Genomic DNA, 57,671 nt, shown 5'->3' on the forward strand with positions numbered 1-57,671 from the left:
ACCCCACTCACAAGAGTCCGAGGCGCCTTCCTGCGGTGGAGCCCTGAGGCTCCACGGCGGTCGGCGACCCCGTGGTTCCGTAAATCTCTTACCGCTTCTTGCGATTCACTGCGTGGATCGCATGACCGTTCACCGCCAGGGCCGCTTCGTGCAGCGCCTCGGACAGCGTCGGGTGCGAGAACACCATCATGCCCAGGTCTTCGGCGCTGGTGCCGAATTCCATGGCGATGGCGCCTTGCTGTACCAACTCCGCCGCGCTCGGGCCGACCACATGAACGCCCAGGACGCGATCGGTCTTGGCATCGGCCACGACCTTGACGAAACCGGCGGTGTCATTGGCCGCCAGGGCACGACCGCTGACCGCGAAGGGGAAGGTGCCGACATTGACTTCGACGCCTTCGGCCTTCAGGGCCTGCTCGGTCTTGCCAACCCACGCGATTTCCGGGTGGGTGTAGATCACCGAGGGGACCAGATCATAGTTCATCTGGGCCTTGTGACCAGCGATGCGCTCGGCGACCATCACGCCCTCTTCCGAGGCCTTGTGGGCCAGCATCAGACCGCGCACGCAGTCGCCGATGGCGAACACGCCCGGCACGCTGGTGGCGCAGTGGTCGTCGACGTAGATGTAGCCACGCTCGTCGCTTTCCACGCCGCTGTCGGACGCCAGCAGGTCGGTGGTGACCGGACGACGGCCCACGGCGACGATCAGGCGATCGAAGGTGATCTGCTTTTCTTCACCGGCTTCGGTGTAGTTGACGGTGACTTCTTCGCCATTGACCTGCGAGCCGGTCACACGAGCACCCATGCGGATGTTCAGACCCTGCTTGGAGAGGATCTTGTAGGCTTCCTTGGACACCTGCTCATCGGCGGCGACCAGGAACTTGTCCAGGGCTTCCAGCACGGTGACTTCGGCACCCAGGCGGGCCCAGACCGAACCCAGCTCCAGGCCGATGACGCCGGCACCGATCACGCCCAGACGCTTGGGCACGCTCTGGAATTCCAGGGCGCCGGTGGAATCGACGATGACCTTCTGGTCCACCGGAGCCGGCGGGATGTCGATGGGACGCGAGCCGGACGCCAGGATGACGTTTTCGGCCTCGACGACCTGGACGTTGCCGTCCAGACCAGTGACTTCGACCTTCTTGCCCGACAGCAGCTTGCCGTTGCCTTCCAGCAGGGTCACGCCGTTGGCCTTGAACAGGGTGGCCACACCGCCGGTGAGGTTCTTCACGATCTGGTCCTTGCGGCCGATCATGGTGGGTACGTCGATGGTGACGTTCGGCGCGTCGATGCCGTGAACCTTAAAGCCCTCGTGGGCCTCGTGGTACTTGTAGGAGCTGTCCAGCAGCGCCTTGGAGGGAATGCAGCCCACGTTCAGGCAGGTGCCGCCCAGGGCGACCTTGCCTTCCTTGCCCTTGTAGCGCTCGACACAGGCCGTCTTCAGGCCAAGCTGCGCGGCGCGGATGGCGGCCACGTAGCCACCAGGGCCGGCGCCGATCACCACTACGTCGAATTTGTCGCTCATACACTAATCCCCTTGGAGCAGCTTCAGGCAGGAAAACTTGAAGCGGTGCGTGGCGCCTGCCCCGCACCGCGAGAGCCGGATCAGATGTCCAGCAGCAGACGAGCCGGGTCTTCCAGCAGGTCCTTCATGGTGACCAGGAAGGTCACGGCTTCCTTGCCATCGATCAGGCGATGGTCGTAGGACAGCGCAAGATACATCATCGGCAGGATCACCACCTGGCCGTTCACCGCCATCGGGCGTTCCTGGATCTTGTGCATGCCCAGGATCGCGGTCTGCGGCGGGTTGACGATGGGAGTGGACAGCAGCGAACCGAAGACACCACCGTTGGAGATGGTGAAGGTACCACCCTGCATGTCTTCCATGGTCAGCTTGCCGGCCTTGGCCTTCTTGCCGAAGTCGGCGATGGTGCCTTCCACTTCCGCCAGGCTCATGAACTCGGCGTTGCGCAGCACCGGCACCACCAGGCCACGGTCGCTGGACACGGCCACGCCGATGTCCTGGTAGCCGTGGTAGACGATGTCGTTGCCGTCGATGGAGGCATTGACGCCCGGCTGACGCTTGAGCGCCTCGGTGGCGGCCTTGACGAAGAAGGACATGAAGCCCAGGCGCACGCCGTTGTGCTTCTTCTCGAACATGTCTTTGTACTTGGAGCGCAGGTCCATGATCGGCTTCATGTTGACCTCGTTGAAGGTCGTCAGCATGGCCATGCTGGACTGGGCTTCAACCAGGCGCTCGGCGACCTTGGCGCGCAGGCGGGTCATGGGCACGCGCTTCTCGGTGCGGTCGCCAGCGGCGGTCACCACCGGAGCGGCGGCTGCAGCGGGCTTGGCAGCCGGAGCGGCAGCGCCGGACTTCTTGGCCTCGACGGCGGCGACGGCGTCTTCCTTGGTGATGCGACCACCCTTGCCGGTGCCGACCAGGGTAGCCGGGTCGATGCCGTTCTCTTCGGCGATCTTGCGCGCGGCGGGCGCCAGGATCGGATCCTCTTCACCACCGGCGGCCGGTGCGGCGGCCGGAGCGCTGGCGGCAGCCGGCTGGGCAGCCGGAGCGGCGGCGGCAGTGGCGCCCTCCTCCACGCGAGCGATGACTTCTTCGCTCAGCACGGTATCGCCTTCGTTCTTCAGGATTTCGGCCAGGACGCCATCGGCCGGTGCCACGACTTCCAGCACGACCTTGTCGGTTTCGATGTCGACCAGCAGTTCGTCACGCTTGACCGCTTCGCCGGGCTTCTTGTGCCAGGTGGCGACGGTGCCGTCAGCGACCGATTCCGGGAAGGTAGGGGCTTTGATCTCGATAGCCATTCTATGAATTTCCTTAGTGATCTCTAGTAGTCGCGTGGCGAATCAAACGGAGAAAGCATCGTGCAGCAGTTTTTCCTGCTGCTCGGCGTGCATGGAGGCATAGCCGCAGGCCGGCGCGGCGGACGCATCGCGACCGGCGTATTCCAGACCCAGGCCCTGCTTGTAACCGGACACGGCGCGGCGCATGTGATGCTGGCTGCAGTACCAGGCGCCCTGGTTCATCGGCTCTTCCTGGCACCAGACCACGCGCTCGAGGTTCGGATAGCCGGCCAGTACGTCGGCCAGATCGTCTTCCGGGAACGGGTAGAGCTGCTCCAGACGCACGATGGCGATGTCCTGGCGATTCTCGCTGCGGCGCTTTTCCAGCAGGTCGTAGTAGACCTTGCCGCTGCACAGCACTAGGCGCTTCACCTGCTGGGCATCGATCTGATCCAGTTCGTTGATCACGGTCTGGAAGGAGCCATGGGCCAGGTCTTCCAGGGTCGAGATGGCCAGCTTGTGGCGCAGCAGCGACTTGGGCGTAAGTACTACCAGCGGCTTGCGCAGCGGGCGGATCACCTGGCGACGCAGCAGATGGTAGATCTGCGCCGGCGTGGTGGGTACGCAGACCTGGATGTTCTGCTCGGCGCACAGTTGCAGATAACGCTCCAGGCGTGCCGAGGAGTGCTCCGGGCCCTGGCCTTCGTAGCCATGGGGCAGCAGCATGGTCAGGCCGCAGAGACGACCCCACTTGATCTCGCCGCTGGTGATGAACTGGTCGATGACGACCTGGGCACCGTTGGCGAAGTCACCGAACTGGGCTTCCCAGACCACCAGCGCATTGGGCGTGGTGGTGGCGTAGCCGTATTCGAAGCCCAGTACCGCTTCCTCGGACAGGAAGGAGTCGTAGATCTCGAACGACGGCTGATTCTCGGCCAGGTGCTGTAGGGGCACGTAGGGTACGGCGTCCTTCTGGTTGTGCAGCACCGCGTGACGGTGCGAGAAGGTGCCACGGCCGACATCCTGACCGGTGATGCGGATCGGATGGCCTTCGTGCAACAGGGTGGCGTAGGCCATGGTCTCGGCAAAGCCCCAGTTCAAAGGCAGACCGCCGGCGGTCATCTTCTGGCGATCCTCGATGATCTTGCCGACCTGACGCTGGACCACGACGCCTTCCGGAACCTGCAGCAGCTTGTTGGCCAGGTCCTGCAGGGTCTTGAGGTCGAAGCCGGTGTCGTGCCGGGCGGTCCAGGCATGGCCGAGGTAGGGTTTCCAGTCGACGAACAGGTCGCGATTGGGCTCCTTGACCAGGCTGGCCACGACGTGACGGCCCTCGTCGAGGGCACCGCGATAGGCTTCGAACTGTGCCTGGACCTGCTCGGCAGTGACGACGCCGGCCTGGGTCAGGGCATCCGCATAGAGATCGCGGGTGGTGCGCTGCTTGGCGATCTGCTGATACATCAACGGCTGGGTGCCGCTCGGCTCGTCGGCCTCGTTGTGGCCGCGACGGCGGTAGCACACCAGGTCGATGACGATGTCCCGCTTGAACTGCATGCGGTAGTCGACCGCCAGCTGGGTGACGAACAGCACCGCCTCGGGATCGTCGCCGTTCACATGGAAGATCGGCGCCTGGATCATCTTGGCGACGTCGGTGGCGTACTCGGTGGAGCGCGCGTCTTCCTGGCGGCTGGTGGTGAAGCCCACCTGGTTGTTGATCACCAGGTGCAGGGTGCCGCCGGTCTTGTAGGCCCGGGTCTGCGACATCTGGAAGGTTTCCATGACCACGCCCTGGCCGGCGAAGGCGGCGTCGCCGTGGATGGCCACGGGCACGACCTTGTCACCGGAGCGATCGCCGCGGCGATCCTGGCGCGCGCGTACCGAACCTTCCACCACCGGAGAGACGATCTCCAGGTGCGAGGGATTGAACGCCAGCGCCAGGTGGACTTCGCCGCCCTGGGTCATGACGTTGGAGGAGAAGCCCTGGTGATACTTGACGTCACCAGAGCCCAGCTCGACCAGCTTCTTGCCTTCGAACTCGTCGAACAGGTCGCGCGGGTTCTTGCCCAGGGTATTGACCAGCACGTTCAGGCGGCCACGGTGGGCCATGCCGATCACCAGTTCCTTGACGCCATAGGAGCCGGAACGCTGGATGATCTCGTCGATCAGCGGAATCAGGCTCTCGCCGCCTTCCAGGCCGAATCTCTTGGTGCCCGGGTATTTGGTGCCCAGGTACTTCTCCAGACCCTCGGCGGCGGTCAGGCGCTCCAGCAGATGGGTACGGACTTCCGGCGAATACTGCGGGCGGCCACGGACGCTTTCCAGGCGCTGCAGGAACCAGCGGCGCTCCTCGGAATCGACGATGTGCATGAACTCCGCACCGACCGTGCGGCAATATGTCTCTTGCAGCGCATCCCTGATTTCGCGGAGAGTTGCTTCCTCTTTGCCGATGAACAATTCACCGGTACGGAAGGTGGTATCCAGATCGGCGTCGGTCAACCCATAGTGGTTGAGCAGCAGATCGGCAGGCGGCTGACGCTGCCACAGACCCAAGGGGTCGAGTTGGGCAGCCTGATGACCCTGCAGACGGTACGCCTGGATCAGACGCAGGACTTCGACCTGCTTCTTCTCGTGTTCGGAACTGACGGTACCGGCCGAGACCGGCTGAGCTCGCCGCTGATTCTTGCCCAGCAGCACGAAATGGTCGCGGATCGCGGAATGCGCGACGTCCGGCGAATTGCCAGTGACCGCGGGAAGCTTCTGGAAGTAGGTGCGCCATTCTTCCGGCACAGCGTTGGCATCGTGCAGAAACAGCTCATAGAGCTCTTCCACATAGGCAGCATTACTGCCGGACAGGTGAGCGCTGTCCCACAGTTGCTGCATCTGACTTTCGTGCATCTAGTTCACCCCTTCGGCAGAGATAGCATCAGCCGATGACCAGCCTCGACGCGAGACCTGGCCTCACTACGACTGCGCCAATGCCCGGATGCGGTTCCGGGTATCCCTGAATGGACATTGGTTGAATCAAGCTATCAAGGTCGCTAACGAACCCGCCCGGCACAACTGGCCGGGCGGGACGTGGATCAGGTACCGCTCTGCAGCAGCATCGCCCGCACATGGCCAATGGCCTTGGTCGGGTTCAGCCCCTTGGGACAGACCGCCACGCAGTTCATGATCGAACGGCAGCGGAACACGCTGAACGGATCGTCCATGGCGGCCAGACGCTCCTGGGTCTTGGTGTCGCGACTGTCGGCCAGGAAACGATAGGCCTGCAGCAGCGCAGCGGGACCGAGGAACTTGTCGGGGTTCCACCAGAAGGACGGGCAGGACGTCGAGCAACAGGCGCACAGAATGCACTCGTACAGACCATCGATCTTCTCGCGGTCTTCCGGGCTCTGCAGGCGCTCGATGGCCGGTGCCGGGGTCTCGTTCTGCAGGAACGGCTTCACCTTCTCGTACTGCTTGTAGAAGATGCTCATGTCGACGACCAGGTCACGAATGACCGGCAGGCCAGGCAGCGGACGCACGACCAGCTTGCCGTTCTTGACCACCGCCGACAACGGCGTGATGCATGCCAGGCCGTTCTTGCCGTTGATGTTCATACCGTCGGAGCCGCACACGCCTTCGCGGCAGGAACGACGGTAGGAGAAGCCTTCATCCTGCTCTTTGATCAGAGCCAGGACGTCCAGCACCATGAGGTCCTTCCCACCGGTATCGACCTGGAACTCCTGCATGGACGGCAGGCCGTCCTGATCCGGGTTGTAACGATAAACGCTGACTTTCAACATGGTGGTCACCTTTAGTAAGTCCGAACCTTGGGTTCGAACATCGGTACGGTCTTGGGCGCGAAGTTGACGTCACGCTTACTGACCCGCTTTTCACCGGGGAAATAGAGGGTGTGGCACAGCCAGTTCTCGTCGTCGCGCTCTTCGAAGTCTTCACGGGCGTGAGCACCACGGGACTCCTTGCGGTTCTCGGCGGCGATGGCGGTCGCTTCGGCCACTTCGAGCAGGTTCTGCAACTCGAGCGCTTCGATACGGGCGGTGTTGAAGCCCTGACTCTTGTCGTTGATCTTGACCTTGGCGATGCGCTCGCGCAGGTCGGCCAGCTCGGCGATGCCCTTCTGCATGTACTCGCCGGTGCGGAACACCCCGAAGTAGTTCTGCATGCAGGTCTGCAGTTGCTTGCGCAGGGTGGCGACGTCGTCACCGGTGGTGCGCTCGTTGACGCCGGACAGGCGCTGCAGCGAGGCTTCCAGATCGCTTTCCGAGGCACCGCGGTGCTCGATACCTTCCTTGAGCGCCTTCTCCAGGTGCAGACCAGCAGCACGCCCGAAGACCACCAGGTCCAGCAGCGAGTTGCCACCCAGACGGTTGGCCCCGTGCACGGACACGCAGGCCACTTCGCCTACGGCGAACAGGCCTTCGATGATCTTGTCGTTGCCGTTGGCGTCCTGGGTGATGGCCTGGCCATGAATGTTGGTGGCGATGCCGCCCATCATATAGTGGCAGGTGGGGATCACGGGCACCGGTGCGACGACCGGATCGACATGGGCGAAGGTCTTGGACAGCTCGCAGATACCGGGCAGACGGCTGTGCAGCACGTCTTCACCCAGGTGATCCAGCTTCAGCAGCACATGATCGCCATCCGGACCGCAACCGTTGCCGGCCAGCACTTCCTTGACCATGGAACGGGCGACCACGTCGCGACCGGCCAGGTCCTTGGCGTTGGGCGCATAGCGCTCCATGAAGCGCTCGCCATGCTTGTTGATCAGGTAGCCACCCTCACCGCGGCAACCCTCGGTGACCAGTACCCCGGCGCCGGCGATGCCAGTGGGGTGGAACTGCCACATCTCGATGTCCTGCACCGGCACGCCGGCGCGCAGCGCCATGCCGACGCCGTCACCGGTGTTGATCAGGGCGTTGGTGGTGGAGGCATAGATACGACCCGCACCGCCGGTGGCCAGCACGGTGGCCTTGGCCTTGACGTAGACGGTCTCGCCGGTTTCGATGGCGATGGCGATGACGCCGACCACGACACCATCTTGGTTCTTGACCAGATCCACGGCGTACCACTCGTTGAGGAAGACCGTGTTGTTCTTCAGGTTGCCCTGATAGAGGGTGTGCAGCAGAGCGTGACCGGTACGGTCGGCTGCGGCGCAGGTACGTGCGGCCTGGCCACCCTTGCCGTAGTCCTTGGACTGACCGCCGAAGGGACGCTGATAGATGCGGCCCTGCTCGGTACGGGAAAACGGCAGACCCATGTGCTCGAGTTCGAAGACCGCTTCCGGGCCCACGGAACACATGTACTCGATGGCGTCCTGGTCACCGATGTAGTCCGACCCCTTGACGGTGTCGTACATGTGCCAGCGCCAGTCGTCGTTCGGGTCGGCCGAAGCGATGGCGCAGGTGATGCCGCCCTGAGCGGACACGGTATGGGAGCGGGTCGGGAAAACCTTGGTGATCACCGCGGTCTTGTGGCCGGACTGGGCCAGTTGCAGGGCGGCGCGCATACCGGCGCCGCCGCCACCTACGATGATGGCATCAAACGAAATATGACGAATTGTGGACATAGATCAAACACCCCAGAAGATCTGCACGCCCCAGACGAAGAACGCGAACATCGCGAACCCGCATACCGCCTGGAAGAGAAAACGCACGGCGGTAGCACCCTTGCCGATTGCCATGGTGGTCAGGTAGTCGGTGGAGATGGTCCACATACCAACCCAGGCATGAACGCAGATGGACACCAGCGCCAACAGGCTGAAGATGCGCATCAGGGTGTGGGAGAACAGGCCGTGCCATTGCTCGAAGGTGAGCCCTGGATGAAGGATCAGGAAGCCGATGAGAAAGAGGAAGTAGACCGCGAGGACGACTGCCGAGACCCGTTGAGCCATCCAGTCGTAGAGACCGGAACGCGAAAGATTGGTGACGTTGGTTACCATACCCAAACCCCTGCCAGAATGATCAGAACTGCGGAAATGACCAGCACGAGCTGCGCACCCAGCTTGCCGCCCTGCAGGGTTTCGCCGGCGCCACCATCCATGATCAGGTGCCGAATGCCGGCGACCAGGTGGTAGAGCAATGCGGACAGCAGACCCCAGATCACGAGCTTGACCAGCGGATAGGCCAGAAAAGCTTTCACTTGGCCGAAGCCTTCCGGGCTACCCAACGACAGATGCAGGCCATAGAGCATGACTGCGATGCCGAGGAAGAGGATGACGCCGGAGATACGGTGAAGAATCGAGGTATAAGCTGTGATAGGTAGTTTGATGGTCCTGAGATCTAGGTTTACAGGTCGTTTGCTATTCACGGCTTCTTTCACACTGAGGGCCCAATTACGGTCGGGCTAGTTATAGGAGATTCCACATCTGCTACACGCTTCCTGTTGAAAGCGTCTCGACCGCTCGGCATCAGCTCGCCGACCCGGCACGGTCGGGCGAGAATTATAGACAGTTAGCCTACTCATGACAAACGCGGATACCCGATCCCGACGTCGCCAGCTGATATTCAGAAGCCTGCGTGTTAATGTCTTTTCGCCGCACAATCTGCCCAGAAAGCGCCTCTAGGGTGATATTTTCGTAAATTGACTTTCAAATTTATCCCTCTATAGTGGGCGAGGCCCTGAGTGGAGGGTTTATTGATGATTTCAAAGCAAAATAAGGAGGCCTAATGGCTGACAAGAAAGCGCAGTTGATCATCTCGGGAGCGGATCCGGTTGACCTGCCCGTTATGTCCGGCACCCTCGGCCCGGACGTGATCGATGTTCGCAACCTCACCTCCACTGGTGTGTTCACCTTCGACCCGGGCTTCATGTCCACTGCCTCGTGTGAGTCCAAGATCACTTACATCGACGGTGACAAGGGCATCCTGCTGCATCGTGGCTACCCGATCGAGCAATTGGCGGAGAAATCCGACTACCTCGAGACCTGTTACCTGCTGCTCAAGGGTGAGTTGCCGAACACGCAAGAAAAAGCGCAGTTCGTTGACACCATCAAGAACCACACCATGGTTCACGAGCAACTGAAGAACTTCTTCAACGGCTTCCGTCGCGATGCGCATCCCATGGCCATCATGTGCGGCGTAGTCGGCGCCTTGTCGGCCTTCTATCACGACTCCCTGGACATCACCGATCCGCAGCACCGCGAGATTTCGGCGATGCGCCTGATCGCCAAGATGCCGACCCTGGCCGCCATGGTGCACAAGTACTCCATGGGTCAGCCGATGATGTATCCCCGCAACAACCTGGGCTATGCGGAAAACTTCCTGCACATGATGTTCAACACGCCGTGCGAGGAAAAACCCATCAGCCCAGTGCTGGCCCGTGCCATGGATCGCATCTTCATCCTGCATGCCGACCATGAGCAGAACGCCTCCACCTCCACCGTTCGCCTGGCCGGCTCTTCGGGCGCCAACCCCTTCGCCTGCATCGCTGCCGGCATTGCCGCCCTCTGGGGTCCGGCGCATGGTGGCGCCAACGAAGCCGTGCTGAAGATGCTGGACGAGATCGGCGATGTCGCCAACATCGACAAGTTCGTGGCCAAGGCCAAGGACAAGAACGATCCGTTCAAGCTGATGGGCTTCGGCCACCGGGTCTACAAGAACTTCGATCCCCGCGCCACGGTGATGAAGCAGACCTGCGACGAAGTCCTGGCCGAGCTCGGCATCAACGATCCGCAGCTGGAGCTGGCCATGCGCCTGGAAGAACTGGCCCGCAAGGACCCCTACTTCGTCGAGCGCAACCTCTATCCGAACGTGGACTTCTACTCTGGCATCATCCTCAAGGCGATCGGTATTCCGACCAGCATGTTCACCGTGATCTTCGCCATGGCGCGGACCGTTGGCTGGATCTCGCATTGGCAGGAAATGCTGTCCGGCCCCTACAAGATCGGCCGGCCGCGCCAGCTGTACACCGGCGTTGCCCAACGTGATATCTCGGACGATCGCGGCTGATCGATCCGTAAAGAAGAACCTCGCTTCGGCGGGGTTTTTTATGCCTGCAGTGCCTGGATCTACGTCTGACGCCAAGAACGTCAGACATGAAAAAGCCCGCACTAGGCGGGCTTTTTCATGTCTGGATCAGGCTGATTACTTGGCCTGAGCTTCGACTTCGGCTTCTACGCGACGGTTAACAGCGCGACCGGCTTCGGTAGCGTTGTCAGCAACCGGGCGGGACTCACCGTAACCAACAGCGTTCACACGGCCACCCTGCACGCCGTACTGGTTGACCAGCACGTTACGCACGGCGTTGGCACGACGCTCGGACAGCTTCTGGTTGTAGGCGTCGGTGCCGACGGAGTCGGTGTGGCCTTCAACGGTGGTCGAGGTCTGCGGGTACTGCTGCATGAAGTCAGCCAGGTTCTTGATGTCGGCGTAGCTGTTGGGCTTGACCACGGCCTTGTCGAAATCGAACTTCACGTCCAGCTCGACGCGAACGGTTTCAGCGGCAGCCGGGCAGCCGGTAGCGTCAACGGTGACGTTGGCCGGGGTGTTCGGGCACTTGTCGACGTTGTCGCAAACGCCATCGTTGTCGGAATCGGTGCAGACGTCAGCAACGGGGGCCGGAGCCGGAGCCGGAGCGACTTCTTTCTTGGTGGAGCCACCGAAGTTCAGACCAACACCAACAGCAGCGCTCCACTCGGTGTCGCCGTAGTCGATGTTGTAGTTGGCTTGCACGCCGGTACGGGCATACAGGTTCTCGGTGAAGTAGTACTTCAGGCCGGCACCCAGGTTGGCGTAGGTGGAGTGATCACGACCACCTTCGTTGATGTCGCGGTTGCTGATGGACTGGTGAGCGAAACCACCGGACACGTACGGACGCAGGCCGACGCCGGGCTGACCGAAGTGGTAGTAGGCATCCAGAGCGGCCAGGCTGCCCTTGATGTTCTTGTGGCCCAGGTCGCGGTCGCCACGAGCGTTGTGGTACTCACCGTAGGACAACGCCAGCTCAACGTCGTCGGTCAGGAAGTAGCCAACGGAACCGCCGTACAGGTCAGCGTTGGTCATGTTGCGCTGGCTGTCGGTGAACAGACGGCTGCCGAACAGCTCAGTCTCGACGGCGCCTTGACCTTGTGCCAGGGCGCTCAGCGAGGCGCTTGCCAGCAGGGAGCCGATCACGACGCCCAAGGTGCTCTTCAGTTTCATCCTTTGTATCCCCATTTTAGTGGTACTAATTCCGGCAATCTCCGGAGGCTTCGACAACAAGTTTTCGTGAAGTTCAAAAACTTACAGCTGACACATCCGGTCAGCCCTCAACTTCAGCTGCGAACTTGTCACGCAGTTTGTCGAGTGCCCGCTTGTATCGCATCTTGGTGGCGCTGAGCCCCATGTGCATGATGTCGGCGATCTCCTGGAACTCTAGCTCCGCGACGAAACGCAGCACTAGGATCTCCCGATCGACCTGCCCCACATGGACCAGCCAGCGATCCATCCCTCCCTTTTCTTCCAGCTTCGGCGCCCGTTCCTCGGAGGCTTCCTCCATCGGATCCAGACTTAATGCCTCCACCAGCCGCCGCTTGCGGCGTTCCCTGCGGTACTGAGTAATGCACTCGTTGTAGGTGATGCTGTACAGCCAGGTCTTGAATTTCGATTTCCCCTCGAAATTCTTCAAACCGTAAAGCACCTTCAGCATGATCTCCTGGCAGACATCGTCGGCATCCCGGTCGTTCCCCAGGTAACGGGCGCAGACGTTGAACAGGGTGCGCTGATAGCGGCGCATCAGTTCTTCGTAGGCTCGCGTCACGTGGAAGAGTTCACCATGCGCGCGCTGGACCAGCTCTTCATCGCTGAGCGTGGTCGGATCGTAGGCATGAGGGGCAGGCTTGTTCAAGACGGAATTGGCTACCAAAAAGTGGCGGGCATGATAGCCATCTCCGCGGCGCCTGTCAGCGGCTGCGGACCTGAGCCTCCAGCAATAGACGGTTCGGAACCGAAACGATATCGCCCTCCTCGGTCATGATGAGGGTCTTGGCAGTACCGATCTCCTCGATCTCGCCTTCGACGTCCGCCAAGGTCACCCACTGGCCGACTTCGTAGAGTTCGCGCACGTAGATACCGGCCAGAATCTGCGACACCAGTCCCCGGCTACCCAGCCCCAGGGCCAGAGCTGCAGCCAGGGCGAAGGCGGTGAGCACGATGGCGATGACCAGGTTCAGCAGTTCGGTCTTGATCTCCAGCTGACCGACCGCGACCGAGATCGCAATGATGATGACCAGGCCCTGGGCCAGACGCCCCAGCCCCGCGGCGTAATCCAGGCCGACGCCCTCGGCGGCGCCATGGACCAGGCCGCTGACCAGTTGCGCCAGCAGCACCCCGACGATGAGCACCAGGGCGGCGCCAAAGATCTTGGGCACATAGAGCGCCATGACGTCCAGGGTGGAGGAAACGCGCTGCAAACCCAGGGACTCGGCCGCCGACACCAGGAACACCAGCAGGACGAACCAGTAGACGATCCGGCCGATCAAAGTGGTGACCGGCATGCGCATGCCGATCTTGGCCAGTTGCTTGGTCACGCCGGCACCGGCGAGCACACGGTCCAGGCCGAGCTTGGCGAGCACCTTCGACAGCACGGCGTCGAGAATCTTGGCGACCGCGAAGCCCGCCAGGATCACCACCAGGGCGCCGAAGGCGTTGGGAATGAAGCCGGCCACCTTGCTCCACAGGGTGGTCATGGCGGACAGCAGACTTTGGGTCCAGATATCGAATTCCATCTACTTCAGGATCTCCGGGGAAGATTCGCTACGCGTGCTACGGCGCGAGCGCGGCTTCAGGTGAGGGGCGCCGTTGCCCAGTGCCAGCAGCAGCGCCGATGCCCAGTGCCGCCCGATCAGATCAAACAGCGCACCCGCGCCCACCTGACGATTGGCGGTCTTGAGCACACGATGCAATCGTGCCTGATCATCGCCCTCCTCGTCCTGAGCATTGGCCGGGGTATTGAGGAGCGCCTTGAGGGACGCTTCGAAGGGATCGTGCATAGGCACCTCGCTGGTCGTTTCCTCTTGACGCAGCGAGGTGGAGACGGGTCACAGCCAGCGCAGTCGGCGAAACAGCCAGACCTGGAAGACCGCCACCGCGCCGATCAGTAGGCAGGCGGCCACGAAGCCGAAGGCGGATGACGAACCCGGCATGCCCCCCATGTTCATCCCAAGCAGACCGGTGATGAAGCTGATGGGCAGAAAGAAGCCGGTGATGATGGCCAGCAGATAGAGGGTGCGGTTGGTCTTTTCCGTGGTCGCCCGTTGCTCAGCGTCCTGCAGCAACGCGACCCGCTCGCGCATGACCTCGAGCTCTTCCAGGTTGCGCACCAGACTGTTGTGCAATTCGCTCCAGTAACCCTGACTGGCCGCCTCGACGAACCAGGCCGGCTTGCCACGAGCCAGATCGCCATAGATGTCGCGCTGCGGGGCCAGATAACGGCGCAGCCCGGTGGCGCGGCGCCTGAGGGTCAGCACCTGGGCATGGTCGGGCAGGCTGCCCTCGTCCTGGTCGACCTGCTCTTCGAGACCATCGAGCTGATCGGACAGGCCACGCACCAGGTCATCGACCCGACTGGTCATGTAGCTGGCGAGGTAGAGCACCAGCTCCTCGGCATTCTGGGCGCCGATGCCCGCCTCTAGGTCCTCCTGGACCTCGGCGGCGGCCTTCATGGGCCTCATGCGCAGGGAGATCACCCGGCGTTTGTCGACGAATACCCGCAGCGAGACCATGTCTTCGGGCACGGCGCCGGGATTGAGGTTCACCCCGCGCAGGAACAGCAGGAGGCTGTCGTCGGGCTGATTGACCAGGCGTGGGCGGGTCGCCTCTTCCAGCAGCAGATCGCAGGCGAATTCGCTCAGACCACTGGATTGCCGGAGCCAGGCCTGGGCCTCGGGCACACTGCGATCCCAGTGCAGCCACAGCACCTCGCCGGGACCTGGCTCGACCTCGGCCAGTTCACGGCGACTCAGGCGCCGTCCACCGCCGCGGCCATCGAGGAGGTAGCCATAGACGAGGCCCTGTTCCACATCGCTGTCGTACTGCTGCATCTGGTGTCTCGTGCAAGGATCCTGCCCCCGTGTGGTGAGGCGATCCGGCGAACGTGACTCCAGCTGGGCGCAGGGCCACGCTCGTGGGGAATGGGGGATTAATCCCGGAAAGAGTCACCCCGCCTCAGGCAGGCAGGGTGACCCCTGGGATCAGGCGTTGCCTTCAGCCAGGAAGAACCAGGTGTCGAGCACGGAATCGGGGTTGAGCGAGACGCTCTCGATGCCCTGCTCCATCAGCCACTTGGCCAGGTCCGGGTGGTCCGAGGGACCCTGACCGCAGATGCCGATGTACTTGCCGGCCCGGTTACAGGCCGCGATGGCATTGGCCAGCAGCTTCTTGACCGCCGGATTACGCTCGTCGAACAGGTGAGCGATGATGCCGGAGTCCCGATCTAGGCCCAGGGTGAGCTGGGTCAGATCGTTGGAGCCGATGGAGAAGCCGTCAAAGTGCTCGAGGAACTCGTCCGCCAACAGGGCGTTGGAGGGCAGCTCGCACATCATGATGACGCGCAGGTCGTTCTCGCCGCGCTTGAGGCCGTTCTCGCCGAGCAGCTCGACCACCCGCGCCGCCTCGTCCAGGGTGCGCACGAAGGGCACCATGAGCTCGACGTTGGTCAGGCCCATCTCTTCGCGCACCTTCTTCATGGCGCGACATTCCAGCTCGAAGCAGTCGCGGAAGTTCTCGCTGATGTAGCGAGAGGCACCGCGGAAGCCCAGCATGGGGTTCTCTTCCTCGGGTTCGTAGAGTTTGCCGCCGATCAGATTGGCGTACTCGTTGGACTTGAAGTCCGACAGGCGCACGATGACCTTTTTCGGCCAGAAGGCGGCGGCCAGGGTGGACACCCCTTCCACCAGCTTCTCGACATAGAAGCCGACCGGATCCGAGTAGCCGGCGATGCGCTTGTCGACGCTTTCCTTCACCTCGAAGGGCAGGCTGTCGTAGTTGAGCAGCGCCTTGGGGTGCACGCCGATCATGCGGTTGATGATGAATTCCAGGCGGGCCAAGCCCACTCCGGCATTGGGCAGCTGGGCGAAGTCGAAGGCGCGGTCGGGGTTGCCGACGTTCATCATGATCTTGAACGGCAGCTCGGGCATGGCATCCACCGAACTCTGGCGGATGTCGAAGTCCAGTTCGCCTTCATAGATCAGGCCGGTGTCACCTTCGGCACAGGAGACGGTGACGGTCTGGCCGTCCTTGAGCAGGCTGGTGGCGTTGCCGCAACCGACCACGGCCGGGATCCCCAGCTCGCGGGCGATGATGGCGGCGTGGCAGGTACGGCCGCCGCGGTTGGTGACGATGGCGCTGGCGCGCTTCATCACCGGCTCCCAGTCGGGATCGGTCATGTCGGAGACCAGGACATCGCCGGGCTGGACGCGGTCCATCTCGCTGACGTCACGGATGATCTTGACCTTGCCGGCACCGATGCGCTGGCCGATGGCGCGGCCTTCCACCAGCACCTGGCCCTTGTCCTTGAGCAGGTAGCGCTCCATGACGGTGGCGCTGGCCCGGCTCTTCACCGTTTCCGGGCGCGCCTGGACGATGTAGAGCTTGCCGTCGTCGCCGTCCTTGGCCCATTCGATGTCCATCGGCCGACCATAGTGACGCTCGATGATCAGCGCCTGCTTGGACAGTTCGGTGACCTCGGCATCGGTGATGGAGAAACGCGCGCGATCCGCGGGCTCGACGTCGACGGTGCGCACGGAGCGACCGGCCTTGGCTTCTTCGCCATAGACCATCTTGATCGCCTTGCTGCCCAGGTTACGTCTGAGGATGGCCGGGCGACCGGCTTCCAGGGTGGGCTTGTGGACATAGAATTCGTCCGGGTTCACCGCGCCCTGCACGACGGTCTCGCCCAGGCCATAGGCGGCGGTGACGAAGACCGCATCGCGGAAACCGGATTCGGTATCCAGGGTGAAGAGCACGCCGGCGGCGCCGGTTTCCGAACGCACCATGCGCTGCACGCCGGCGGACAGGGCGACCAGTTTGTGATCGAAGCCCTGGTGCACGCGGTAGGCGATGGCGCGGTCATTGAAGAGGGAGGCGAAGACTTCCTTGGCCGCGCGGATGACGTTGTCGACGCCGCGGATATTGAGGAAGGTTTCCTGCTGACCGGCAAAGGAGGCATCCGGCAGGTCTTCGGCGGTCGCCGAGGAGCGTACGGCGACAGCGAGATTGGGGTTGCCTGCCGAGATCTCGGCGAAGGCCCGGCGGATTTCGGCGTCCAGGCGCTCGGGGAAAGGCGCGTCCATTACCCACTGGCGGATCTGGGCGCCGGTCTTGGCCAGGGCGACGACGTCATCGACATCCAGGGCATCGAGGGCGGCGTGGATACGCTCGTTCAGCCCACTCTGCTCAAGGAAATCGCGATAGGCCTGGGCCGTGGTGGCGAACCCGCCCGGCACGGAGACGCCCGCGTTGGCCAGGTTGGCGATCATCTCGCCGAGGGATGCGTTCTTGCCGCCCACGCGCTCGACGTCGTGCACGCCAAGCTGCTCCAGTGAAATTACATACTCGTCCAAGGTCTTCTCTCCATCTTGTGTCTTTGTGGGAAAGCAGTACGCCTCGGCGCTCGCCCCATGGACAGTGGACGGCGGTAGGTTACAGTGCAGCGATCCCTGCCCCGTACGCCACCAGGACGTCCCTCCATGCAACGAACCGCCTTTTTCATTTCCGACGGTACCGGCATCACGGCCGAAACCCTCGGTCAGAGCCTCCTGGCCCAGTTCGGGGACATCACCTTCAGGAAGGTCACCCGCCCCTACGTGGATACGCTGGACAAGGCCAGGGCGATGGTACAGCAGATCAATGCCGCCGCCGTCCAGGACGGTGCGCGACCCATCATCTTCGATACCATCGTCAACCGCGACATCCGGGCCATTCTGGACCAGTCGAACGGGTTCATGATCGACATCTTCTCCACGTTTTTATCCCCGCTCGAGCGGGAACTTTCCGCCGAATCTTCGTATTCGGTAGGGAAGTCACATTCGATCATGCACAATAGTCACTACATGGAGCGGATCGAGGCCGTCAATTTCGCACTCGAAAACGACGACGGCGCCCGCACGACCCACTATGCCCAGGCCGATCTGATCCTGGTGGGGGTCTCGCGCTGCGGCAAGACGCCGACCTGCCTCTACATGGCACTGCAATACGGCATCCGCGCGGCGAACTATCCGTTGACCGAGGAGGACATGGAGCGCCTGCAACTCCCCGCCTCGCTCAAGACCTATCGCGACAAGCTGTTCGGGCTGACCATCGACGCCGAGCGGCTGGCGGCGATTCGCCACGAGCGCCGGCCGAACAGCCGCTATGCGAGCTTCGCCCAGTGCGAATTCGAACTGCGCGAGGTGGAGAGTCTGTTCCGCCGCGAGAACATCTCCTTCATCAACACCACGCATTTTTCCGTAGAGGAGATCTCGGCGAAGATTCTGGTGGAGAAAGGCGTGGAAAGACGGTTTAAATAGCCGACCCCCCCTCTTCGGCGCCCTCGCGGCGCACCAGGCGACCGCCATGAATCTCGTCGATGCCCTGCTGTTCTTTCCGGTCGCCCTGCTCATCGCCCTGACACCCGGCCCCAACAACTTCTGCTCGCTCGGCAATGGCATCCGTCACGGCGCGGTGACAGCGGGACTGGCGGCCCTGGGTCGCAATGTGGCCTTCGTGATCTTCCTGGCGATTTCGGCGGTGGGCCTGGGCGCCATGCTGCTGGCCTCGGAAACGGCCTTTACCGTCATCAAGTGGATCGGTGCGTTCTATCTGCTCTACCTGGGCGTGAAGAGCTGGCGCAGCCGGGCCTTCGACGGCCTGGACCTGAGCGAGAACGGCGCGGCGCAACCACGCGCGCTGCATCGGTTGATGCTGCAGGAATTTCTCATCGGCATCAGCAACCCCAAGGCGATCCTGATGTTCGCCGCGGTCTTTCCGCAATTCATCGACCCCACCCAGCCGACCACCCAACAATTCGTCTACCTGGGTGGTACCCACTTGTTCGCGGAAATGGTCGCGGCCTTCATCTATGGCCTGTTCGGCCGGCAGATCCGCCGCTTCATCCGCGGGCCCCGCGGAGTGCGCCGCCTCAACCAGGCCACCGGCGCCTTCTTTGCCGGCGCAGGCGGCCTGCTGCTGACCGCTCACCGCTAGCTCAGGACGTTACCAGGTGGGACTGGGCAGCGCCCAGCTTCGCCAGGGCCGCCTCTATCGCCGACCAAGGCCTTTCCGGGCGCACTGCTGGCCTGCCTATGGCGGCCTGGCGAGCGGCCCGCACCAGGCAGGCGAATTCGGCCGCCAGCGCAGCGGCCTGCGTCGCGTCGGCGTCCCTGGAAAGGACCGCGGGTGACAGCCAGAGGCGCTCCTGCAGGCGTTCGCCGGCCTGGCGAACGAAGTGCAGCCGCCGTTGCTGGCCTCCGGGTCCGGCTTCAGTCTCTTCGACCAAGCCCAGCGACAGCGTCTTGTAGGCCGGCAGCCGATCGAGCAGCCCCTGCTGGGCCTGGACCGACCGTGGCCAATCGACATGCAGCCCCTCCAGCGGCAGACCGGCAGCCAACCCCAGGTTCTCGATCAACTCACCATGACGCACACCCAGCAGCTTCTTCAGCGGCTCGCGCTGCAGCAGGTTGTAGGCTCTTTCGAAGGCGGTACGCCAGGCCAGCGGCAGTTCCAGCGTCAGCAGCGGCTCGTCGAGCTGGATCCATTCCACGCCCTGGGCGGCCAACCGCGCGAAGATTTCGCCATAGACCGGCAGCAGAGCTTCCAGCAGCTCGAGGCGGTCGAAGGCGGGATCGAGCGAGCGACCGAGCCACAGATAGCTCAGCGGCCCGAGGATTACCGGCTTGACCACCAGACCGAGCGCCTGGGCCTCGGCGACCTCGTCGAACAGCTGCTCCCAGCCGATGGCAAAGGACTGGTCCGAGGTAAATACGGGAACCTGACCGGTGCCGGCGAACACGTAATCGTCCGCCGGCTCGACATGGGCGGCAGCGCCTACCAGATGGGAGTGAGCCAGCACCCGATCGCCCCAGCCAAAGTCGCCTACCGTGAGCCACTCACAACCCGCAGCCTGCTGGGCACGCCACGCCTGCCGACGCTGCTCACGTCCCTGGGCGATCAGGGCGGCACGGTCGCAATTGCCGAGAGACGCCAGGGACGCGTCACCCTGTTGCTCGCTGCGCGCGGAACCCTGGGAATGAATCTTGACCATTGCACACCTCCACCTGACAGGCTGGAGATTGTCTTCTCGCGCGACGCATGAAACAAACTCAGGTTTCTTGTGATGAACTCAAGTTTCTTTCATACACCCGATCAGGGCTTGAAGCGCGCCATGCTGTAGACGTCGGTGAACACCCCATCGCGCAGGGCATAGCGACGTAGCAGACCTTCTTCTTCGAAACCGAGCTTGCGATAGAGCGCCAGGGCTGGCTCGTTGTCGCTGAAAACCGTCAGCTCGACCCGCTGCAGATTCATCCAGTTGTCGGCGAGGTCGAGCAGCGCCGTCAGCAGTTGGGTGCCTATGCCCTGCCCCTGGCAATCCCGGGCCACGCCCATGCCGAGGGCCCCACAGTGCTGGCGGCGAATGCGCTGCTGCTGTTCTAGACTGGCACTGCCCACCACCCGCCCCTGTTGCAGGGCGACCAGTCCTATCCGCCCTTCGCGCTCGCCGCTCAGACGCTGCCGCCATTGTTCGGCGCTCTGATAGGGTAGCTGCAGCACCTGCCGCGCCACGGCCGGGTCGCCATAGAGGGCAGCCAGGCCCTCGGCATGGCGATCAGCATAGCGTTCCAGATGGACGATCGAGCTGGACATGGGCGGCACTCCTTCGCAGAAGTCCGCAGCTTCGCCCAAGTCCGGGGGATCGGACAAGGGCGAAGCGTAAGCCCGCTAACGAAGTCGTGGTATCAGAGGGTCCACTTCAGGCTGAGCATGACGTTGCGGGGATCGCCGTAGACGCCGGTACCGGTGCCGCTGGGGATGCCCTGCCAGTACTTTTCGTCGAAGACGTTGTTGAGGTTGACGCGACCATCCCAGTGCTCGTTGAAGCGGTAACCCGCCATCAGGCCCACGAGTGCGTAGCTATCCTGCTTGGCTTCGCCGTTGCCGACCCGCTTGAAGGTTTCGCTCTGGGCCAGCACATCGGCACCGATACGCCAGTTGCTCAGATTGCCGGTCAGTTGATAGCTGGTGGCAGCCTTGAACAGGTGTTTGGGCTGCTCAGGCGCGAAGCGGCGGTCCTCGTAGGTCACGTCCTTGGTGTATTCGCTCAGCACCAGGGTGTAGGCCGCCGAGGCTTGCCAGTTCGGCGCTAGTTGACCGGAGATCTCCGCATCGATACCGCGGCTGCGGACCTCGCCAGCGGTGTCATAGCAGGTACGGCTCTGTTGAGCACACTCGATCGGCTGAGGAGAAAGCTCATAGGCACGACCCTCCTGAATGGTTTCGAACAGCGCCACGGAGGCGTTCAGCGCTCCGTCGAAATAGGCGCCCTTCAAGCCGATCTCGTAGCTCTTGCCCGTCATGGGCGCGAGGACCGAGTTTCCCGTGCTCTGCTGACTCTGCGGCTTGAAGATATCGGTGTAGCTGGCGTAGACCGAATAGGTGTCGTTCAGGTCGTAGATGATGCCGGCATAGGGCGTGAATTCACGCGTGGCCTTGTAGTCGTCGTCGCTGTACAGGTTGTCGAAGTCATACCAGCTGACCCGACCGCCAACGATCACGTGCAACGGATCGATGGGGTTGAAGCGCGCTGCCGCGTAAATGGCCTCTTCGGTGGTGGTGTTCTTGCTGGCGTAAGGCGAAAGACTGTCCTTGGCCGGCTTGGGAATGCTGCTGGGACGGAAGTTATAGATGTCGACTGGAATCGGATCTGAGTAGCCACCGCGCTGATAGAACTTTTCTTGACGGCGGCTTATGCCTGCGACCAGTTCGTGCTCGCGACCCAACAACTGGAAGGGACCGCTGACCGACGCATCGATATTGAGCTGATCGGAGTCAGTACGGTAAGCGCCGGAGGCAGTACCGAGGTCGGACAGGGAACTGTAGGTATAACCGCTGCTTGCAAGGGCACCGATGTAGTTGGAATAGGTATCCGAATTCGCCCAGATCTGCTGCGCCGCCAGCTTGGCCTTCCAGCCATTGTCGAAGGTATGGGTGATGTCCGAGAACAGGGTATGGGTGTCCTGATCCCAGTAGGCCCAGTCGCCGCTCAGGAAGGTGGAGCGTGACAGGTGCAGGTCTTCGCCATTGGGACCGCTGGGCAGGCTGCCCCAGTCGGAGGTCTTGTCCTCGCGCTGCTTGGAGGCGCCGATGGTCCAGGTGGTGGCGTCGCTGAGATCCGCTTCGAGCACGCCATAGAAGGTCTGGCGCTTGCGCTCGCGGACGTCCTGGAAGCTGTTGCTGTCCTCGTAGGCAGCCACGGCGCGACCGCGCAAGGTACCGGCTTCGTTGAGCTTGTTGGAGGCGTCGACCTCGGTACGGTAGCGATCCCAGCTGCCGGCGCTGGTGGTGACGCTGACCTGGGGGAAGGCGGTCGGGCGCTTGCGCACCAGATTCAGGGTGGCCGACGGATCACCAGCGCCGGTCATCAGGCCGGTGGCGCCGCGTACCACTTCGACGCGGTCGTAGATGGACAGGTCCGCCGAGGACAGGGTGTCGAGGGTAAAGGTCCCCGCCGTGGTGGGCAGACCGTCGTACATGATGTTGTCGATACGGAAGCCGCGGGAGAGGAATTCCTGGCGGTCGCCGCCGAACTTGTTCAGCGTCACCCCCGGCGCGTAGCGGACCACATCGTTGAGATCGGTCATACCCTGGTCTTCCATGCGCTGCCGGGTGATGACACTGACCGACTGGGGCGTCTCGCGGATCGACAGGGGCAGCCCGGTGGAGGTGCTCATGGCGCCGGTGGTATAGGAGCGGGTCCCTTCGGTGGTCGCTCGACCAGTAAGGGAGCCGTCGTCCGCACTGATAGTGGTGGCATCCAGGGTCACGCTGCCGGTCTCCGCCTGGGTGGCCACCGGCGCGACGGTGGCGACCGAACCGCTGACCGAGGCCGCCAGGCCACTGCCCGCCAGCAGACGCTGCAAGGCGACATCCGGCTCCATCCGCCCCGACAGCGCTGGCGCACCTTTACCGGCCAAGGCCGCGGGATCGTAGTTCACCTTCAAGCCGCTGACGCGCGCGAAGCTCTGCAGGGCATCGGCCAGCGGCTGCGCCGGTTGCGACAGGGCTAGGGGTGCGGCCTGGGCCAAGGCTGTCACGCCCAGGGACACGGAAAGCGCGATAAGGCGGAGGGAGAAGAGTTGCATGTCGTTGGTCGTCCTCTAGGGAAACACCGACCCGTCCGTACCCCACGTAAGGACTCGCTGGAAGCTTTCCAGGGACCGGTATCCGATGCCGTCTTGCGCGGCGGAACGCAGGCTATGCAAGCTGGATGCTTCTGTAAATGCAAATTAATATCATAAGCGACCGCAAATCAACAGCCGTCTTACTTGAGGCTGTCAAGAACGTGCCTTTCCTGCTGCCAACCTTCCATCGCCCTGCTCCGCCTATTTTCGATGAAATGTTTCAAAGGCGGTGGTCGGTCCACTGAGCGCAACAGTGGAGAAGAGGTTTGGGTAAGAAGCTGCCAATCGAAGATTGAGCGGAAATGGCGATCAAGGAGAGGTGCGACAGGAGGCCGAGCCGGTTCAGAGCAGGCGCCGACTTCCCCCCGCCCCTTCGTCGCGAAAATGCTGGGCGATGGTCAGGATCTGCGGCTCGATGGCCAGGAAGGCATCGAGCACCTGGGGATCGAAGGTGCTGCCACGCATCTCGCGCATCATCTGCAGCGAGTCTTCGTGGCTGAAAGGCTCCTTGTAGCAGCGACGACTAATCAGCGCATCGTAGATGTCGGCCACCGCCATGATTCGCCCGGCCAAGGGGATGTCTGTACCAGACAGCCTGTTGGGATAGCCGCTGCCGTCCCATTTCTCGTGGTGGGTACTGGCGATCTCGGCGGCCAGGGCGAGGAAGTTGTCATCCTCCAGATGGCTGGCGGTGCTGAGGATGATCTGGCGACCGAATTCGGCGTGCCGTTGCATCACCTGCATTTCCTCGGGCGTCAGCCGCCCGGGCTTGAGCAGGATGGCATCCGGCACCCCGACCTTGCCGATGTCATGCAGCGGCGCGGACAGGAACAGCAGCTGGATATAGTCCGGCGTCAGCAGGTCCGCCGCCTGACCGGTGCGTCTCATCTGCTCGGCGATGGCACGGACATAGTGTTGGGTGCGCTTGATATGGGCACCGGTCTCGGGATCCCGGGTCTCGGCCACCGCGGCCATCGACTCGATGGTGACCTGGCGTGACCGTTCCAGTTGCCGGCGCCAACGCTCTTCGTACTGGCGCGCCAGGATGATCCGGGTGACCAACGCCAGGCCCGACAGCATCGCCACCAGCAGCAGGGGTGCGGCCAGGGGCAGGAAGACGTCGTAGCGCACGAACAGCCAGATGCCCAGCAGCTGTGGCAGGACGATCAACGCGGTCGCCAACAGGGCGAAGCGGCGCTGATTGCGGTTGTAGAAAAACCCGGCGGACAACAATAGGCCGCCGATCAGGCACAACGCCAGTTGCAGTACTCCAGCGAACTGGGGGACCCGCACTAAGGCGTCGTCCAGCAGGTCCTGGGTCAGGGCGGCCTGCAGCCTGACGCCGGAAAAGGTCTGGCCCAGGGCCGTCGTGTGCAGATCATTGAAGCCCGCGGCAGATACGCCGACGAAGACTACCTTGCCCTTGAGTCTGGCGGGCGCCACCGCGCCGCTGAGCACCGCCAGCGCCGAGACCTCTGGATAATGCTCGGCAGTGCTGTGCAGGTGCAGCAGCGCCTGGCCTCGACTGTCGAGCGGCAGACGGTGATCGCCAAGCCGCAGCACCGGTCCGGTGACGCTGGTCTCCACTACGCCCTCGGCCAGCCCCAGGGCGCGCATGGTGGCGGCCAGGGCCAGACTGGGATGGATGATGCCCTGGTGACTGAGCAGCAGGGGGGTGCGCCTGAGGATGCCATCGCTGTCACGCTGGCTGTTGATGAAGCCGCTGAAGCGCGTCTGGCTGGCGATGGGGGCTACGTTGTCCAGCGCGCCAGCGGCCTCGGGCAGCGCCAGGGCGTCGAGGGCACCGCTGAAGCCAATCCCGGGCCGTAGGCCGCTGGAAGCGGGCTGGTGCAGATCGAGGAAGAAGAAGCGGGCGGCGATGGCCCCCGTCTGTCCCATGACGTAGCCAAGATAGCCGTCGTTGTCCTGCAACTCCGCAGGCACGCCGGAAAAGCTCAGGTCGATGCCGAAGTCGTCTTTGAAGCTCTGCTGCAACGCCTTGAGCGAGGTGCGGTCCGGCTCGCTGAACAAGACGTCGACGGCGATCGCGGCGGGCTCGGCTTCGGCGATACGAGAGAGCAGCTCGGCTACCCGATAGCGGGGCCAGGGCCACTGGCCCAGTGCCGCCAGGCTGGCTTCGTCGATGCTGACCACCTGTACCCCGGTCGCCTCATCGTCGCTGGCCGAAAAGCGGCTCAGCTGATCGTAGGCGAGGCGGTCGAGATATTGCAGGGGCGTCCATTGCAGCAAGGCGGCGAAGCCAAAGGCCAGCGACAGCCCCAGACTGACCAGGAACATCCAGGGCGCGCGACGACGCAGCGGGTGGGTGACGGATTTCATGCACCAGACCCTAGAGAATCAGGACTTCGGCGCGGCGATTGCGCGGCTCCGATTTTCCCGGACGAGACGGCACCAGTGGCACCGTGTCGCCGAAGAACTCGACGTTGATACGCAGCTTGGGATCGAGCCGCTGCAGAAGACCGGCCACCTTGCGGGCGCGCTGCCCCGAGAGGTCGAGATTGTAGGAAGGCGTACCCGACGCATCCGCGTGGCCGAATACCGAAATCTCGGTAGGCATGCGCTGGCGCGCAGCGTCCAGCACCTCTGGTAGCAGCGCTTTGGATTGAGGTGTCAGCTCCATGCTGTCGGACCGGAAGTTGAGCACGAAGGTCTTTGGCGGCGAGGGCTGGGCCGCCAGCACCTGGCGATGCTGCTGCTCGAAGAGCGGCTGGGCCACTGACTGCGCGGCGGTCGGCGCCTGATTCGGTCCGGCTACCGTAACCTCGGCAAAGCCCTGGTCGATTGCCTGGCGCCCGGCAGAACTGGTGACGGAGACGGCACCGACGTGCCCATCCTCGTCGGGCATCAGAGTGACCCTGGTCTGGGGCAGCGGAGGGCTGGCACAGCCGCCCAGCACCAGCGCGGACAGCAGGACACCTAGCAGCAGGCGACCCTGGGATGAGGCAGCGATCACGGCGCTCATTGGGCCTGGACCAGGAAGCGGGTGCCACGCACGCCGATGGTGGCGAAAGGCGTCTCGATCTTCACCGAGTCGGGCGAGACCTTGCCGATCTTGCCGGACGAGTAGATGGCCGCGCCTTTGGTGAGGTAGACCGAGAAGCCATACCGGCTGCTCTTGGGTTCAAACAAGTAATCGCGCAGCTGCACATCGGCGTCGTTGCCCAGGGTGAGCAGGGTACCGTCGAGAAAGACGATGGCCGCGGTGGATTCCGGGCCCGCCTGCAAGCGATCGGCCACCTGCAGGGTGGTGCCGGCCTGGGCCTGGAAAGTCGTCGTCTGACGCAGCACCTTGACGCTGCCCGACACGCTCTTGATCAGCGCCACATGGGACTCTTCCGCGGCAGTCACCAGTGGTGATCCCAGCACCTGCACACCGAGCAGCGCCAACGCGCACAGTATTCTTTTCATGCTTTCCTGTCCTTGGATGGACGACGTGCTTGGACGGTCTCTGACTAGGCAACGCGGGTTGCAGCAGGCGCCCAGGCAACTTCCCGAAGCAGCCTGCTACCCTGCGAGCCAGGCACTAGGCTCGTGAACCCAATCACCTTCTACCAGATAAACAAGCCAGGCGGCATAGCCAGCAGCGCAAGTGGCAATTTGATATCACCGTTACGGGGCGGGACAGTGCGAGACGAACGCTGATAACTGCGGTCTAGTGACCATCTTTCCCAGGTCGCCTTTCATGCACATCATTCTGGTCCGTCACGGCAAACCCGATCTTTCCAGCAAGGCTCGCTGCACCCCGCGAGAGATGAAGGACTGGGTCGCACGCTATCAGAAGGCGCCGGTGCCGGCAGGCCAGGAACCTGCGGAAACACGGCGGCTGGCGCAGGAGGCGGGCTATGTGGTGAGCAGCCCCCTGGGACGTTGCGTACGCTCGCTGGAATACCTGATGGGGCGCACGGACAGCCCGGTCGATGAGGTCTATGCCGAAGCGCACCTGCCTTATCTGGAACTCGATGCGCCGCGGCTGCCGGTCAAGGCCTGGCGCCTGCTGTTCAGATCCGCCTGGTTCCTGGGCTTCGCCGCCCATACCGAATCCATCGGCAGCTCTTCGGTGCGCGCTGGCCAGGCGGCCGATCGACTCATCGAACTGGCCGAACGCCACGGCTCGGTGCTGTTGCTAGGACACGGCATCATGAACGTCCTGATCGCCTGGCAACTGCGCAAGCGCGGCTGGCGCGGTCCGCTGCATCTGCTGCTGAAGGACTACTGGAAGCCGAGCCTCTATCGCAAAAAGCAGCGCTAGGACGCGGCGCCTGGCTTCGGTCACACCGGCCACGTCCGACGGCGGCAAGGTGACCGGTAATAGCCAGGCAACCTGCCCTCTTGCCTCTTCGTTCCGCCGGAACTGCCCGCTCACTTATCCAGCGAAGGCCCTACCAGCGCGGCGAGCTGGTCGTAGACCCCTGGCGCTGCCACCAGCAGGGGATTGCCATTGATCAGGCCCTCGTTACGCAGGAAGGCGTTGTGGCGGCCGCCCGCCTCCTGGATCAGGACCAGGCCCGCCAGGCAGTCCCAGCCATGGATCAGGGTCTCGTAATAGCCGATCAGCCGGCCGGCGGCGACGTAGGCGGTCATCAGGGCGCCCGAGCCATTGCGAAAGAACTGCCCGCCTTCGGCCAGCAGACCGGTCACGAAGGGCAGGAAGTTTTCCTTGCCACGTCTGTGGGTGGTACCCAGGCCGGTCAAGCCCTGGCGGATCTCGGTAGCGGGATGGACACGCAGTGGCTGATCGTTGACGAAGGCACCATGCCCCCGCAGGCCATGGAAGAGTTCATCGTGATTCGGATCCATGATCGCGCCGAGCAAGGGCTCCCCCTCGTGCATCAGGCCGATGGACACGCACCAATTGTGCAGTCCGTTGAGAAAGGGCGCGGTGCCGTCGATGGGATCTATGACCCAGAGATAGGGGGCAGCCAGATCGGTTGCACCGCCCTCCTCGCCCAGCAGGCCATCCTCTGGAAAGCGTTCGCTCAGGCGTTGGCGGATGAGCTCCTCCAGCGTCTTGTCGGCGATGCTCACCACGTCCTGCAGGTCGCTGCCCTTGTGGTCCACCTGCAGCGCGCCGCGCCGGTGATAGAAGTCGAGGCCGAGTTGCGCCGCTTCCCGGGCGATCTCCTGGACGGCGCGGTAGCGTTCGGCGATGGCGGGGGCGATAGTGGTCATGGACGCTCCTGAAACCGGGAAAAGGCGCCAGGGTGCCAGTTCCACCTTGGGAAAAGAATAGCCGCGATCCCCCCTTCACCGTCTTGGCCAGTGCTCACGGTCAGGTTGCAGGCACGCGGTCGCCAGATTTGGCCTACTGCGGCAAAGGTCCGACTGAAGCGCCTGGTAACGGCCATGTCATCTCAAGGGCGCAGGCTGTCGGGTATTGGCAGTCGATACGGCGAAATGTGGAAGCGGATCGCACCAAATCCGCCAGCAGCCGGTCAGAACATTCAAGCGCTCGATGTACCGGGAGGACGCCATGACCGCACAAACTTCGCTATTCCACGGCAATGGTCAGTTGCAGCAGTTGCGCCGACTGATTCCCAGAAAGCACTTCGAGTGTCTGGAGCGCCATCTGGAGCTGTTGTCGATCGAATTCCCACTCTTCGATCATCCGCCACTGATGATCGACTGTCCCATCGCCGAAACCCTGGAAAACCTCGGCATCCGTGCCTTCCAGTGGCAAGGCAGCTGCGACCTGCCGCAGCGGATGGCCCTGGGTAGCGCGCTCATGGGTGAGGGGTTCATGGCCCAGTCCAGTACGCCCGAATACACCCTCTACCTCAATGCGCGTGGTGAAAAAGTCCTGTTGCGACAAGAGCCCGCTGCCAGCCAGACCTTGGTCAGCCTGGTCTCGGATTGCCCGCCGCTCTTCGCCTATCTGGCAGCCAAGCACCGCGAGCTGCTATCGGTTGACTGAACGGTTCGGCATCCGGTTGTCGGTGGTGTGACCGACCGGTACTCAGGATGACGAACGGGATCACAGTTACGCAGTAACGTCAGACTAAGAAGGAACCAAATAGGCAGGGTAATGGTAGATTCGCGCTTCGGATCTACCAGGAGACCCAAGGAATGGGAATTCGTATTCTGGCCAGTGTCATTGCGACCTTTGCAGCCCTTCACGCCCAGGCTGCCACCCTTCCCGCCGTACCGCCGCTCAAGCTGGCAGATCTTACGCTCAAGGCTCCCGCCGCAAGTACCGAGGTTCTCCCTAGCAGAGCCGACGCCCAGCCCCGTGACACTCGACAGCCAATCAATAGCGCCCGCTGGCTGAACGACCGTCAGACCTTTGTTCAAGAACAGCGCTGGGTATTCTAGTCCGTTCGATTGATGTCGACGGATGGCTTCCAATTCGTATGCTTTTTAATCCCGCCCAGGGAATGAATCGCCGTTTTCCAGGTCCGTCTGGTTCTATGGGCAGCTCACCCCGTCTGCCCTTTCGACCTGCATGCGGAGCCGTCATGAAACGCCTGTCCCTTCTCCTGTTCGCCGCGCTGTCGGCATGCAGTTCGGCGCCTACCTCTCCTCCGGCCGACCCCTCGCAATTCGGCGGCCGTACCCAGGATCAACTCAGGCAGAGTTTCGGCTCGCCGCAACGAGTGGCCAAACTGGATCGCCTGATGGTCTACGAATACCGCAACCTGCGCGCACCGGGCAGTGCGACACCGGTCTATTCCTTCCTCATCGAAAACGAACGGGTGATCGAATCCACCCCCGGAACCTTGCAGCTTTATCGCGAGGACGGCATCACCAAGGTCAAGGCGGAAAGCCTCTAGGCAGAGCGGACGCCCTTGCCGGAGGTTGACGCACGGCCTGGAAGGGATGTGCAAAAAAATACCGATTTTGGTGTCTTCCAGCATTTGTTTCCCAGGCGGCTACGGGCTGTAATCAGTCCGAGGCTTCCGCTGCCAAGGCCGCAATAGCCGGTCGCGTAGTGGGTTACAACAACAAGAAAAGCGTCTGCTGCATTGGCACGGGACGCGGAGTGCAAGATGAAAACCACACCAAAAGCGCTTTTATTGTCCGCTGTCACCCTCTCTGCAGGCCTGACCTTTTCACTGGCCCTTCAGGCCGCCGAAACGGTCACCATCGCTACCGTCAACAACAGTGACATGATCCGCATGCAGCGGCTGTCCAAGACCTTCGAAGAACAGCATCCCGACATCAAGCTCAACTGGGTGGTGCTCGAAGAAAACGTGCTGCGGCAGCGGCTGACCACCGACATCGCCACCCAGGGCGGTCAGTTCGACGTCCTCACCATCGGCATGTACGAGACCGGCCTCTGGGGCGCCCAGAACTGGCTGGAGCCCATGAAGGACCTGCCCGCCAACTATGACCTGGACGACCTCTTCCCGTCGGTTCGCGAAGGCCTGTCGGTCAAGGGCACCCTCTATGCGCTGCCCTTCTATGCCGAAAGCTCCATCACCTATTACCGCAAGGACCTGTTCCAGCAGGCCGGCCTGACCATGCCCGCCCAGCCCACCTGGACCCAGATCGCCGAGTTCGCCGGCAAGCTGCACCAGCCGGACAAGGACCAGTACGGTCTCTGCCTGAGAGGCAAGGCCGGCTGGGGCGAGAACATGGCCCTGGTCACCACCATGGCCAACGCCTTCGGCGCGCGCTGGTTCGATGAAAAGTGGCAACCGGAATTCACCGGTCCGGAATGGACCGCGGCGGCCAACTACTACGTCACCAACATGAAGAAGTACGGTCCGCCCGGCGCCTCCAGCAATGGCTTCAACGAAAACCTGGCGCTGTTCAACAGCGGCAAGTGCGCCATCTGGGTCGATGCCAGCGTCGCCGGCTCCTTCACCATGGACAAGAGCCAGAGCAAGGTCGCCGACAGCGTCGGCTTCGCCGGCTCGCCGCGCGAGGTCACCGACAAGGGCTCCTCCTGGCTGTACGCCTGGTCCCTCGGTATCCCAACCTCCTCCAAGCACAAGGATGCCGCCAAGACCTTCGTGACCTGGGCCACCTCCAAGGACTACGCCAAGCTGGTCGCGGACAAGGACGGCATCGCCAACGTGCCGCCGGGTACCCGCAAGTCCACCTACAGCCAGGCCTACATGGACGCTGCGCCCTTCGCCAAGGTCTCCCTGGACATGCTGCAGCACGCTGACCCGGCCCACCCTTCGGCCAAGCCGGTGCCCTATGTGGGCATCCAGTACGTGACCATTCCCGAGTTCCAGGCCATCGGCACCTCGGTGGGCAAGCTGTTCGCCGCGGCCCTTACCGGGCAGATGTCGGTCGAGCAGGCCCTGCAGGCGGCCCAGCAGTCCACCGCCCGGGAAATGAAGCGCGCCGGCTATCCCAAGTAGCGCTGGATACCGGGATCCGCCGCGCGCGGGTCCCGGCCTAGCGGCTTTCCCTGCCTGATCCGCCACTGGCCTCGCGAGACGCCAGTGCCTCGTCACGGCCTACTGCCTTGCGGAGCATCGCCATGCAGACCTCCACCCTCAAGACGCCTGCCGTCGAAACTCCTGCCGCACCCGCCCGGCGTCAACGCCGTCGTGCTAGTCCCGGCTGGTTCCTAATCAGTCCTTCGGTGGCCTTGCTGCTGGTGTGGATGCTGGTGCCGCTGGGCATGACCATCTGGTTTTCGCTGATCCGCTACAACCTGCTGTATCCCGGCGAGCATGGCTTCGTCGGCCTGGAGAATTTCGAATACTTCGTCACCGATGCCGGCTTCTGGCCCGGCATGAGCAACACCTTGCTGCTGGTGGGCAGCGTGTTGCTGATCAGCGTGGTCTTCGGCGTGCTGATTTCGGCGCTGCTGGAGGCCAGCGAGTTCCTTGGTCGCGGTATCGTCCGCGTCCTGCTGATCTCGCCCTTCTTCATCATGCCCACAGTCAGCGCCCTGATCTGGAAGAACCTGATCTTCCATCCGGTCTCCGGCATTCTCGCCGCGGTCTGGAAGCTGTTCGGCGCCACCCCGGTGGACTGGCTGGCCACCCATCCGCTGCTGTCGATCATCCTGATCGTCTCCTGGCAGTGGCTGCCCTTCGCCATTCTCATCCTGATGACCGCCATGCAGTCGCTGGACCAGGAGCAGAAGGAAGCGGCTCGCCTGGACGGCGCCGGTCCGCTCGCCATCTTCTGGCACCTGACCCTGCCGCACCTGGCGCGGCCCATCGCCGTGGTGGTGATGATCGAGACGATCTTCCTGCTGTCGGTGTTCGCCGAGATCTACACCACCACCAGTGGCGGTCCGGGCTTCGCCTCCACCAACCTCGCCTACCTGATCTACAACCAGGCCCTGCTGCAGTTCGACGTTGGCCTGGCCTCAGCCGGCGGCCTGATCGCCGTGCTCATCGCCAACATCGCCGCCATCATCCTGGTGCGGATGCTCGGCAAGAACCTGACCCAACAGTGAGGACCCTGACATGCTGACGCTCAAGCAATCCCGGCGCCTGCAGAGCCTGCTGCTGGGCCTGCTCGCCTGGCTGGTGGCCCTGGTGCTGTTCTTCCCGATCTTCTGGATGGTGCTGACCAGCTTCAAGACCGAGATCGACGCCTTCGCCACGCCGCCGCAGTTCTTCTTCATCCCCACCCTGGAGAACTACCTGACCATCCAGGCGCGTAGCGACTACTTCCACTTCGCGCTGAACTCGGTGGTGATCTCCTTTGGTGCCACCCTGCTCAGCCTGCTGTTGGCGCTACCGGCGGCCTACTCGATGGCCTTCCACGAGACCAAGCACACCCAGCGCCTGCTCTTGTGGATGCTCTCCACCAAGATGCTGCCGGCGGTCGGAGTGCTGGTACCCATCTACCTGCTGGCCAAGCAATTCGAACTGCTCGACAGCCGGCTGCTGCTGATCGCCGTCTACACCCTGATCAACCTGCCGATCGTGGTCTGGATGGTCTACACCTACTTCAAGGACATTCCCAAGGACATCCTCGAGGCCGCGCGCCTGGATGGCGCCACCACCTACCAGGAAATCGTCCGGGTGCTGCTGCCGATCGCCAAGGGCGGCATCGCCTCGACCATGCTGCTGTCGCTGATCCTGTGCTGGAACGAGGCCTTCTGGTCGCTCAACCTGACGTCGTCCAATGCCGCCCCCCTGACCGCGCTGATCGCCTCCTACTCCAGTCCCCAGGGACTGTTCTGGGCCAAGCTGTCGGCCGTCTCGACGCTGGCCTGTGCCCCCATCCTGATCTTTGGCTGGATCAGCCAGAAACAACTGGTGCGCGGCCTGTCCTTCGGCGCCGTGAAATGAGCCGTCGCTGCGCTACTGCGCTTGCCGATCCGGCGTCGGAAGCTCGCTCGAAATGCTCATTTACCCGCGTAAACTGCGCTTTCTCGCGACCTTCCTCCTTGTCTCGCCTTCGCTCGCGACGCGCAGCGACGGCTCAAATAACAAGAGGATTCCTGTCATGGCCAATCTGAAAATCCGCAGCCTGCGCAAGGGCTTCGACTCGCTGGAAATCATCAAGGGCGTCGACCTCGACATCAACGACCGTGAGTTCGTGGTCTTCGTCGGTCCCTCGGGTTGCGGCAAGTCCACCCTGCTGCGCCTCATCGCCGGTCTGGAAGAGGTCTCCAGCGGCACCCTGGAACTGGACGGGCGCGACATCACCGAGGTCTCGCCAGCCAAACGTGACCTGGCCATGGTGTTCCAGACCTACGCCCTCTATCCGCACATGAGCGTGCGCAAGAATCTGTCCTTCGCCCTGGACCTGGCCAAGATCGACAAGCAGGAAGTGGAGCGCAAGGTCACCGATGCCGCCCGCATCCTCGAACTGACACCCCTGCTGGAGCGCAAGCCGCGTCAGCTCTCCGGTGGCCAGCGCCAGCGGGTGGCCATCGGCCGCGCCATCGTCCGCCAGCCGAAGATCTTTCTGTTCGACGAACCCCTCTCCAACCTGGACGCCGCCCTGCGCGTGCAGATGCGCCTGGAACTGGCGCGCCTGCACCAGGAATTGCAGGCCACCATGATCTACGTGACCCACGACCAGGTGGAAGCCATGACCCTCGCGACCAAGGTGGTGGTGCTCAATGGCGGCCGCGTCGAACAGGTCGGTTCGCCCCTGGAGCTCTATCACCATCCGGCCAACCTCTTCGTCGCCGGCTTCCTGGGTACGCCGAAGATGGCGTTCTTCAAGGGCAAGGTGGTGGCCACCGACGCCCAGGGCGTGGAGGTGGAGCTGGCAGCCGGTCCGCGCCTGCACCTGCCACGCCGTGGTGACGACCTCGCGATCGGCAGCCCGGTGACCCTGGGCATTCGCCCGGAACACCTGCGCCTGGCCGCCGACGGCCAGCTGCCGGTGATCAGCGACGTGGCCGAACGCCTCGGCAGCGACACCTATTGCCACATGGTCACCGAGGCCGAGGAGCCGCTGACCGTGCGCGTGCCGGGTGACTGCGCCGTCGCCTACGGCGAACGCCAGCGCCTGGCCCTGGACGTGGACTTCTGTCACCTGTTCGACGAACAGGGCCGCGCCGTGGCGCCGCTGCTGCGCCAGGCCGCCTGATCTCCCCTTCTCTCCTGGTCATGGCCGACCATGACCAGGAGCGCCTTCTGCCAGGATCCCTCTCATGAAACTCAATCGCCAGAATCTCGACCAGCTTCCCGCATACATCGCCAAGCCCTCCTACGCCGCCTGCCAGCTGCGTCAGGGTATCGTCCACATCGGCGTCGGTGGCTTCCACCGCGCCCACCAGGCCATCTATACCGAAGCCCTGCTCAACCAGGGCCGCGACCTGGACTGGAGCATCTGCGGCGTCGGCCTGCGCGCCGAGGACCGCGCCATGCGTGACGCCCTGGCCGGACAGGACTACCTCTATACCCAGGTGGTGCTGGCCGACGAGCCGGACACCGAGGTCCGCGTCGTCGGCGCCATCAGCGGCATGCTGCTGGCCGAGGACGGCACCCAGACGCTGATCGACAAGCTGGCCCATCCCAGCACCCGTATCGTCTCCCTCACCATCACCGAGGGCGGCTACTGCATGGATGACAGCACTGGCGAATTCAACTTCAAACTGCCGTTGATCCAGCACGACCTGCAGCATCCCGGCGATCCGCGCAGCGTCTTCGGCTTCCTGCTGGCGGCCCTGGCCAAGCGCCGTGCCGAGGGCACCGGCCCCTTCACCGTGATGTCCTGCGACAACCTTCCGCACAATGGCCAGGTGACTCGCAAGGCCCTGCTGGCCTATGCCGGCCTGGTGGACGAAGAGCTGCACGGCTGGATCGCCGAGCACGTCAGCTTCCCCAACGCCATGGTCGATCGCATCACCCCCATGACCAGCACCGCCCATCGCGAGGCGCTGCTGGCCGAACACGGCGTCGAGGACGCCTGGCCGGTGGTCTGCGAGCCCTTCCTGCAGTGGGTGCTGGAAGACAATTTCGTCGCCGGTCGCCCGGCCTGGGAAGACGTCGGCGTCCAGTTCACCGACGACGTCACCCCCTACGAGGAGATGAAGATCAAGCTGCTCAACGGCAGCCACCTGGCGCTGACCTACCTGGGCTTCCTCAAGGGCTACCGCTTCGTCCACGAGACCATGGCCGACCCGCTGTTCGTGCGCTACATCCGCACCTACATGGACGAGGACGTGACCCCGCAGCTGGCCCCGGTACCCGGCATCGATCTCGACCAGTACAAGGACACCCTGATCGAGCGCTTCTCCAATCGTGCCATCGCCGACCAGCTGGAGCGCGTCTGCTCCGACGGCTCCTCGAAGTTTCCCAAGTTCACCGTACCGACCATCAACCGCCTGATCGAAGACGACCAGGCCATGGATCGCGCCGCGCTGGTGGTGGCCGCCTGGGCGGTCTATCTGCGTGGCGTGGACGAGACCGGGGCGACCTATCGCATCCCCGATCCGCGGGCCAACTACTGCGAGGAGCTGGTGCAGGATCAGAAGAACCTCACCGAGCGCCTGCTGGGCGCCGAGGAGATCTTCGGCAAGCACATCCCGAAATCCGCGGCCTTCGTTGCCGCCTTCGAGCGGCAGCTGTACAACTTGCGGACCCATGGGGTCAGCGCTACCTTGCAGACCCTGCTCGGCGACTAGCCTTGGCAAAACGCTGCCTAGGTAGCGTCGATGGTTCATACAAGCCCTAACAACAACAAGGAGCGGCCAGGCATGAAGTTTCTCGGGATCGACTGCGGCACCCAGGGCACCAAGGCGGTGATCCTGGATGTCGAGCGCGGCGTGGTACTGGGTGAAGGCAATGCGCCTCACCCCCTGACCGAGGGTGCCAATGGCCGCCGCGAGCAGAATCCGGCGGACTGGATCAGGGCGCTGGTAGCGGCCACCCGCGCCGCGCTGGCTCAGGCCGGCAGCGATGGCCAGGACATCCTCGGTGTCGGCGTCTCGGGCCAGCAGCACGGCCTGGTGCTGCTCGACGACAGCGGCAAGGTGCTGCGGCCGGCCAAGCTCTGGTGCGACACCGAATCCACCCCGGAAAACCAGCGTCTGCTGGAGCATCTCGGTGGCGCGGCAGGCTCCATCGAGCGCCTGGGCCTGGCCATCGCGCCGGGTTATACCGTCTCCAAGCTGCTCTGGACCAAGGAGCAGCATCCTGAGGTGTTCGACCAGATCGCCCAGGTACTGCTGCCCCACGACTACCTGAACTTCTGGCTGACCGGTAGCGCCGTGGCGGAATACGGCGATGCCTCGGGCACCGGCTATTTCAATGTGCGCACGCGCCAGTACGACCTGGAACTGCTGCGCCATATCGACCCCAGCGGTCGCCTGGAACGCGCCCTGCCGGAGCTGATCGAAGCCGACCAGCCGGTCGGGCGGCTGCGGCCGGAGGTCGCCAGCCAACTGGGCATCAATCCCCAGGCGCTGGTCTCCAGCGGCGGCGGCGACAACATGATGGGCGCCCTGGGCACCGGCAACAGCCGCGCCGGCCAGATCACCCTGAGCCTGGGTACCTCGGGCACCCTCTATGGCTATTCCGACGAACCCCGCATCAGCGAGCATCCCGCCGTGGCGGGTTTCTGCTCGTCCAACGGCGGTTGGCTGCCGCTGATCTGCACCATGAACCTGACCAATGCCAGTGGCCAGATCCGCGAGCTGCTCGGTCTGGATCTCGCCGACTTCACCCGGCTGGTGGCCGAATCACCCATCGGCGCCGAAGGGGTGCTGATGCTGCCCTTCCTCAATGGCGAACGGGTACCGGCACTGCCGACGGCGACCGCCAGCCTGCACGGCCTGACCGCCACCAACCTGACCCGCGCCAACCTGTGCCGGGCGGTGGTCGAAGGGGTCAGCTTCGCCCTGAGATACGGCTTCGACCTGCTGCGCGACCTGGGCATGCCCGGCGACACCCTGAGACTCATCGGCGGCGGCGCCAGGAGCCCGGTGTGGCGCCAACTGATCGCCGATCTGATGAACACCCCGGTGGTCTGCCCGGTCCACGGCGAAGCCGCAGCCCTGGGCGGCGCCCTGCAGGCGGCCTGGTGCTGGAGTCGCGAACAGGGCCGCGCGGAGTCGCTGGACAGCCTCACCGAACGCTGCGTGCACCTGGACCCGGCCAGCCGCGCCGAACCGGATCCCGCGCGGGTCGCCGAATACGAGGCGGCCTACCAGCGCTATCGGCAACAGCTGCGTGAGAGCTACGGAATAGCCTAGCGAGCGGAGGGGTGAAAAACGCTAGGCGGTTTTCACCCCATGGAGACTCAGCCGTAGGTTGGGCTGAGCACCGCGAAGCCCAATAAAACACAGCCGTACCTTTACATCGTTGGGCTTCGCTGCGCTCAGCACCAACCTACGTCTCAGGCCTTGCCGATCGGCACGAAGGGCGCATCCAGCAGCCGGGCGAGGTCCGTCGGTGCCAGGGCCACTTCCAGTCCGCGGCGCCCCGCACTGACATGGATGCTCGGCAGCTCCGCCGCGGACTCGTCGATGAAGGTGCGCAGCCGCTTCTTCTGCCCCAGCGGACTGATGCCACCCACCAGGTAACCAGTGCTGCGCTGGGCCTGGTCGGGCTTGGCCATCTCCAGCTTCTTCACCCCGGCCGCCTGGGCCAAGGCCTTGAGATCCAGGGTGCCGGCGACCGGCACGATGGCCACCAGCAATTCCTGTTTCTCGCTCGCCGCCAGCAGGGTCTTGAATACCGTTTCCGGCGCCAATCCGAGCTTTTCCGCGGCCTCCAGGCCGTAGGAGGCCGCCTTGGGGTCATGGTGGTAGCTCAGCACCTCGTGGGGCACCTGGCTCTTCTTGAGCAACGCTATCGCCGGGGTCATGCCAGCACTCCTTGGGGATCGGCCACCTCCGCCCGTCCGCGCCCCTGGGCCTTGGCCCGGTAGAGCGCGAAGTCGGCCGCCTGCAGCCAGTGGGCGACGTCATCGTAGGCCCGGTCGAAACCAGCGACGCCGCAGCTCATGCCGACCCGCACGTTCTGGCGCTCGCCGGGGCTGCCCGCCTGCATCTCGTGGAGGCGCTCCTGCAGGCGGCGAATCAGATCCAGGGCTCGCTCGGGCGAGGTGTCGGGCAAGAGGATACCGAATTCATCGCCGCCAAAACGACCGGCGAGGTCACTGGTGCGGATGGTCCGGGCCAGCAGACCGGAAAACTGGCGCAGCATCTCGTCACCGGCCTGGTGGCCGAAGCGATCGTTGACCAGCTTGAAGTTGTCCAGGTCGATCATCACCAGGCTGGCCTCGGCGCCACTGCGCTTGCAGCGGGCGAACTCACGCTGCAGCAGCTGATCCCAGTGCGTTCTGTTGTGCAGACCGGTCATGCCGTCCTGCTTGCTGATCAGCTCCAGCTCCTGCTTGCGCCGTGACAGCTGCCGCGCCAGGCGAAAGCTCACCAGACCCAGGGCCCAGGGATAGGCGATGATCATCGGCAGGCAGGCATAGATCTGCGCGGTGGAGGTTTCGACGGCGACCGGATGGCGCAGCGCCACGAGGCCGACCAGGATGCCCAGCAGCTGTGCGAGCAGCCCTCGGCGCCAGAACCCCAGGCCGCCGGCGCCGAGCATGTTCATACCGGTCATGGCGAGCAAGGTTACGCTGGGCAGGAGATTGAAGCCCATGCTCGCTGTCCAGAAGCCGGCCGAGCCGCAGTCCAGCAGCAGATTGCCCAGCTCGACGCGGTAGGGATCGCGAGCGCGGACGGCGCGCCAATAGGCCAGCGGCGACCAGAGCAGCGCATTGGCCAGCAGCAGGATCCACAGCCCCAGGGACACCGGCTGGGTGATCTGCACCGAGACGATGCAACTCAGGCTGAGCAGCAGACCGACCGCGCGGGGCAACCAGAGCCGCCGGGCGAAACCGCGGCCACGCGTGAGCACATCTGGCATTGACGATCCCCACTGCGACGGACGATGAAAGGTCGCGCATTATCAGTGGATAAGGGCAAAACGCCAGCGACCCGCGACCTCAGCGTCGCTTTCCAAACGTTGCGACAAGCCTCAACACTGCCAGAAGGAAACATCGGGTGACACGCGCTCCGGACGAACAGCCTTGAACCTCGGCCTGACCGGCCTCATCCAATGGTCAGGCCCGTCAAAAAGAGGAAGCCGCATGCAAGTCCAAGTGAACAGTGACCACAACATCGAAGGCAGTGCCGGTTTGCAGAATTGGGTGGCGTCCGTGGTGGAAGACCGCCTGGATCGCTTCGACGAACTCCTGACCCGCGTCGAGGTGCATCTCAACGACGAAAACGCTGGCAAGTCTGGCGCCCAGGACAAGCGCTGCCAGATGGAAGCGCGCATCAAGGGCCATCAACCCCTTTCGGTCACCCACAAGGCCGAATCCCTCGACCTGGCAGTAGATGGCGCGGCGGACAAGCTGCTGCGAGCCATTACCCATCTGTCCGGCAAACTGGAAAAGAAGCGCCTCTCCAGTGGCGAACTCAATGACCCCCTTGCCCTGGAGGACTCCGAGGAGTTCAAGGATTCCTTGCGGCAGGATGAATTCCTTGAACGGGAGCAACTAGCTCACGATCACGAGTTGAAGTAAGGCAACCTCGCGCTTCAGCCTACAACCGGGGCCGCTCATCGAGCGGCCCCGGTCTTTTCCACCCCGGTAAAAAGGATGCTCCATGCCCTCCCCCTTTCGCGTCGCCCTGATCGGCTACGGCTTCGTCGGTCAGACCTTCCACGGCCCGCTGCTGCGTTCCATCCCCGGCCTCACCCTGGAACTGGTGGCCTCGCGGGACGCTGAGCGGGTGCACGCCGATCTGCCCGAGGTACGGGTGACTGCGGATTACCTGGCGGCCGTGCAGGATCCGGCCATCGACCTGGTGGTGATCGCCTCGCCCAACCAGACCCATGCGCCCCTCGCCAGCGCCGCCCTGGCCGCCGGCAAGCACGTGGTGGTCGATAAACCCTTTACCGTCACCCTCGCCGAAGCCCGACAACTGGCCGCCGAAGCCGAACAGGCCGGGCGGTTGCTGTCGGTGTTCCAGAATCGCCGTTGGGACAGTGATTTTCTCGGACTGCAGGAGGTGCTGGCCAGCGGCGCCCTGGGCGAACTGACCAGCCTGGAATCGCGCATCGAACGCTTTCGCCCCGAGGTGCGCACGCGTTGGCGCGAAGCGGCGCTGCCCGGCAGCGGTCTCTGGTTCGATCTTGGCCCCCATCTGCTGGATCAGGCGCTCTGTCTGTTCGGTCTGCCCGAGCGCCTGCAGGCGCAGCTGGTGCGGCAGCGCGCCGGCGCCCTCACCGATGACTGGTTCCAGGTGCAACTGGACTACGGCGCCCGCCAGGTGACCCTGAGAGCCGGGATGCTGGCTGCTGGCGGTGTGCCGCGCTTTCTCGCCCAGGGTACCGCGGGCAGCTGGATCAAGCAGGGAGCGGATCGCCAGGAAGACGCGCTCAAGGCCGGCGTGCGCCCCGGTGGTCCGGACTGGGGCCAGGATCCTGATTCTGGCTGGCTCATCACGGGCGATGGCGAACGCCAGGCGTTGCCGACGCCAGCGGGAGATCACCGCCGCTACTACCTTGCCCTGGTCGAGGCTCTTGCCGGGCGCGCCGCCAATCCCGTCCCTCCCGCCCAGGCCTGCGCCCTCATGGCCCTGCTGGAAGCAGCGCAGCGTTCCTCGGCGGAAGGTCGGGCGCTAGTGCCCGAGCTCACGGCTGCCGAACGCGTTTCCTACTGACCCGCCACCCACTGCGGACGCCGTCCCGCCAGGCGTTCGCCCAACTGGCGCAGGGTGCGCGAGAGACGACGCTCGATCCACTCGTAGCTGCCCCAGGCTAGCAGCAGGATCACCGGCAGGCAGACCGCCAGGGTCTGGTAGGGGCTCAGCCCCCACTGCTGGTGCAGCCAGTAGTCGCCCAACCAGAGCACGATGACGTGCACCAGGTAGACCGAATAGGACCAGTCCCCCAGTGCCTTGCACAGGCGTGAGCCGGCGAACCAGGGTTCGAGGATCACGCAGGCGCCCACCAGGACCGCGCTGGGCACGCCCCAAGTCAGCAGCCGCCAGGGATGGTCCGCCGGAAAGGCCACCAGACAGACCAGTGCCGCCAGAGCAGCCGTCAGGGCCAGCGGCTTGGAGCCGCGCAGGGCGCCACGCCGATAGAGCGCCGCCAGGCTCACGCCCAGCAGGAACTCGAAGATGATCGGATTGCGATAGAAACTGCTGACGAAGGACTCGCGGGCCAGCACCAGGCTGACCAGGATCACCAGCAGACTGACCACGCCGATGCGCCAGCGCTCGGCCACGCCAAAGGACAGGGCGAACAGCAGGTAGAACAGCATCTCGAAGTTGAGCGTCCAGCCCACCGGCAGGATCGGGTAGTGGCCGAAGCCCGCCGGATTCTCGCTGGGAATGAAGAACAGCGAGAGCAGCAGTTCCCGTGCAGCGATCCCGTAGACCGGCATCACGTCGCTGGCCAGATAGAGGATCAGCGCCGTCACCGCGGTGTACAGCCAATAGGCCGGGACGATACGGGCGATGCGGTGCCAGAGGAAGGTGCTGCGCCTGAGCGATCGGCCGGCGGTGGACAGGTAGATCACGAAGCCGCTGAGCACGAAGAAGATATCGACCCCGACCTGTCCCCGGGTGGAGAGCAGATGGCCGCCGAGGCTGTCGGCGTGGAAGTCGAAGAACACCTGCATGAAGTGATGAAAGACCACCAGCCAGGCGGCCAGGGCCCTGAGAGCCTGCAGTGAAACCAGCATTGTAGAACCTTTCCCTCCTCGTCCCGCCAGGCACGACCCAGCGCCGCGCCGTCATTGTGGACGGCATGGGCAGGTCGGGTGTTCCCGGGAAAAGGCGGGATTGCGCCGGATCACAGGCTGAACGGATCGATGCTCGAACCGTTCAGCGGCAGTTCAGGCGGCTGGTCTCATTGCAGGCTGAGACGCCAGGCGCGGTGGATCTTGGGATTGCGCGCGAAATCCGGATCCAGGGTGCTGGCGCTGATCTCCTCAACGCGATAACGCTCGGCGAGGCCTGCGTCCAACTCGAACTTGCGGAAGTTGTTGGAGAAGTACAGCACGCCATTGCGACTCAGGTGGGCCATGGCCGAATCGATCAGGGCGACGTGATCGCGCTGGACGTCGAACACTCCTTCCAGACGCTTGGAATTGGAGAAGGTCGGCGGATCGACGAAGATCAGATCGTATTCGCCGCGATCGTTCTCCAGCCAGTGCAAGACATCGCCCTGCTCCAGGCGGTGTCGCTCGGAAAAGCCGTTGAGCGCCAGGTTACGCCGGGCCCAGTCCAGGTAGGTCCGCGAGAGATCGACGCTGGTGGTGCTGCGCGCTCCGCCCACCGCGGCCTGCACCGTGGCGGCACCGGTGTAGCAGAACAGGTTGAGGAAGCGCTTGCCCTGGGCTTCCTGGCGCAGGCGCAAACGCAGCGGGCGATGATCCAGGAACAGACCGGTATCCAGGTAGTCGGTGAGATTCACCAGCAGCTTGGCACCCGCCTCCTCCACCTGCAGGAATTCACCCTGGGCCGCCTGACGCTCGTATTGCTTGGTGCCGCTCTGCCGCTCGCGCCGCTTGACCACCACCAGCGCCGGATCGATGTTCAGGGCCTGGGGAATGGCGGCCAGGGCATCGAGCAGGCGCGCCTGGGCCTTGTCCGGATCGATGGAACGGGGCGGTGCATATTCCTGCACGTGCACCCGATCGCCATAGAGGTCCACGGCCACCGCGTACTCGGGCATGTCGGCGTCATAGAGGCGATAGCACTGCACGCCCTGGTTGCGCGCCCACTTGCCGAGCTGCTTGAGATTCTTCTGCAGGCGATTGGCGAACATCTGCCTGCCTTCGCTGAGCTTGGCCGGTTCCGCCGCCTGATCGATGGCCGAGCGCTCGCCGCTGCGGCTGCCGGTGACGAACTGGCGGGTCTCCACCTCGAACATCAGCAGCTTGCAGGGCAAGGCGCCGTTCCAGAAGGCGTATTGCTTGTGACTGCGGATCCCCATGCGCTTGCCCAGTTCGGGCGCACCGGTAAAGACCCCCGCGCGCCAGCCCAGGCAGGCCTGGCGCAACCGCTCGCCGAGATTCTGGTAGAGATACAGCAGACTGGCTTCATCGCCCAGTCGCTCGCCATAGGGCGGGTTGCAGATCACCAGGCCGGTCTGGCCCTTGTCGGGCCGCGGCTCGAAGCTGGCCACCTCGCCCTGGTAGACCTTGATCCACTCGGACAGACCGGCGCGCTCGATGTTGTTGCGCGCCGGCTGGATCAGTCGGGGATCGGCTTCGTAGCCGCGGATCCAGGCCGGTGTCTTGGCCAGACCAGCCGCCGCCCGCGCTTCAGCTTCCTGATGCAGCTGCTGCCAGAGCGCGGGCACATGGCCCAGCCAGGCGGAAAAGCCCCAGCGCTCGCGGCGCAGGTTGGGCGCGATGTCCGCCGCCATCAGCCCGGCCTCGACCAGGAAGGTACCCACCCCGCACATGGGGTCGGCCAAGGCCCCGCCCGCCGCGGCCAGGGCCGGCCAGCCGGCACGGATCAGCACCGCGGCCGCCAGGTTTTCCTTGAGCGGCGCCGCCCCCTGCTGCAGGCGATAGCCGCGCTGGTGCAGGCTCTGGCCGGAGAGATCCAGCGACAGGATCGCCTGGCCCCGCTCCAGGTGCAGATGGACGCGCAGGTCCGGGGCGACCTTGTCGACCGTGGGTCGTTGCCCGGTGCGCTCGCGCAGGCGGTCGACGATGGCGTCCTTGACCTTGAGGGCGCCGAAATGGGTGTTGTCGATGCCCGCGCCCTGGCCGCTGAAGCCCACCGCCAGGGTGCCGTTGGGCGCCAGGTGCTCTTCCCACTCCACGCCATGCACACCCAGGTACAGCCCCTGGGGGTCCTCCACCGGGAAGCGGGCCAGCACCAGCAGCACCCGGTTGGCCAGGCGCGACCAGAGGCACAGGCGGTAGGCGTCCGCGAGACTCGCCTCGCCGCGCACCGCCGCGGTCTGGCTACGGGCTTCCTGCAGGCCGAGGCCCTGGGCCTCTTCCAGCAGCAGGGTCTCGAGCCCCTTGGGACAGGTGAGGATGAGTTGTTGCATCGCGGACATCGTTGAATCCATAGGTTAGCGAGAGGAGCTTCTCTGCCTTTGGTCGGATTGACCGGTAAGGACAGCCCCTCCCGTGAAAGTTTGACTGCGTCTCAACAAGCCGCAGTGACGGCATTCCAGCGGCGGTTTATCGCCATTTCATTTCGATTTGATTACGTCTTATAGCTAAAAGGTCGTTCCCAGCCAGGGTCTCATTGGTTAGTAATTGACCACCCGCAGCGCGAAGGTGCGGGGCGGATGTCAGGACGCCGGCTCTGGCATCCAGGCCTGCAACGGGCCATGGACAATCTGCAAGTCAACCTACGAGGGCACTACCCTATGAGAAGACTCAAGCGTGATCCAATGGAACGAGCTTTCCAGCGTGGTTATCAGCACGGCATTGTGGGCAAATCGCGGGACCTCTGCCCCTTCACCCAGGACGCCGTCCGGCAGGCCTGGCTCAATGGCTGGCGTGAGGGCCGTAGCGACCAATGGGACGGCTACATAGGCACCGCTGGTCTTCAACGCGTGAATCAACTTCAAGCCGCAGGCTAATTCGATTTCACTAGCGGAAACCCGAGGGCTTCCACCAGCGTTCTGGTTTTGTTCCAGTCAGATCCCTTCCCAGGATCAGGGACCCGGTCCCACGGGGGCTCCCAGCGAGCCCCCTATCCCTCAGCGGCGTGCTGCCGCGATCGCGTCCACGGCTTCGCGGATCAACGCCGGTCCGCGATAGATGAAGCCGCTGTAGAGCTGCACCAGACTGGCCCCTGCGGCGATCTTTTCCGCCGCATCTTCCCCCGACAGGATCCCGCCCGCCGCGATGATCGGCAGCCGGCCACCCAGTTCGCCCGCCAAGACCCGTACCACATGGGTGCTCTTTTCCCGCACCGGAGCGCCCGACAGGCCACCAGCCTCGGCGGCATAGGGCAGATTCTCCACCCCCTCGCGCCCCAGGGTGGTGTTGGTGGCGATGATGGCGTCCATCCCGGCATCGCGGATCGCCTGGGCGGTCAGCACGATTTCCTCATCGGTCATGTCCGGGGCGATCTTGATGGCGATGGGCACCCGCCGGCCATGCTGGACCGCCAGGTCTTCCTGGCGCTGGCGCAGGGCCTCCAGCAGGCTCTTGAGCGCATCGCCGAATTGCAGGCTGCGCAGGCCGGGCGTGTTGGGCGAGCTCACGTTCACCGTGATGTAGCTGGCATGGGCATAGACCCGGTCCAGGCCGATCAGGTAGTCGTCCACCGCCCGCTCCACCGGGGTACTGGCGTTCTTGCCGATGTTGATCCCCAACACACCCTGGAAGCGCGCCGCCTTGACCCGCTCGATCAAGGCGTCGACACCCGCATTATTGAAACCCATACGGTTGATGATGGCGTCGGCCTGTTCGAGACGGAACAACCGCGGCTTGGGATTGCCCGGCTGCGGCCGTGGCGTCACGGTGCCGATCTCGACGAAGCCGAAACCCAGGCCGGCGAAGCCATCGATGGCGGCGCCGTTCTTGTCGAGTCCGGCGGCCAAGCCCACCGGATTGGGAAACTCCAGACCCATGACCTGGACCGGCAGCCGACCCGGCCGCCGTCCGAGACCGGTCAGGCCCAGACGACCGGCGGCACCGATCAGATCCAGCGCCAGATCGTGCGATCCTTCGGGAGACATTTTGAAAAGCAGAGGACGGAGCGCGTCGTACATGGCGGACTCACAGGCAATTCGGAAAGCGCGCATTATACAGGCTTGCCAGCGGCCATACGTCGCTCGCGCCGGACTCGAACGGTCACTCGCACAAAAGATCCTACCTTTCAGGAATCATTTGACGATAGCGCGGTCTTTGCCACGCTAGAATCGGCCGTGCAGTTCCTATCCGCCCCGGAGATCCCATGAGCAACAGTGCCAACCTCCTGGGCAGCCCCTGGTCTTCATTGGCCTTGCATCTGCATCCTTCCCTGGCCAGCCGCCGCATCCAGCGCTGCCTGGAGCGGCTGGCCGACGCCTTCGTCCCCTTGCCCGCGCCAACCGACAGCCTTTGGTGGGACGAAGGCCATCCGTTGCATCTGCTCCTCGGCCTGCCACGCGCCGCCCTGTCCGGCCCGACCCAGGAGATCAAGAGCCGGGCCCATGCCCTACTGAGTCAACTGGTGGTGGCTGAAACCGTTCAGGTCGCCGCCCTCGACCTGCGCGCCATCGATGGACTCTGCCAGCGTCTAGGCGACAGCACACCCGCGACAGTGGTGCAGCTGGAGGAGCTGGCCGCCCTGCCCGCGGCGCGCGAGCAGGTGCGGATCATCGGCTATCGGGATTTTCAGGCGGCGCTCTATCGCACCCTGCCGAATCTATCCGCGGAACAGACTCTGCGTCTGCGCCAGGCCAGCTGGCGGGGTACTCGGCTATTCCTGGAAAACGACCCAGCCACCACGCTCGCCTTTGCCAGCATCATCGCCTATGCCCGGATTCGCGGCATCGCTGTGGAGGTGCCGGCGCAGATCCAGCATCTGCGCCTTGACCCGGCGGCCATCGACCGCCTGCAAGAGGCCTTTGCCCTCTACGCCCTGCCCAACGCGGTCTGGAATCACCCGGACTTCATCCAGGTGCTGCTGGGGCTGAAGCTCGACTATGCGCGCCTGCCGCTGCCCGCACCGGGCCAGGATCTGGAATGGCTGCTGCTGCCCAACGAGGTGGCGAGCACCCGGGTCCTCGCCGAGATTCTCGAACGCCTGGGCGCGGCCGAGGTGATCGGCTACCTGCAGGCGCTCTAGCGATCGCTCAGCAGGCGATGACCGCAGGCGCGTGACGCTGCCCCGCCGCCAGGAAGACCTCGAAGGCCAGCCGCTGGCCGGCCAGCATCGCCGGGTGCAGACGCGCATCGCGGCCGGCCTCGTCCAGGCGCTGCAGAAATCCCGGCCAGGCGCCCTGGGGGGGTACGTGGCCCAGATAGGCCCGGGCATCGCGTACCGCCTCATCGGGACTCTCGCCAGCATGGCGATCCAGCAACCGCGATCCCAACCGAGATCCCTCCAGCACATAGGCCACCCCCCAGCACTCACCCTCATCGAGCAGACGCTCGAGGGCGACAGGTTCGGGCGGGGCGGCGGCCAATTGCTGCAGATCTTCCCCCAGCACTTCGGTACGGCGACGCTCGGCCCAATCGGGCAGCAGACGCTGGATGCCGGAGCGCTCCAGGAGCGCTTCGAGGCCGATCAGCGCCTGGGCATGGGCCTGCAGAAAGGCGGTGTAATGGGGCCGGGTCTGCAGTGCATAGCGGCCGAAGGTCGCATCGACCTGCTCGTGCAGGGCACCGCCCTCGGCGCGCAACATTTCACGGATGGTGGACACGCAAATACCTCATGGTGACGGCGGCCTTCAGAGGGGCGAAGGCTGGGGCTTCTCGCCGCGCAGGGCTGCCTGCAGCCGTGCTGCCAGGTCCGCTTCGCGAAAGGGCTTGGGTACGATGAATGATTGTTCCGGATCGAGCTCGCCCAGTTCGGCGTAGCCGGTGATGAAGACCACCGGCAACCGTGGCAGCCGCTTGCGCACCTGGCGGGCCAGTTCGGCACCGTTCATGCCGGGCATGGCGAAGTCCGCCAGCAACAGATCGATCTGCGGATCACGCTCCAGCGCGCTCAAGGCCGCGAAGCCGTTGCTGGCTTCCACCACCTGATAGCCGAGATCGGCCAACAGGGCGGCGGTCACGTTGCGTACCGCGTGATCGTCGTCGACCAGTAGAATGCGGCGTTCGGCGGCCTGTTCGTCACGATCCATGGCGGGCAGCCCGATCGGATCCAGGGCATCCTCCGCCTCGGTACGTGGCAGATAGACCAGCACCGTGGTACCGCTGCCCATCTGCGTCTCGATGCGCACACCGCCACCGGACTGCTTGGCGAAGCCGAACACCTGGGCCAGGCCCAGACCGGAGCCCTTGCCCACCTCCTTGGTAGTGAAGAAGGGTTCGAAGGCCTTGGCCAGCACCTCTTCGCTCATGCCGGTGCCGGAATCCTGCACCGCCAGCAGCACGTACTCACCGGGTTCGGGTTCTTCGGGACGCTGGGGCGGCTCGCTGATGGTCTGGTTGGAGGTGCTCAGGCGCAGGGTACCGCCGACCGCCATGGCATCCCGGGCATTGATCGCCAGGTTGAGGATGATGAGCTCGATCTGGGTCGGATCGACCAGCGCATGCCAGCAATCGGCGCGCAAATGGGTCTCGATCCAGACACTGCCACCCATGGTGCTGCGCAGCAGTTCGAGCATGCCCTCGACGGTTTCGTTGAGCTTGACCGGCTTGGGCGCCAGGCGCTGGCGGCGGGAGAAGGCCAGCAGCTGAGCGGTGAGCTTGGCGCCCCGCTCGCCCGCTTCGCGGATGTTCTGCACCCGCCCCTGGGTCTTGTCGCTGGCCGCCAGACGCGTCAGGTCGCGCTCGAGGAAGCTGGCGCTGCTGAGCACCACGGTGAGCAGATTGTTGAAGTCGTGGGCCACGCCCGCGGTGAGCTGGCCTACGGCCTCCAGCCGCTGCATCTGCTGCAGGGTCGCCTCCACCCGCTCGCGCTCGTCGATCTGCTCGCGCAATTGGCGATTCGCCGCGGCCAGCTCTTCCATCGCCAGGACTTCCGAGGAGATGTCGCGACCCGAGCAATAGGTCATGCCCGCATCCGGTACCGCCGTCCAGGAAATCCAGCGATAGCTGCCGTCGCGGTGACGGATACGATTGACGAAGCGCTGGCTGGTCGCGCCATTGGCCAGCTGCTTGAGTTCGTTGTCGGTGATGAAGCGCTCGTCGGGATGCACCAGCGTCAGCAGCGAGGAATCGAGCAGCTCCACGCGGGACCAGCCGAGATTCTCTTCCCAGGCCGGGTTGAGCGCCACCAGGGTGCCATCCGGCTTGCACACCAGCAGCAGATCGCGGGTGAGATCCCAGGTCCGATCACGCTCGCGGGTACGTTCTTCGACGCGTTCGCCGAGACTGACGTTGAGCCGCTCGAGCTTTTCCGCGGCATCGCGCTGCTGGGTGATGTCGAGCATCACCCCCAGGAAGCGGGTGCAGACGCCGCTTTCGAAAAAGGGCTGGCCACGGGTCTCGACCCAGCGCTGGGCGCCGTTGTCCAGACAGATGCGGTACTCGCTGCGGTAGTCGTCGTCGCGCTCGTCGGCACCCGCCTGGCGGACCGTGTCGAGAAAGCGTTCGAGGCCGTCGCTGCCGCACAGCCGCGCGAACACCTCGAGATCGACCACCGCATCGGCTGGCAGGCCGAACATGGCCTTGCAGCGTTCGTCCCAGACCAGGGTACGGCTGGCGGGCAGGTATTCCCACATGCCCAGTCGCGAGGCATCCATGGCCAGGCGCGATCTGACCTCGAGACTGTGCAGGGCTTCTTCGGCCCGACGCCGCTCGCGGCGCTCGTGCACCACCAGCAGCGCGCGCTCGACGGCCTTGGCCAAGAGCTCCATGCTCTGCTTGAGCACATAGTCGTTGGCACCCAGGCGCATCATTTCCACGGCGTGCACTTCACCGAAGATGCCCGAGACGAAGATGAAGGGCGTTTCCGGAGCCAGCGCCCGCGCCACCCGCAAGGCCTCGGCACCCGAAAAGCCTGGCAGGATGATGTCGGAGAGGATGATGTCGTAGGTCTGCTGGCTCAAGGCCAGGGTGAGACCGGTACGCTCATAGACAATCTTGGATTGCAGCTCGAATCCATGTCTTTCCAGCTCGATCAGAATCAGCTCGGCATCGAGCTTGCTGTCTTCTACCAGCAGGATCTTGATCTGTTTCGAGAGAGGCATAAACGGGCGTCGGCCTTGAATCTGTTCGCTCAGGGGAACCGGTTCGCGCATGTCTGCCTGTCGCGGATAACTGGATACGGATGAACTGAGCTTGCTCACTCGCTAGCGGCCAGTCCGCCTGGTGACACGTCGCGATCCTGGGGGCGGCTCATTGAGCACAGCCCAGAATACGCCGAGATCACTGATCGCGGCGACGAAATCACGAAACTCGACCGGTTTGACCACGTAAGCGTTCACGCCCAGTTCGTACGCCTTCTCGAGATCAGGTTCTTCGCGTGACGACGTCAGCATGACCACGGGGATGCTGCACAATTCGGGGGTACCGCGAACCAGTTCGAGCACCTCGAGGCCATCGACCTTGGGCAGCTTGAGATCCAGTAGTATCACCGCCGGATTGCCAGGCTCCCGGTCAGCATGGGGCTCTCGCCGCAGCAGATAGTTCACCGCCTCGGCACCGTCGCGGAGCACCACGACATCGTTGGCCAGCTGGCTGCGCTCCAGAGCTACCAGGGTGAGCTCCAGATCGTGCGGATTGTCTTCGACCAGCACAATGGGTTTGAGCATGAACAGAACTACCTTTTGTGTACCGGCGACAGTCGTTGTTTGGGAAGGGCGAAGTAGAAGGTTGCGCCCTCGCCGATGGCGCCCTCTGCCCAGACACGACCGTCATGGCGTTCGATGATGCGTCTGACGCTGGCCAGGCCGATGCCGACCCCTTCGAATTCGTCGGCGTGGTGCAGGCGCTGGAAGACGCCGAACAGCTTGCCCACGTAATCCATGTTGAAGCCGACGCCGTTGTCCCGGACAAAGACGATGTCCTCGGAATCGCTCGGCAAGGTGCCGATCTCGATCACGGCGGGTTCTTCGTAGCGACTGTATTTGATGGCATTGGCCAACAGGTTGCGTAGGGCGAGATGGACAAAGGCGGCGTCGGCGATGACGACGGGCAAGGGGCCGATGTGCCATTCCACCTGCCGCTCGGCATAGTCCGGCGCCATCTCTTCGCGGATGGCTTCCACCAGGGCGGTGAGATTGACGTCGGAGTAGCGGATCGCGGCCCGCCCCATCTGTGAGAAGCTCAGCAGATTGTCGACCAGGCTGCCGGCGAAGCGCGCCGACGAACCAATGTTTTCCAGGAAACGTCGGCCCCGGTCCGACAGTTTGCCACCTTCGATATCGCCCAACAGCTCGGCATAGCCGGCGATGTGGCGCAGCGGCGCACGCAGGTCATGGGACACGCTGTAGGAGAACGCGGCCAGCTCCTTGTTGCTGCGTTGCAGCTCTTCGGCCAGCTCGGCCATTTCTTCGGCCTTGCGCAAGACGATCCCGCGGACCGCGTTGCGCAACTCGATGGCGCTTTCCAGCTCCAGCGGCGACCAGGGCAACGACAGACCCCGTACCGTCTCCTGCCAGAGCACGAAACTCTGTCGGGGCGACAGGCGCCCATCGCTGCCTTCCTGCTTGGTCGGACGTCCGGCCCAGTTGACCACCTGAACCAGTTCGCTGCGGAACCATATCAGGTAGTGGGAGTGCAATTCGGAAATGGGCACGGCCAGGATCCCGGCGGCATGCTGGGCAAGCTGCGGCAGCTCGGCGATATCCTTGGCGAGATTGTCGGTGACGTAGTGATCCTTGACGTTGACCGACAGCCATTCGACCAGGCTGTCCACCACCTCGCGCGGCGGCACCTGGCCGATCAGCTCGGTACCGTCGGAGGAGATGATGGCGGCACCCTGGGCCCGGGCGAAACCCAGATAGACCTGCGGCAGTTCCAGCAGCCCCTGGCAGACACTGTCGCGGTCGGCCATGGCCGACAGCATCTGCACCATGGATTGGCGCAGGGCCAGACGGCGGTCGGATTCCGCGTGGGTCTCGGCCGCATCGATCTGCAGCGACAGCACCCGGCCAAACAGCTCGCAGGCGGTACGCGTCTGGAACGACACCCGCTGGGGCTGACGATCATGGCAGAGCACCAACCCCCAGAGGCGGTCGCCGACCACGATGGAGACGGACATGGATGCCAGGGTGCCCATGTTTTTCATGTACTGCAGATGCACCGGTGACACGCTGCGCAGCTGCGCGAAGCTGAGATCCAGCGGTTGCCCGGTCGATGGATTGATCGGCGGCTGCAGCGGCGAGGGCTGATAGCAGGCATTGCCGATCACCCGGATACGGTTGGCCAGGTACAGGCGCCGGGCCTGGGCCGGAATGTCCGAGGCGGGGAATCTCAGCCCCAGGTAGGTGGGTACCCCCGGCGCGCACTCCTCGGCCAGGACCTGACCATGACCGTCGTCGTCGAAGCGATAGATCATGGTGTGATCGAAACCGGAGATACGCCTGGCTTCGCGCACGGCCAGCGTGGCGATGGCGTCGACGGTTTCCGCCTGATGCAGTTGCTCGATGAATACCCGCACCATGGGATAGAGGGTATTGAGGCCGAGTCGGCTGTCCACCGGCGCCTCGAACTCGACGATCAGCACCCCGCCGAAGCGATGCATGAACAGGGCGAAGGTCTGCTGTCGCGGTCCCAGGGTCACGTCACCCTGATAGATGGGATTCTGCTCTTCCTGGGCCAGGGCGCCGAGCATCGCGGGCAGATCCCGATCCGGCAGCAATTCGCCCAGGGTGCGTCCCAGCACCTCCTCCACAGCGGTCCCGAGGTAATCGAGCACATTGGCGCTGGCCTGCACGATGCGCAGATCCGGCTCTTCCACGGCGAACAGGAAGCCATGTTCCTGGATACTGCCGGGAATGTGGATCGGCTCATTGGCACAATCGGCCAGAGCATCGGGCTGCGTCTTGGAGGGTGACTCGAGCGCCAAACCGGGAACCTCGTGTGATCGGGGAGAAACGCAGGAAAGAGGTGTGCAAAAAGGGAATCAATAATCGTCCAGACTACCAGACCCTGGGCGGGAGGCGAAGCGAAACGGCACCCACCCTGACCACCTGCTCAAAAGGCGATAGCCCGTCCGGGGCAAGCCGGAATCTTCACCCCTGGCGTCTGGTCGGACCTGGTTTAGCCCCAGGAATCCATCCATGTCCCTGCGCCTCGCCCTCCCCCTGGCCACTCTGTTGCTGAGCCCACTCACTCAGGCGCAGTCCGTCTATGGCGAACGTCTCGAAGGCTTCGACTACGACTTTCCGGTCAAGACCTTCAGCTTCGACTCTCAGCGCCAAGCGTTGGAGATGGCCTATCTCGATGTCGCGCCGAGCGAAAAACCGAACGGCCGGACCCTGGTCCTGCTGCACGGCAAGAACTTCTGTGCCGGTACCTGGGCACAGAGCATCCAGGTGCTGAGCGCTGCCGGCTATCGGATCGTGGCCCCGGATCAGATCGGTTTCTGCAAATCCAGCAAGCCGGCGCACTATCAGTACAGCTTCCAGCAACTGGCCGCCAATACCCGCGCCCTGCTCGACCACCTGGGCATCGCCCGGGCGACGCTGATCGGTCACTCGACCGGCGGCATGCTGGCCACCCGCTATGCGCTGCTCTATCCCGAGGCCACCGAACAGCTGGTACTGGTCAACCCTATCGGCCTGGAGGACTGGAAGGCCCTGGGCGTGCCCTATCGCAGCATCGACCAGTGGTACGCCCGGGAACTCAAGACCTCCGCCGATGGCATCCGCGACTACGAGCGCAGCACCTATTACGCCGGCCAGTGGTCGCCGGACTACGACCGCTGGGTCGACATGCTCGCGGGTCTCAACAACGGGCCGGGCAAGGAGCGGGTGGCGTGGAACTCAGCACTGATCTACGACATGATCTACAGCCAGCCGGTGGTCTATGAATTCGTGCGATTGCGCATGCCCACCCTGCTGCTGATCGGCCAGCGCGACACCACGGCTATCGGCAAGGATGCCGCGCCAGCCGAGCTCAAGGCACAGCTGGGTCGCTATCCCGAATTGGGCAAGGCGGCGGCGCGGCGTATCCCCCGGGCGACCCTGGTGGAATTCGAGGATCTGGGCCATGCGCCCCAGATGCAGGCGCCGGAACGCTTTCACCAGGCACTGCTGCAAGGGCTGAGCACCCTCAAGGCTCCCTCGGCGCCGCCCAAACCCTGATCTGATTCCGCTCATAAAAAAGGCGGAGCACCCGAGGGTACGCCGCCTTTTCATGGCGCTGTCGGATCAGGGCGCCCGCGAAATCCAGTCGCGGGTACCCGTCGCCTCAGACGCTGCTGCTGGCCAGATCCGCCAGTTCACGACTGGCGACGCTGTACATCGCATAGTCCTGGCCGCTGGCATTGCGCAGATCCACCAGAAGGCCCCGCCAGCGCTCCACCGCCGCCCTATGGCGTTCCAGCCACAGTGACAACCGGGCTTCCGGATCGCTCGGCGCCTCGCTCAGATTGAGCATGGCGACGGTGATGGTACGCTGCTGCACATCCACCTCGTCGCGGAACGCCTCGCGGGCCAGGGCCTGCCAGGCATTGGCCACCGGCAGCTGGTTGAGTTGCTGCTGATACCAGGCCAGATCCAGCACATCGCCCGCCGCGAACCAGGTGGCCGCCACCGCCAGCGGATCCTGGGCAGTGACCTCCGCCGCCTGGATCACCGGCAGCAGCGTATAGATGTGGTTGGTCCCGGCGACCACGCGCGCCAGCAGCTCGGGTACGCCCGCTTCGGTATAGGCGCGGAAGCGCTCTTCCCAGTCCTGGCGCGGTTCGCCCTGCAGCAGTTCATCCAGGCGTACCCCCAGGGCGGCGATGCGTGGCCCGAAGAAGGCCGCCACGGCCCCGGCATCCAGGCCGCTGCGATGGCTGCGCAGGAACCAGCGGGTGGCCCGGCGCCCCAGGCGCATCAGCTCGCTCATCAGGCGCAGTTGCAGGTCAGCCGGCACCTGATGATCCAGGGCCTCCACCTGACGCCACCAGTGCGGCAGATGCAGCACATCGCGCATCACCACATAGGCGCGGGCGACATCGGCCGCGCTCATGCCGGTGGATTCGCACAGGCGCTGCACGAAGGTGATGCCCATGTGGTTGATCAGGTCGTTGGCGATCTGGTTGGCGACGATCTCGCGCTTGAGGCGGTGGCGCGCCATGGCCTCGGGGAACTGCTCGGTCAGGCGCTGCGGGAAGGCGCCCTGCATGTCCCGGGCGAGGTACTCATCATCCGGCACCGAAGAGGCCAGCAACTGTTCCTTGAGGTCGATCTTGCTGTAGGAGATCAGCACCGACAGCTCGGCCCGGGTCAGCCCCTGTTCCTTGGCCGCGCGCTCGGCGAGCACCTCATCGCTGGGCAGGAATTCGAGGGTACGATCCAGCTTGCCGCGCCCTTCGAGATCCACGATCAGCCGTTGGTACTCGGCCAGGTGGGTCCGCGCGCGATACTCCGCCAGGGACAGGGCTCCGGTCTGCATGTAGTTGTTGGCGACCACCAGCTCGCCGACCTCGTCGGTCATCTCGCCCATCAGCGTATTGCGCTGCTTGACGGTCATGTCGCCGGCGGAGACCACATCGCCCAGCAGGATCTTGATGTTGACCTCATGGTCGGAGCAGTCCACGCCCCCGGCGTTGTCGATGAAGTCGGTGTTGCAGGCGCCACCGTGCAGGCCGAACTCCACCCGCGCCAGCTGGCTCATGCCCAGGTTGCCGCCCTCGCCGATCACCTTGGCGCGCAGGTCGCAGCCATCGACGCGCAGACCGTCGTTGGCCTTGTCGCCGATATCGGCGTGGGTTTCGAAGCTGGCCTTGACGTAGGTGCCGATGCCGCCATTCCAGATCAGGTCCACCGGCGCCTTGAGCAGGGCGTTGATCAGCTCGTTGGGCGTCAGGTGATCGGCGGTCAGGTCGAAGCGCGCCTTCATCTCGGGGCTGATGGCGATGCGCTTGGCACTGCGCGGGAAGATGCCACCGCCCTGGGAGATCAGGCTGGCGTCATAGTCGGTCCAGCTCGACCGCGGCAGGTTGAACAGCCGCTCGCGCTCGACATAGCTGCGCTCGGCGTCCGGGTTGGGATCGATGAAGATGTGCAGGTGGTTGAAGGCCGCCACCAGCTCCAGGCTGCGCGAACGCAGCAGGCCGTTGCCGAAGACGTCGCCGGCCATGTCGCCGATGCCCACCACGGTGACCGGATCGGTCTGGACATCGATGCCGCGCTCACGGAAGTGACGCTGCACGCTGACCCAGGCACCCCGGGAGGTGATGCCCATCTTCTTGTGGTCGTAGCCCGCCGAACCACCGGAGGCGAAGGCGTCGTCGAGCCAGAAACCGTAGTCCTGGGCGATGCCGTTAGCGATGTCGGAGAAGGTCGCGGTGCCCTTGTCGGCCGCCACCACCAGATAGGGATCGTCGCCGTCGTAGCGCACCACCGCGGCCGGCGGCACCACCTCGCCATCCTTGAGATTGTCGGTGATGTCCAGCAGACCGCTGATGAAGATGCGGTAGCAGGCGATGGCCTCGGCCTGGATCTCGTCACGGGAGCCACCGGTGGGTAGCCGGCGCGGCACGAAGCCACCCTTGGCGCCCACAGGCACGATCACCGAATTCTTGACCTGCTGCGCCTTGACCAGGCCCAGCACCTCGGTGCGGTAGTCTTCCTCGCGATCCGACCAGCGCAGGCCGCCACGGGCGACGTTGCCGAAGCGGAGGTGCACCCCTTCCACGCGTGGGCTGTAGACGAAGATCTCGTAGCGCGGCACCGGACGCGGCAACTCGGGAATGGCCTTGGGATCGAGCTTGAAGCTGAAGTAGGCCTTGGGCTTGCCGGCGGCATCGGTCTGGAACACGTTGGTTCTCAGGGTCGCCTTGATCAGGTCCAGATAGCGCCGCAGGATGCGGTCTTCGTTGAGCACCGCGACGTCGTCGAGGGCGCTGAGGATGGCCTGCTCCAGCCGCTGTTGCTTGTCGTCCAGGTCTTCGCTGGTCATGCGCCGCGCCAGATAGAACTTCATGCGGAACAGCCGCACCAGTTCCCGGGCGATATCGACATGGGCGTTGAGGGTGGCGGCGATGTAGCCGATGTCGAAGCCGATGCGGATCTGCTTGAGATAGCGCGCATAGGCGCGCAGCACCGCGACGTCGCGCCAGGGCAGCCCGGCGGTCAACACCAGGCGATTGAAGCTGTCGTTTTCCGCCTGGCCTTCCACCACTTGGACGAAGGCGTCCTGGAAGGTGTCGTTGAGTTGCTGCAGATCCAGCTCGAGGCCGGCCACGGTGGTGAAGGCGAAGTCATGGATCCAGTAGCGGCGGCCATTGCGATGACGCAGCTCGTAGGGAAATTCGCCGAGCACCCGCAGGCCGAGATTTTCCAGGATCGGCAAGACGTCCGACAACGCCAGGGGCGTGTCGGCGTGGTAGAGCTTGCAGTGCAGAATGTTGTCG

Annotated in this window: 48 protein-coding genes (1 of these 48 running past the window's edge); 18 read left to right on the top strand and 30 right to left on the bottom strand. The window is 64.0% G+C overall.

Annotated features, from left to right (window positions below):
* Window positions 1-88: 88 nt before the first annotated feature.
* From lpdA to sdhC, 7 genes are all read right to left on the bottom strand, one after another.
* Entirely contained in the window at window positions 89-1,525 is a 1,437-nt protein-coding gene (lpdA, locus tag LRS53_RS15440) for a dihydrolipoyl dehydrogenase (protein WP_017638888.1), read from the bottom strand.
* An 80-nt stretch (window positions 1,526-1,605) separates the two neighbouring features.
* Complete coding sequence (odhB, locus tag LRS53_RS15445) at window positions 1,606-2,826, bottom strand: 2-oxoglutarate dehydrogenase complex dihydrolipoyllysine-residue succinyltransferase (RefSeq protein ID WP_064306647.1); 1,221 nt, start codon at window positions 2,824-2,826, stop codon at window positions 1,606-1,608.
* Window positions 2,827-2,868: 42 nt separating this feature from the next.
* The gene (locus tag LRS53_RS15450; protein ID WP_231356488.1) at window positions 2,869-5,700 is read right to left on the bottom strand and encodes a 2-oxoglutarate dehydrogenase E1 component; all 2,832 of its coding nucleotides are present in this window, start codon (window positions 5,698-5,700) and stop codon (window positions 2,869-2,871) included.
* A gap of 185 nt (window positions 5,701-5,885) precedes the next feature.
* A complete protein-coding gene (locus LRS53_RS15455) occupies window positions 5,886-6,590 on the bottom strand; it encodes a succinate dehydrogenase iron-sulfur subunit (RefSeq protein WP_017638890.1) in 705 nt (234 codons plus the stop codon).
* 11 nt (window positions 6,591-6,601) lie between these two features.
* On the bottom strand, window positions 6,602-8,374 hold the full coding sequence (gene sdhA, locus LRS53_RS15460; RefSeq protein WP_026083584.1) for a succinate dehydrogenase flavoprotein subunit: 1,773 nt from the start codon (window positions 8,372-8,374) through the stop codon (window positions 6,602-6,604).
* A gap of 3 nt (window positions 8,375-8,377) precedes the next feature.
* A complete protein-coding gene (sdhD, locus tag LRS53_RS15465) occupies window positions 8,378-8,746 on the bottom strand; it encodes a succinate dehydrogenase, hydrophobic membrane anchor protein (protein WP_017638892.1) in 369 nt (122 codons plus the stop codon).
* Window positions 8,740-9,126 carry a succinate dehydrogenase, cytochrome b556 subunit gene (sdhC, locus tag LRS53_RS15470; protein WP_026083585.1) on the bottom strand — a complete coding sequence of 129 codons (387 nt, stop codon included), beginning with the start codon at window positions 9,124-9,126 and terminating at the stop codon, window positions 8,740-8,742. The genes sdhD and sdhC overlap by 7 nt, the downstream gene beginning before the upstream one ends.
* Window positions 9,127-9,473: 347 nt before the next feature.
* Here sdhC and gltA point away from each other — a divergent pair, with 347 nt between their 5' ends.
* Complete coding sequence (gltA, locus tag LRS53_RS15475; protein ID WP_231356489.1) at window positions 9,474-10,754, top strand: citrate synthase; 1,281 nt, start codon at window positions 9,474-9,476, stop codon at window positions 10,752-10,754.
* A 135-nt stretch (window positions 10,755-10,889) separates the two neighbouring features.
* On the opposite strand, the gene LRS53_RS15480 is transcribed toward gltA, so the two are convergent.
* The 6 genes from LRS53_RS15480 to ppsA form a co-directional block, all read right to left on the bottom strand.
* Window positions 10,890-11,945: an OmpA family protein gene (locus LRS53_RS15480; protein ID WP_017638894.1), complete on the bottom strand. Its 1,056-nt coding sequence runs from the start codon at window positions 11,943-11,945 to the stop codon at window positions 10,890-10,892.
* A gap of 100 nt (window positions 11,946-12,045) precedes the next feature.
* Window positions 12,046-12,630, bottom strand: coding sequence for an RNA polymerase sigma factor SigX (sigX, locus tag LRS53_RS15485; RefSeq protein WP_231356490.1), 585 nt, complete (start codon window positions 12,628-12,630; stop codon window positions 12,046-12,048).
* Window positions 12,631-12,685: 55 nt separating this feature from the next.
* Window positions 12,686-13,510 (bottom strand): mechanosensitive ion channel family protein, encoded by an 825-nt coding sequence (locus LRS53_RS15490; RefSeq protein WP_231356491.1) that lies wholly within the window; start codon window positions 13,508-13,510, stop codon window positions 12,686-12,688.
* Window positions 13,511-13,774: a CrfX protein gene (locus LRS53_RS15495; RefSeq protein WP_231356492.1), complete on the bottom strand. Its 264-nt coding sequence runs from the start codon at window positions 13,772-13,774 to the stop codon at window positions 13,511-13,513.
* Between the two features lie 48 nt (window positions 13,775-13,822).
* On the bottom strand, window positions 13,823-14,824 hold the full coding sequence (locus tag LRS53_RS15500; RefSeq protein WP_231356493.1) for a zinc transporter ZntB: 1,002 nt from the start codon (window positions 14,822-14,824) through the stop codon (window positions 13,823-13,825).
* Between the two features lie 150 nt (window positions 14,825-14,974).
* Window positions 14,975-17,344: a phosphoenolpyruvate synthase gene (gene ppsA / locus LRS53_RS15505; protein ID WP_160922861.1), complete on the bottom strand. Its 2,370-nt coding sequence runs from the start codon at window positions 17,342-17,344 to the stop codon at window positions 14,975-14,977.
* 126 nt (window positions 17,345-17,470) lie between these two features.
* Between ppsA and ppsR the strand changes: the two genes are divergently transcribed.
* Both ppsR and LRS53_RS15515 read left to right on the top strand, forming a co-directional pair.
* Window positions 17,471-18,289 carry a posphoenolpyruvate synthetase regulatory kinase/phosphorylase PpsR gene (gene ppsR / locus LRS53_RS15510; RefSeq protein WP_058767088.1) on the top strand — a complete coding sequence of 273 codons (819 nt, stop codon included), beginning with the start codon at window positions 17,471-17,473 and terminating at the stop codon, window positions 18,287-18,289.
* Between the two features lie 46 nt (window positions 18,290-18,335).
* Window positions 18,336-18,965 (top strand): LysE family translocator, encoded by a 630-nt coding sequence (locus tag LRS53_RS15515; protein ID WP_231356494.1) that lies wholly within the window; start codon window positions 18,336-18,338, stop codon window positions 18,963-18,965.
* Window position 18,966: 1 nt separating this feature from the next.
* Here the strand turns inward: LRS53_RS15515 and LRS53_RS15520 are convergent, their stop codons facing one another.
* The 6 genes from LRS53_RS15520 to LRS53_RS15545 form a co-directional block, all read right to left on the bottom strand.
* Window positions 18,967-20,022 carry a hypothetical protein gene (locus LRS53_RS15520; RefSeq protein ID WP_231356495.1) on the bottom strand — a complete coding sequence of 352 codons (1,056 nt, stop codon included), beginning with the start codon at window positions 20,020-20,022 and terminating at the stop codon, window positions 18,967-18,969.
* Window positions 20,023-20,123: 101 nt separating this feature from the next.
* Window positions 20,124-20,624, bottom strand: a complete 501-nt coding sequence (locus LRS53_RS15525; RefSeq protein ID WP_231356496.1) for a GNAT family N-acetyltransferase — start codon at window positions 20,622-20,624, stop codon at window positions 20,124-20,126.
* A gap of 92 nt (window positions 20,625-20,716) precedes the next feature.
* Entirely contained in the window at window positions 20,717-23,119 is a 2,403-nt protein-coding gene (locus LRS53_RS15530; protein WP_231356497.1) for a TonB-dependent siderophore receptor, read from the bottom strand.
* Window positions 23,120-23,500: 381 nt separating this feature from the next.
* Window positions 23,501-25,498, bottom strand: a complete 1,998-nt coding sequence (locus tag LRS53_RS15535) for a CHASE2 domain-containing protein (RefSeq protein WP_231356498.1) — start codon at window positions 25,496-25,498, stop codon at window positions 23,501-23,503.
* Between the two features lie 10 nt (window positions 25,499-25,508).
* Complete coding sequence (locus LRS53_RS15540; RefSeq protein ID WP_160922853.1) at window positions 25,509-26,141, bottom strand: OmpA family protein; 633 nt, start codon at window positions 26,139-26,141, stop codon at window positions 25,509-25,511.
* The gene (locus LRS53_RS15545) at window positions 26,138-26,587 is read right to left on the bottom strand and encodes a FecR family protein (RefSeq protein ID WP_231356499.1); all 450 of its coding nucleotides are present in this window, start codon (window positions 26,585-26,587) and stop codon (window positions 26,138-26,140) included. The genes LRS53_RS15540 and LRS53_RS15545 overlap by 4 nt, the downstream gene beginning before the upstream one ends.
* A 274-nt stretch (window positions 26,588-26,861) precedes the next feature.
* Between LRS53_RS15545 and LRS53_RS15550 the strand changes: the two genes are divergently transcribed.
* Window positions 26,862-27,428 (top strand): histidine phosphatase family protein, encoded by a 567-nt coding sequence (locus tag LRS53_RS15550; RefSeq protein WP_231356500.1) that lies wholly within the window; start codon window positions 26,862-26,864, stop codon window positions 27,426-27,428.
* Window positions 27,429-27,538: 110 nt separating this feature from the next.
* Here the strand turns inward: LRS53_RS15550 and LRS53_RS15555 are convergent, their stop codons facing one another.
* Window positions 27,539-28,348 carry an inositol monophosphatase family protein gene (locus tag LRS53_RS15555; protein ID WP_231356501.1) on the bottom strand — a complete coding sequence of 270 codons (810 nt, stop codon included), beginning with the start codon at window positions 28,346-28,348 and terminating at the stop codon, window positions 27,539-27,541.
* A 301-nt stretch (window positions 28,349-28,649) separates the two neighbouring features.
* Between LRS53_RS15555 and LRS53_RS15560 the strand changes: the two genes are divergently transcribed.
* From LRS53_RS15560 to xylB, 9 genes are all read left to right on the top strand, one after another.
* Window positions 28,650-29,090 carry a hypothetical protein gene (locus LRS53_RS15560; protein WP_231356502.1) on the top strand — a complete coding sequence of 147 codons (441 nt, stop codon included), beginning with the start codon at window positions 28,650-28,652 and terminating at the stop codon, window positions 29,088-29,090.
* 152 nt (window positions 29,091-29,242) lie between these two features.
* Window positions 29,243-29,488: a hypothetical protein gene (locus tag LRS53_RS15565; RefSeq protein WP_231356503.1), complete on the top strand. Its 246-nt coding sequence runs from the start codon at window positions 29,243-29,245 to the stop codon at window positions 29,486-29,488.
* 143 nt (window positions 29,489-29,631) lie between these two features.
* Window positions 29,632-29,946, top strand: a complete 315-nt coding sequence (locus LRS53_RS15570) for a hypothetical protein (RefSeq protein WP_231356504.1) — start codon at window positions 29,632-29,634, stop codon at window positions 29,944-29,946.
* A 216-nt stretch (window positions 29,947-30,162) separates the two neighbouring features.
* Window positions 30,163-31,488 (top strand): ABC transporter substrate-binding protein, encoded by a 1,326-nt coding sequence (locus tag LRS53_RS15575; RefSeq protein ID WP_068385265.1) that lies wholly within the window; start codon window positions 30,163-30,165, stop codon window positions 31,486-31,488.
* A 122-nt stretch (window positions 31,489-31,610) separates the two neighbouring features.
* Entirely contained in the window at window positions 31,611-32,543 is a 933-nt protein-coding gene (locus LRS53_RS15580; protein WP_231356505.1) for a carbohydrate ABC transporter permease, read from the top strand.
* A gap of 10 nt (window positions 32,544-32,553) precedes the next feature.
* Window positions 32,554-33,387 carry a carbohydrate ABC transporter permease gene (locus LRS53_RS15585; protein WP_184291321.1) on the top strand — a complete coding sequence of 278 codons (834 nt, stop codon included), beginning with the start codon at window positions 32,554-32,556 and terminating at the stop codon, window positions 33,385-33,387.
* Window positions 33,388-33,544: 157 nt separating this feature from the next.
* Complete coding sequence (locus tag LRS53_RS15590; RefSeq protein WP_231356506.1) at window positions 33,545-34,642, top strand: ABC transporter ATP-binding protein; 1,098 nt, start codon at window positions 33,545-33,547, stop codon at window positions 34,640-34,642.
* A gap of 64 nt (window positions 34,643-34,706) precedes the next feature.
* Window positions 34,707-36,182, top strand: a complete 1,476-nt coding sequence (locus LRS53_RS15595; RefSeq protein ID WP_231356507.1) for a mannitol dehydrogenase family protein — start codon at window positions 34,707-34,709, stop codon at window positions 36,180-36,182.
* 72 nt (window positions 36,183-36,254) lie between these two features.
* Window positions 36,255-37,751 carry a xylulokinase gene (gene xylB / locus LRS53_RS15600; protein WP_231356508.1) on the top strand — a complete coding sequence of 499 codons (1,497 nt, stop codon included), beginning with the start codon at window positions 36,255-36,257 and terminating at the stop codon, window positions 37,749-37,751.
* Window positions 37,752-37,894: 143 nt separating this feature from the next.
* On the opposite strand, the gene ybaK is transcribed toward xylB, so the two are convergent.
* Window positions 37,895-38,365: a Cys-tRNA(Pro) deacylase gene (gene ybaK / locus LRS53_RS15605; RefSeq protein ID WP_231356509.1), complete on the bottom strand. Its 471-nt coding sequence runs from the start codon at window positions 38,363-38,365 to the stop codon at window positions 37,895-37,897.
* The gene (locus tag LRS53_RS15610) at window positions 38,362-39,426 is read right to left on the bottom strand and encodes a diguanylate cyclase (RefSeq protein WP_231356510.1); all 1,065 of its coding nucleotides are present in this window, start codon (window positions 39,424-39,426) and stop codon (window positions 38,362-38,364) included. The genes ybaK and LRS53_RS15610 overlap by 4 nt, the downstream gene beginning before the upstream one ends.
* Before the next feature lie 223 nt (window positions 39,427-39,649).
* Between LRS53_RS15610 and LRS53_RS15615 the strand changes: the two genes are divergently transcribed.
* Together LRS53_RS15615 and LRS53_RS15620 are read left to right on the top strand one after the other, a co-directional pair.
* Entirely contained in the window at window positions 39,650-40,087 is a 438-nt protein-coding gene (locus LRS53_RS15615; RefSeq protein WP_231356511.1) for an HPF/RaiA family ribosome-associated protein, read from the top strand.
* Window positions 40,088-40,169: 82 nt separating this feature from the next.
* On the top strand, window positions 40,170-41,228 hold the full coding sequence (locus tag LRS53_RS15620) for an oxidoreductase (RefSeq protein ID WP_184291331.1): 1,059 nt from the start codon (window positions 40,170-40,172) through the stop codon (window positions 41,226-41,228).
* Here LRS53_RS15620 and LRS53_RS15625 read toward each other — a convergent pair.
* Both LRS53_RS15625 and rlmKL read right to left on the bottom strand, forming a co-directional pair.
* Complete coding sequence (locus LRS53_RS15625; protein ID WP_064306672.1) at window positions 41,222-42,256, bottom strand: acyltransferase family protein; 1,035 nt, start codon at window positions 42,254-42,256, stop codon at window positions 41,222-41,224. The two genes, LRS53_RS15620 and LRS53_RS15625, sit on opposite strands and share 7 nt — an antisense overlap.
* A gap of 167 nt (window positions 42,257-42,423) precedes the next feature.
* Window positions 42,424-44,595, bottom strand: coding sequence for a bifunctional 23S rRNA (guanine(2069)-N(7))-methyltransferase RlmK/23S rRNA (guanine(2445)-N(2))-methyltransferase RlmL (gene rlmKL / locus LRS53_RS15630; RefSeq protein ID WP_231356512.1), 2,172 nt, complete (start codon window positions 44,593-44,595; stop codon window positions 42,424-42,426).
* 318 nt (window positions 44,596-44,913) lie between these two features.
* Between rlmKL and rmf the strand changes: the two genes are divergently transcribed.
* Window positions 44,914-45,129 carry a ribosome modulation factor gene (rmf, locus tag LRS53_RS15635; protein WP_231356806.1) on the top strand — a complete coding sequence of 72 codons (216 nt, stop codon included), beginning with the start codon at window positions 44,914-44,916 and terminating at the stop codon, window positions 45,127-45,129.
* 120 nt (window positions 45,130-45,249) lie between these two features.
* On the opposite strand, the gene LRS53_RS15640 is transcribed toward rmf, so the two are convergent.
* A complete protein-coding gene (locus tag LRS53_RS15640) occupies window positions 45,250-46,269 on the bottom strand; it encodes a quinone-dependent dihydroorotate dehydrogenase (RefSeq protein ID WP_017638928.1) in 1,020 nt (339 codons plus the stop codon).
* 185 nt (window positions 46,270-46,454) lie between these two features.
* Between LRS53_RS15640 and LRS53_RS15645 the strand changes: the two genes are divergently transcribed.
* On the top strand, window positions 46,455-47,330 hold the full coding sequence (locus LRS53_RS15645; protein ID WP_231356513.1) for a hypothetical protein: 876 nt from the start codon (window positions 46,455-46,457) through the stop codon (window positions 47,328-47,330).
* Window positions 47,331-47,337: 7 nt separating this feature from the next.
* Here LRS53_RS15645 and LRS53_RS15650 read toward each other — a convergent pair whose 3' ends face one another.
* The 4 genes from LRS53_RS15650 to LRS53_RS15665 all read right to left on the bottom strand — a co-directional run bounded on the left by LRS53_RS15650 (window position 47,338) and on the right by LRS53_RS15665 (window position 53,168).
* Window positions 47,338-47,907: a biliverdin-producing heme oxygenase gene (locus tag LRS53_RS15650; RefSeq protein ID WP_026083593.1), complete on the bottom strand. Its 570-nt coding sequence runs from the start codon at window positions 47,905-47,907 to the stop codon at window positions 47,338-47,340.
* Window positions 47,908-47,934: 27 nt separating this feature from the next.
* A complete protein-coding gene (locus tag LRS53_RS15655; RefSeq protein ID WP_231356514.1) occupies window positions 47,935-50,346 on the bottom strand; it encodes a response regulator in 2,412 nt (803 codons plus the stop codon).
* A 102-nt stretch (window positions 50,347-50,448) separates the two neighbouring features.
* The gene (locus tag LRS53_RS15660) at window positions 50,449-50,910 is read right to left on the bottom strand and encodes a response regulator (protein ID WP_231356515.1); all 462 of its coding nucleotides are present in this window, start codon (window positions 50,908-50,910) and stop codon (window positions 50,449-50,451) included.
* 8 nt (window positions 50,911-50,918) lie between these two features.
* On the bottom strand, window positions 50,919-53,168 hold the full coding sequence (locus LRS53_RS15665; RefSeq protein WP_231356516.1) for an ATP-binding protein: 2,250 nt from the start codon (window positions 53,166-53,168) through the stop codon (window positions 50,919-50,921).
* A gap of 214 nt (window positions 53,169-53,382) precedes the next feature.
* Between LRS53_RS15665 and LRS53_RS15670 the strand changes: the two genes are divergently transcribed.
* Entirely contained in the window at window positions 53,383-54,408 is a 1,026-nt protein-coding gene (locus tag LRS53_RS15670; RefSeq protein WP_231356517.1) for an alpha/beta fold hydrolase, read from the top strand.
* Between the two features lie 106 nt (window positions 54,409-54,514).
* On the opposite strand, the gene LRS53_RS15675 is transcribed toward LRS53_RS15670, so the two are convergent.
* On the bottom strand, window positions 54,515-57,671 hold the 3' portion of the coding sequence (locus tag LRS53_RS15675; RefSeq protein WP_231356518.1) for an NAD-glutamate dehydrogenase. It continues 1,691 nt past the right edge of the window; only the last 3,157 of its 4,848 coding nucleotides appear in the window; the start codon falls outside the window, past its right edge; the stop codon is at window positions 54,515-54,517.

The organism is Pseudomonas sp. PLB05, from assembly GCF_021106615.1.
Taxonomy (GTDB): domain Bacteria; phylum Pseudomonadota; class Gammaproteobacteria; order Pseudomonadales; family Pseudomonadaceae; genus Chryseomonas; species Chryseomonas benzopyrenica.

What these genes read in the sequence shown, in the direction of transcription:
- LRS53_RS15645 (WP_231356513.1), top strand. Translation starts at nt 46,455, where the DNA reads ATGAGCAACAGTGCCAACCTCCTGGGCAGCCCCTGGTCTTCATTGGCC.
- LRS53_RS15560 (WP_231356502.1), top strand. Translation starts at nt 28,650, where the DNA reads ATGACCGCACAAACTTCGCTATTCCACGGCAATGGTCAGTTGCAGCAG.
- LRS53_RS15500 (WP_231356493.1), bottom strand. Translation starts at nt 14,824, where the DNA reads ATGCAGCAGTACGACAGCGATGTGGAACAGGGCCTCGTCTATGGCTAC.
- LRS53_RS15515 (WP_231356494.1), top strand. Translation starts at nt 18,336, where the DNA reads ATGAATCTCGTCGATGCCCTGCTGTTCTTTCCGGTCGCCCTGCTCATC.
- LRS53_RS15565 (WP_231356503.1), top strand. Translation starts at nt 29,243, where the DNA reads ATGGGAATTCGTATTCTGGCCAGTGTCATTGCGACCTTTGCAGCCCTT.
- LRS53_RS15550 (WP_231356500.1), top strand. Translation starts at nt 26,862, where the DNA reads ATGCACATCATTCTGGTCCGTCACGGCAAACCCGATCTTTCCAGCAAG.
- LRS53_RS15535 (WP_231356498.1), bottom strand. Translation starts at nt 25,498, where the DNA reads ATGAAATCCGTCACCCACCCGCTGCGTCGTCGCGCGCCCTGGATGTTC.
- LRS53_RS15610 (WP_231356510.1), bottom strand. Translation starts at nt 39,426, where the DNA reads ATGCCAGATGTGCTCACGCGTGGCCGCGGTTTCGCCCGGCGGCTCTGG.
- LRS53_RS15670 (WP_231356517.1), top strand. Translation starts at nt 53,383, where the DNA reads ATGTCCCTGCGCCTCGCCCTCCCCCTGGCCACTCTGTTGCTGAGCCCA.
- LRS53_RS15595 (WP_231356507.1), top strand. Translation starts at nt 34,707, where the DNA reads ATGAAACTCAATCGCCAGAATCTCGACCAGCTTCCCGCATACATCGCC.
- LRS53_RS15655 (WP_231356514.1), bottom strand. Translation starts at nt 50,346, where the DNA reads ATGCCTCTCTCGAAACAGATCAAGATCCTGCTGGTAGAAGACAGCAAG.
- LRS53_RS15625 (WP_064306672.1), bottom strand. Translation starts at nt 42,256, where the DNA reads ATGCTGGTTTCACTGCAGGCTCTCAGGGCCCTGGCCGCCTGGCTGGTG.
- ybaK (WP_231356509.1), bottom strand. Translation starts at nt 38,365, where the DNA reads ATGACCCCGGCGATAGCGTTGCTCAAGAAGAGCCAGGTGCCCCACGAG.
- LRS53_RS15480 (WP_017638894.1), bottom strand. Translation starts at nt 11,945, where the DNA reads ATGAAACTGAAGAGCACCTTGGGCGTCGTGATCGGCTCCCTGCTGGCA.
- LRS53_RS15495 (WP_231356492.1), bottom strand. Translation starts at nt 13,774, where the DNA reads ATGCACGATCCCTTCGAAGCGTCCCTCAAGGCGCTCCTCAATACCCCG.
- LRS53_RS15660 (WP_231356515.1), bottom strand. Translation starts at nt 50,910, where the DNA reads ATGCTCAAACCCATTGTGCTGGTCGAAGACAATCCGCACGATCTGGAG.
- LRS53_RS15450 (WP_231356488.1), bottom strand. Translation starts at nt 5,700, where the DNA reads ATGCACGAAAGTCAGATGCAGCAACTGTGGGACAGCGCTCACCTGTCC.
- LRS53_RS15545 (WP_231356499.1), bottom strand. Translation starts at nt 26,587, where the DNA reads ATGAAAAGAATACTGTGCGCGTTGGCGCTGCTCGGTGTGCAGGTGCTG.
- LRS53_RS15620 (WP_184291331.1), top strand. Translation starts at nt 40,170, where the DNA reads ATGCCCTCCCCCTTTCGCGTCGCCCTGATCGGCTACGGCTTCGTCGGT.
- LRS53_RS15575 (WP_068385265.1), top strand. Translation starts at nt 30,163, where the DNA reads ATGAAAACCACACCAAAAGCGCTTTTATTGTCCGCTGTCACCCTCTCT.
- sdhD (WP_017638892.1), bottom strand. Translation starts at nt 8,746, where the DNA reads ATGGTAACCAACGTCACCAATCTTTCGCGTTCCGGTCTCTACGACTGG.
- gltA (WP_231356489.1), top strand. Translation starts at nt 9,474, where the DNA reads ATGGCTGACAAGAAAGCGCAGTTGATCATCTCGGGAGCGGATCCGGTT.
- LRS53_RS15580 (WP_231356505.1), top strand. Translation starts at nt 31,611, where the DNA reads ATGCAGACCTCCACCCTCAAGACGCCTGCCGTCGAAACTCCTGCCGCA.
- LRS53_RS15615 (WP_231356511.1), top strand. Translation starts at nt 39,650, where the DNA reads ATGCAAGTCCAAGTGAACAGTGACCACAACATCGAAGGCAGTGCCGGT.
- sdhA (WP_026083584.1), bottom strand. Translation starts at nt 8,374, where the DNA reads ATGTCCACAATTCGTCATATTTCGTTTGATGCCATCATCGTAGGTGGC.
- rlmKL (WP_231356512.1), bottom strand. Translation starts at nt 44,595, where the DNA reads ATGTCCGCGATGCAACAACTCATCCTCACCTGTCCCAAGGGGCTCGAG.
- LRS53_RS15555 (WP_231356501.1), bottom strand. Translation starts at nt 28,348, where the DNA reads ATGACCACTATCGCCCCCGCCATCGCCGAACGCTACCGCGCCGTCCAG.
- lpdA (WP_017638888.1), bottom strand. Translation starts at nt 1,525, where the DNA reads ATGAGCGACAAATTCGACGTAGTGGTGATCGGCGCCGGCCCTGGTGGC.
- LRS53_RS15530 (WP_231356497.1), bottom strand. Translation starts at nt 23,119, where the DNA reads ATGCAACTCTTCTCCCTCCGCCTTATCGCGCTTTCCGTGTCCCTGGGC.
- LRS53_RS15585 (WP_184291321.1), top strand. Translation starts at nt 32,554, where the DNA reads ATGCTGACGCTCAAGCAATCCCGGCGCCTGCAGAGCCTGCTGCTGGGC.
- LRS53_RS15570 (WP_231356504.1), top strand. Translation starts at nt 29,632, where the DNA reads ATGAAACGCCTGTCCCTTCTCCTGTTCGCCGCGCTGTCGGCATGCAGT.
- LRS53_RS15490 (WP_231356491.1), bottom strand. Translation starts at nt 13,510, where the DNA reads ATGGAATTCGATATCTGGACCCAAAGTCTGCTGTCCGCCATGACCACC.
- LRS53_RS15590 (WP_231356506.1), top strand. Translation starts at nt 33,545, where the DNA reads ATGGCCAATCTGAAAATCCGCAGCCTGCGCAAGGGCTTCGACTCGCTG.
- odhB (WP_064306647.1), bottom strand. Translation starts at nt 2,826, where the DNA reads ATGGCTATCGAGATCAAAGCCCCTACCTTCCCGGAATCGGTCGCTGAC.
- LRS53_RS15540 (WP_160922853.1), bottom strand. Translation starts at nt 26,141, where the DNA reads ATGAGCGCCGTGATCGCTGCCTCATCCCAGGGTCGCCTGCTGCTAGGT.
- LRS53_RS15525 (WP_231356496.1), bottom strand. Translation starts at nt 20,624, where the DNA reads ATGTCCAGCTCGATCGTCCATCTGGAACGCTATGCTGATCGCCATGCC.
- LRS53_RS15640 (WP_017638928.1), bottom strand. Translation starts at nt 46,269, where the DNA reads ATGTACGACGCGCTCCGTCCTCTGCTTTTCAAAATGTCTCCCGAAGGA.
- rmf (WP_231356806.1), top strand. Translation starts at nt 44,914, where the DNA reads ATGAGAAGACTCAAGCGTGATCCAATGGAACGAGCTTTCCAGCGTGGT.
- ppsR (WP_058767088.1), top strand. Translation starts at nt 17,471, where the DNA reads ATGCAACGAACCGCCTTTTTCATTTCCGACGGTACCGGCATCACGGCC.
- LRS53_RS15520 (WP_231356495.1), bottom strand. Translation starts at nt 20,022, where the DNA reads ATGGTCAAGATTCATTCCCAGGGTTCCGCGCGCAGCGAGCAACAGGGT.
- xylB (WP_231356508.1), top strand. Translation starts at nt 36,255, where the DNA reads ATGAAGTTTCTCGGGATCGACTGCGGCACCCAGGGCACCAAGGCGGTG.
- LRS53_RS15455 (WP_017638890.1), bottom strand. Translation starts at nt 6,590, where the DNA reads ATGTTGAAAGTCAGCGTTTATCGTTACAACCCGGATCAGGACGGCCTG.